Below are 46,419 nucleotides of genomic sequence, written 5' to 3'. Positions count from 1 at the left end.
GACCAGGCACATGGCGGCCGCCTGGGCGTTGTTCGTCCACACCTGGGCGGCGAAAGAGGCTGCGGGGTGGCTGGAGTAATAGGTCTCGTACTGGCCGCCCGGACGCGTGAGGTCGCGCAGTTCGGATGGGGCGGCGATCGACGCCTGAACTTCGGGGTGCGTTCCTATCCACCAGCCCAGGAGGGCGGCTATCGCGGTGGAGAGGAGGGCGGTGGGGACCCACCAGTGGCGGGAGCGGTAGACCGCCGCGGGGAAGCCTTGGGTCAGGAAGCGGGTCACGTCGCGCCAAGAGGCGCGGCGGGTGCCTGTCACGGCACTACGCGCGCGTGCCACCAGTTGTGTGAGGCGGCCGGATATCTGAGGGTCCGGGGCGCTGGACTGGATCAGGGAGAGGTGGGTCGCGGCCCGCTGGTAGAGGGTGACGAGTTCGTCGGCTTCGGCGCCGGTGAGGCGGCGTCGGCGGCGCAGCAGCGCGTCCAGGCGGTCCCACTCGGCTCGGTGGGCGGACACGAAGACGTCGAGGTCCATCGGGTCGGCTGCTCCTCGGCTGCTGTTGCTGCCGCTATGCGGCGCGATGTGCCCTCAGCTTGGCAGACTGGCGGTTCCGAGGGCAGGGCAGGGAAGGACGGCCGGCGTGAGTGAGCTTGTGACGGGCGAGGCGGTGGCTCTTGAGCTGCGCCCCGCGAAGCTGCCCAGTCGGGCGTTGGCGGTGGTCATCGATCTCGTCGTGGCGTTCACCGTGTACATCGTGGTGACGATGGGGATCGTGGCGTCCACCGCTTCCCTGGACGAGGCGGCGGCCGCGGCTGTGGCGGTGGCGACGTTCGTGCTGGTGCTCGTCGGGGTGCCGATCGCGGTGGAGACGCTGAGCCATGGGCGTTCGCTGGGCAAGCTGGCGTGCGGACTTCGTGTGGTGCGGGACGACGGGGGGCCGATCCGGTTCCGGCACGCGCTGGTGCGCGGGGCCGTCGGGGTCGTGGAGATCCTCATGACGTTCGGGGTGGTCGCGTGCATCGCGTCGCTGGTGTCCGAGCGGGGGCGGCGGCTCGGGGACGTGTTCGCGGGGACGCTCGTCGTGCGGGAGCGGGTGCCGGCGGGGCCGGCGCGGTTCGTGCCTCCGCCGCCTCCGTGGCTGGTGGGGCGGTTCGCCGGGCTCGATCTGTCGGGGGTGCCGGACGGGCTGTGGCTGGCGGTCCGGTCATATCTGACGCGGATGGGGCAGCTGGATCCGCAGGTGGGCTGGGCGATGGCGGAGCGGCTTGCCGGTGATCTGGCGGCGTGTACGGGGGCTCCGGCGCCGCGTGAGGTGCCGCCTGCGGCGTATTTGGCCGCGGTGGTGCATGAGCGGCAGTCGCGGGATGCGCAGCGGGCGTTCGGCGGCGGGGCGGCGGGGGTGGCTCCGGTCGGGGCGGGTCCGGTGGGTGGGCCGGGTCCGGTGTATCCGGGTGTCGGGGCGCCGGTTGGGCAGCCTGGGGGTCCGGCTGTCGCGGCCGCGCCTCCCACTTTCGATGTCGCGCCTGCGCGTCCTCGCGAGGACGCGGGGCCGGGCACGGGTTTCGTGCCGCCTGCCTGACGGGGGTCCGCCGTCTCTCAGGCGAAGGTCGAGGGCGGGGATTCGAGGTGTTCGAGCTCGATGCCGGGGGCGGCGAGCACCACGTCGCCGGCGAGGTGGACGGCCTGTTGTTCCCCCGTGTCCAGGTCTGTGACCTGGTATTCGTCGACGTTCAGGGGGCCGGTGTCAGTGGCGTGTGTTTCTGTTTTCAGCAGGGCCCAGGACTGGTCGAGGGTGAGGGGGGCCAGGACGGGGTCGGTGAAGCGGACCAGGCGGACGCGGGTCGCGGGGGAAGCGGGGGTGAGGCGCAGCAGGCGTGCGGTGGCGACGAGGAAGGCCGGCGAGGTGCCGGTGAAGGCGTGCGCGGGGGCGTTTCCCTCGGTGGCGTGGGTGCCGGTGGGGTCGGTGCGTACCCAGGTGACGCCGTCGATGGCTGCTCCTCGTACCTGCCAGCTCGCCGCGTTGAGTTCGAGGCGGATGGGGCGGCCGAGTTCGTCGATGGCCAGGTCGACGGAGCCGGAGTGGTCGCCGGAGGGGGTGATGGTCTGGGAGACGTAGCGCCAGCCGGAGGGGCCGGGGGCGCAGTGGAAGTGTTCTTCGCCGAGGGGGGTGTGGTCGTGGGTGTCGTGGAGCGAATAGCGGCCGCGGGGCATGGGGGCTCTCGAGGTCCTTCGGGGTCGTGCGGACGTCGGACGGTGCGGGTTGCCGGGCCGGTACGGGGCAGGCCCCCCGCACCGGAGTGCGAGGGGCCTGCGTAGCACCGGGGTCCGCTCGGGATCAGTAGCGGTAGTGGTCCGGCTTGTACGGGCCGTCGACCTCTACGCCGATGTACGAGGCCTGCTCGGGGCGCAGGGTCGTCAGCTTCACGCCGAGGGCGTCGAGGTGGAGGCGGGCGACCTTCTCGTCGAGGTGCTTGGGGAGCACGTAGACGTCGGTCGGGTACTCGTCGGGCTTCGTGAACAGCTCGATCTGGGCCAGGGTCTGGTCCGCGAACGAGTTGGACATGACGAAGGACGGGTGGCCCGTCGCGTTGCCCAGGTTCAGGAGGCGGCCTTCGGAAAGGACGATGAGGACCTTGCCGTCGGGGAACTTCCAGGTGTGGACCTGCGGCTTGACCTCGTCCTTGACGATGCCGGGGATCTGCGCGAGGCCGGCCATGTCGATCTCGTTGTCGAAGTGGCCGATGTTGCCCACGATCGCCTGGTGCTTCATCTTGGCCATGTCCGAGGCCATGATGATGTCCTTGTTGCCGGTCGTGGTGACGAAGATGTCGGCCTTGTCGACGAGGTCGTCGAGCGTCGCGACCTGGTAGCCGTCCATCGCCGCCTGCAGCGCGCAGATCGGGTCGATCTCGGTGATGATCACGCGGGCGCCCTGGCCGCGCAGGGACTCGGCGCAGCCCTTGCCCACGTCGCCGTAACCGCAGACGACGGCGGTCTTGCCGCCGATGAGGACGTCGGTGGCGCGGTTGATGCCGTCGATGAGGGAGTGGCGGCAGCCGTACTTGTTGTCGAACTTCGACTTCGTGACGGCGTCGTTCACGTTGATCGCCGGGAACAGCAGGGTGCCGTCGCGGTACATCTCGTAGAGACGGTGGACGCCGGTCGTGGTCTCCTCGGTCACGCCGCGGATCTCCGAGGCGAGCTGGGTCCACTTCTGCGAGCCGTCGGTGATGGTGCGGTTGAGGAGCTCCAGGACGACGCGGTGTTCGTCCGACTCGGCGGTGTCGGCCGAGGGGACCTTGCCGTCCTTCTCGTACTGGACGCCGTTGTGGACGAGGAGGGTGGCGTCACCGCCGTCGTCCAGGATCATGTTCGGGCCGCCGGTGGGAGTGTTCGGCCAGGTCAGGGCCTGCTCCGTGCACCACCAGTACTCGTCGAGGGTCTCGCCCTTCCAGGCGAAGACCGGGACGCCCTGGGGGTTGTCCGGGGTGCCGTTCGGACCGACGGCGATGGCCGCGGCGGCGTGGTCCTGGGTGGAGAAGATGTTGCAGGAGGCCCAGCGGACCTCGGCGCCGAGGGCGACGAGGGTCTCGATGAGGACGGCGGTCTGCACCGTCATGTGCAGGGAGCCGGTGATGCGGGCGCCGGCGAGCGGCTGCGTGGCGGCGTATTCCTTGCGGATGGACATCAGGCCGGGCATCTCGTGCTCGGCGAGGGTGATCTCCTTGCGGCCGAAGTCGGCCAGGGAGAGATCGGCGACCTTGAAGTCCTGGTCCTGTCGGTTGTCGACAGTCGTCATAGGGAGCTTGCTCCTCGTGGTGGTGGGTCGAGGTGGGCATGGCTGGTCTGCGGCGGTGGACATACGAGTGCCCGGCGCTCGCAGCGCAGTCCGTCGGAGGCCCTCTCTCCCTCGGCCGGCCCGTCGTGCGGGCCGCCCGACCGCCATCAGCAGCGACGTCTGGCTCAGTGACGAATCTACACCGATCGGCTCAGCCGGACCCAGCCCGCCTCTGGGTCCGGCGTGAGCGGGGAGGTCAGCCGGCGTCCGGGTCCGCGCTGTCGGGGGCCTAGTGGTCCGAGGTCGGGCTGTCCGGGGTCCTGGCCGGGTTGGCGCCGGCGGAGGCGGCCGCCTCGTTGTAGATGTCCGGTTCGAGGTAGATCACGCGGGCGATCGGGACGGCCTCGCGGATGCGGGCCTCCGCGGCGTTGATGGCGTTGGCGACCTCGGTGGCCGTGTCGTCGTGCTGGACGGCGATCTTGGCGGCGACGAGGAGTTCCTCGGGGCCGAGGTGGAGGGTGCGCATGTGGATGACGCGGGTGACGGTGTCTCCGTCGACGAGCGCGGTCTCGATCTTCTTGACGTCGTCGATGCCCGCGGCCTCGCCCAGGAGCAGCGACTTGGTCTCGGCGGCCAGCACGAGCGCGATGGCGATGAGCAGGATGCCGATGCACAGGGTGCCGATGCCGTCCCAGAGGCCGTCGTCGGTGGCGAGGGCGAGGCCGGTGCCGGCGAGCGCGAGGACGAGACCGATCAGCGCGCCGAAGTCCTCAAGGAGGACGACGGGCAGCTCGGGTGCCTTGGCGCGGCGGATGAACTGGGACCAGGTGAGCTTGCCGCGCAGCTCGTTGGACTCGTTGATGGCGGTACGGAACGAGAAGCCCTCGGCGATGATCGCGAAGACGAGGACGCCGATCGGCCAGTACCAGTTCTCGAGCGCGTGCGGGTGCTTGATCTTCTCGTAGCCCTCGTAGACGGCGAACATGCCGCCGACCGAGAAGAGGACGATGGAGACGAGGAAGGCGTAGATGTAGCGCTCGCGGCCGTAGCCGAAGGGGTGTTGCGGGGTCGCCTCGCGTTGGGCCTTCTTGCCGCCGAGCAGCAGGAGGCCCTGGTTGCCGGAGTCGGCGAGCGAGTGGACGCTCTCGGCGAGCATCGAGGACGAGCCGCTGAAGAGGAACGCCACGAATTTCGCTACCGCGATCGCGAGGTTGGCGGCGAGTGCCGCCACGATCGCTTTTGTGCCGCCTGAAGCGCTCATGTGTTCCCGATGTCCCTTCGTACGCCGTCCCGGTCCTGGCTCGTACGGATCTGTCCGCGTACGCCGTCCCGGGCTTTGCCCACCCTTTGCGGTGGGTCATTGTTGCAGCCCGGAACAGCTGGGGCGCGTCAGGCCACCACGGTTGCCCGGAAGAGCATGCCGACTCCGGACACTTCGGCCTTTTCGCCCGCGGGGACGAACACCGACTGCCCTGCGGTGAGGGCGAGTTCACCGGCGTGGACGGTGCCCGCGGTGCAGAGCAGGATCTGCGGGGTCCCGGCGGTGACGTCGTGCGGGGCCGCACCCTCGGGCAGGACGTGGCGGGAGAGGCGGAATTCGTCGATGGGGGTCGCGTAGACCTCTTCGCCGTCGGGGGAGGCCTCGGGGCGGAGGATGCCGGGGTCGGTGGCCTCGAAGCGGACGATGCGCAGGAGTTCGGGGACGTCGACGTGCTTGGGGGTGAGGCCGCAGCGCAGGACATTGTCCGAGTTGGCCATGATTTCCACGCCGAGGCCGTCGATGTAGGCGTGCGGGACGCCGGCGCCGAGGAAGAGAGCCTCCCCGGGGTTGAGGCGGACGTGGTTGAGCAGCATGGCGGCGATGACGCCGGGGTCGCCGGGGTAGTGGTGGGCGAGCCCGGCGTAGGGCGCGTAGTCGCCGCCGAGACGTTCTGCGGCGGCCTCGGCCTCGGTGACCGTGGTGGCCATCTCCGCGGGGTCCGCGCTCAGTACGGCCGTCAGGACCTCGCGGAGCGCGGCCTCTTCGGGGTGGGCGCGCAGCAGGTCGGCGTAGGGCTTGAGGGAGTCGACGCCGAGTCCTTCGATGAGGCGTGCGGCCTCTTCGGGGGTGCGGAATCCGCACAGGCCCTCGAACGGCGTGAGGGCGCAGATCAGTTCGGGCTTGTGGTTGGCGTCCTTGTAGTTGCGGTGCGGGGCGTCTATGGGGACGCCGGCGCGTTCCTCGGCCGCGTAACCCTCCTTGGCCTGGGCGAGGTCGGGGTGGACCTGGAGGGAGAGCGGGGCGCCCGCGGCGAGGAGTTTGAGGAGGAAGGGGAGGCGGGGGCCGAACTTCGCGACGGCCTGCGGGCCGAGTTCACGCTCGGGGGCCTGGTCGATCACCTCGTTGAGCGGGCCGCGCCCGGTCTGTGAGGGGGCTCCCGGGTGGGCGCCCATCCACATCTCGGCCTGCGGCTCGCCCGTCGGCTCGGCACCGATGAGGTGCGGGATGGCGGTGGTCGAGCCCCAGGCATAGGGGCGGACGGTGTTGGTGAGGCGGTCCATCAGGTGTTCTTCTCCGTACGCGGGTCAGGGGCCGGCCGGTGTTCGGACCGGCCGGTTCCACGTCATGCGCCCGAGGCGAGCGCGAGGTAAACGGCGGCGAAATCCGTGACGGCGATCAGTTCGGCGAGTGTTTCCAGTTCGCCGCCCTCTTCGGGTTCGAGCTCGCTGATCGGGGTGTCGTGGCCGAGGGCCAGCTCGCGGGCGGCGGGCGCGGCGGTGAGGCCGCCGGGCCGGTCGCGCAGGAGGACGACGCGGACGCGCATCGGCTGCGCCTCGTCGACCCGGTCGCGGAAGAAGTCGTCGGGGTCGGCGCCGCCCGCGAGGTCTCCGAGGAGGAGGCGGCCGTGCGCGGGGAGCGCCTCGGGCAGGTCGGAGGCGAGGGCCGGGCGGCCGGCGAGTTCGGCGAGCGCGGCGGCGAAGCGGCGGCCTGCCGGGCCCGCGGCGTGCCCTTCGGTCCAGATCAGGGGCAGTGCGTCGGCGAGCTCGGCGGCGAGGGTCTTGGCGGGGTTGCTGTAGGTCGCGATGGCCGGGCCGCAGCGCTCGGCGGTCTGGTCGAGGCGGTCGGCGACCCTCTCCAGGGTCTCGGCCGGCGCGGAGAGCAGGCCGGTGCGGTCCAGGAGGGAGAGCAGGGGGGTGAGCAGGGCCCACAGGGCGCCGGGCGCGGAGGCCGCGGCGGGTTCGTCCTGCTCGTACGGGGCGGTCGCCATCGGTACGAAGAGGCCGTGTGCCCCGGCGACGGCCTCAGTCAGGGGGGTGCCCGTGGGGCTGACGGCGACGATGGTGCAGCCGCGCCGGTAGGCCTGCTCGACGAGGAGGGCGAGTCCCGGCTCGGTGCCGTCGGTGGTCGCGATCAGGAGCAGGTCAACGGGGCCCGCCCAGCCGGGCAGCTCCCAGCGCAGGGCGCCCGCGGCGGGGGCGACTCCGGTGGGGCGCAGTCGGGCGACGGGGCAGGAGGCGCCGGCGAGCCTGTTGAGCAGGTCGGCGACGCAGCCGGCGGCGAGGCCGGGTCCGGCGAAGAGGACGGCGCGCGGGCGGCCGTCCGGTTTGAGCTGGGTGATCCCGGCCTCCGCGGCGTGCCGGACCGCGGTGCGGACGCGGGCGCCGGCCTCGGCGGCGCCGCGCAGGAGTCCGCGGCGGTCGACCCTGGCGAGGGCCTCGGGGGCGTCGAGCAGCGATTCGTCGAGCATGGTGTCAGCCTCCGGGACGGCCCGTGCGGGGCCTGGGGTGGGACCTATGCGGGGCGGCGGGCCTCGTCCACGAGGAGTACGGGGATGCCGTCGCGGATCGGGTAGGCGAGGCCGCAGTCCGATCCGGTGCAGAGCAGCTCGGCGTCCGCCTCCTTGAGGGGGGCGTGGCAGGCCGGGCAGGCGAGGATCTCCAGGAGGCCGGCTTCGAGCGGCATGAGGTGTCCCTTCGGCGGTGTGAATGTGTGTGCGTGCGGCCTGGTCAGCGTACCGCCGGGGGCGGGGGCTCGGCTGCTCGGACGGGGTTCCCGGCGGGTGTGGCCGTGGTCAGGCTCTGATGATCGCCAGGACCTCGTCGCGGATCTTGGTCATCGTGGCTTCGTCCCTGGCCTCCGCGTTCAGCCGGAGGAGGGGCTCGGTGTTGGACGGGCGGACGTTGAACCACCAGTCCGCTGAGGTGATCGTCAGGCCGTCGAGCTCGTCGTGCGTGATGCCGTCCCGGCCGGCGTACTCGGTCTTGATCGCGGCGAGGCGGGCGCGCTGGTCGTCGACCGTGGAGTTGATCTCGCCGGAGCCGGTGTAGCGGTCGTACTCGGCGACCAGGGCGGACAGGGCGCCGCTCTGGCCGCCGAGGGCGGCGAGGACGTGGAGCGCGGCGAGCATGCCCGTGTCCGCGTTCCAGAAGTCGCGGAAGTAGTAGTGCGCCGAGTGCTCGCCGCCGAAGATCGCTCCGGAGGTGGCCATCTCCTGCTTGATGAAGGAGTGGCCCACGCGCGTGCGTACCGGTGTGCCGCCGTGCTCCCTCACCACCTCGGGGACGGACCAGGAGGTGATCAGGTTGTGGATGATCGTGCCCGTGCCGCCGTTCCTCGCCAGTTCGCGGGCGGCGACGAGGGCGGTGACGGCGGACGGGGAGACGGGGTCACCGTGCTCGTCGACGACGAAGCAGCGGTCCGCGTCGCCGTCGAAGGCGAGGCCGAGGTCGGCGCCCTCCTCGCGGACGCGCTTTTGGAGGTCCACGAGGTTCGCCGGGTCGAGCGGGTTGGCCTCGTGGTTGGGGAACGTGCCGTCGAGCTCGAAGTACATCGGGACGAGGTCGAGAGGCAGGCCCGCGAAGACGGTCGGGACGGTGTGTCCGCCCATGCCGTTGCCCGCGTCGACGACGACCTTCAGGGGGCGGATCTCCGTGAGGTCGACGAGGGAGCGCAGGTAGGCCGCGTAGTCGTCGAGGGTGTCGCGCCGGGTGAGGGTGCCCGCCGTCGCGGCGGATTCGGGGGCACCCGTCTCCAGCCACTTCTCGGCCAGTTCGCGGATCTCTGCCAGGCCCGTGTCCTGTCCGACGGGGGCGGCGCCGGCGCGGCACATCTTGATGCCGTTGTACTGGGCCGGGTTGTGCGAGGCCGTGAACATCGCGCCGGGCAGGCCGAGCGCGCCCGACGCGTAGTACAGCTGGTCGGTGGAGCACAGGCCGATCTCGGTCACATCGGCGCCGAGGGCGGCGGCGCCGCGCGCGAAGGCCCGGGAGAGGCCGGGTGACGAGGGCCGCATGTCGTGTCCCACGGCGATGGCCGCGGCGTCCGTGACGCGCACGAAGGCGGCGCCGAACAGCTCGGCGAGGTGCTCGTCCCACTGGTCCGGGACCACTCCGCGTACGTCGTACGCCTTGACGATCTGCGACAGATCAGCAGCCACGGTCACCCAACTCTCCTGAAGTCCGCTTCGGACAGCACAAACTACCCGTACGGACCGACAGTCAGCTGTCAGGGCAGCATCCAGCCGAGGACCGCGGAGCTCTGCGCCATCACGATCAGACACATCACGAGCAGCAGTCCCGCGCTCCACGGCAGCACCTTGCGCAACAGGTCCCCCTCCTTGCCCGCGAGGCCGACGGCGGCGCACGCGATGGTGAGGTTCTGCGGCGAGATCATCTTGCCGAGGACGCCGCCGGAGCTGTTCGCGGCGGCGAGCAGCTCGGGTGACAGGCCCGACTGCTGGGCGGCGGTGACCTGGAGTGCGCCGAACAGGGCGTTGGCGGAGGTGTCGGATCCGGAGACGGCGACGCCGAACCAGCCGAGCACGGGTGACAGGAACGCGAGGCCGGCACCGGCCGCGGCGACGAAGTGCCCGATGGTGGCGGCCTGTCCGGAGAGGTTCATGACGTAGGCGAGGGCCAGGACGCTCGTCACGGTGAGGATCGCGAAGCGCAGCTCGTACACGGTCGCCAGCCACTCGCGTACGGCCACGCGCGCGTGGACGCCGATGACGGCGGCCGTGATCGCGCCGGCGAGGAGGACGAGGGTGCCGCCGGTGGAGACGAGCGGCAGGGTGAAGACGTTGCCGCCGACGGGCTTGCCCTCGGGGTTCGCGACGTTCAGGAAGGGCCAGTCGAAGACGCGTGTCGCCTTGGCGATCCAGTCCTTGACCGCGGGGATCTGCGCGATCGAGAAGATGACGACGATGAGCGCGTACGGGGCGTAGGCGCGCAGGACCTCGGGCCGCGGGTCGTCCTGGTCGAGCTCCTCGCTGCGTACGCCGGTCAGGACGGCGGCGCGTACGGGTTCGGCGGCGGGCCTGCGCGCGTGCGGCACGGCGACGAGGGCTCCCGCGCCGATGAGCGCGGCCCCGATGTCGGCGAGCTGCGGGGAGACGTAGTTCGAGGCGGCGAACTGGGCGGCGGCGAAGGCGACTCCGCAGGCGAGGGCGGGTATCCAGGTCTCGCGCAGGCCGCGCCGCCCGTCCACGAGCCAGACGAGGATGAGCGGCACCAGCAGGGCGAGCAGCGGTGTCTGACGGCCCACCACGGAGGCGACGGAGTCGAGCGGAAGCCCGGTGACCTGGGCGAGGGTGACGACGGGGGTGCCCATCGCGCCGAAGGCCACGGGCGCGGTGTTGGCGACGAGGGCGACGACGGCCGCCTTCACGGGGTCGAAGCCGAGCGCGACGAGCATCACGGAGCAGATCGCGACGGGCGCCCCGAATCCGGCGAGCGCCTCCAGCAGGGCGCCGAAGCAGAACGCGATGACGAGGGCCTGGATGCGCGGGTCGTCGGACAGTCGCCCGAAGGAGCGGCGCAGGATGTCGAAGTGCCGGGTGCGGACGGTCATCCGGTACACCCACAGGGCGTTGACGACGATCCACATGATGGGGAAGAGCCCGAACAGCACACCCTGGGCGGCGCTCGACACGGTCTGGCCGACGGGCATCCGGTAGGCGAGGCAGGCGACGAGGGCGGCCACGGCGAGCCCGATGAGGCCCGCGAGGTGGGCCTTCATGCGGACGGCGCCGAGCAGGACGAGCACGGTGACCAGGGGCAGGGTCGCGACGAGTGCGGACAGACCGAGCGATCCGGCCACCGGTTCAAGCTGCTGGACGAACACGGGCGCCTCCCGGGGCTCTGGGTGGCGAAATTGTTGTGTCCGCAACAAACTCAGGTCAATGAGTGGGACGAAGGAGATTCCGTAAAGGGGAAACCGAAGTCCGAATCCGGCCGCCGGCCCGGCTGCCGGGTGGGGTCCGGCTCAGTTGTCCGGTGAGCGCAGCACCCGCAGATGGCCGCGGCGTGCGACCTCCATCGGGTCCGCCGCGCGGGGGCCCGAGCCGCCCGCCTCGGCCGCGCGCTCCTGCGGGCGGGCCGCCTCACGCACGGCGTTCGCCAGGGCCTCCAGATCGTCGCCACTGGGGCGCGAGGGGCCGGAGGTGTCGGCGAGCCGGACGACCTCCCACCCGCGCGGGGCGGTGAGGCGCTCGGAGTGCTCGGCGCACAGGTCGTAGCAGTGGGGTTCGGCGTAGGTGGCGAGGGGGCCGAGGACCGCGGTCGAGTCGGCGTAGACGTACGTCAGCGTCGCGACGGCGGGACGGCCGCAAGCGGTGCGCGAACAGCGACGTACAGGGCTCACAGCGTTGGACGGTACCGCACTCTTGAGCGGGCCGCGACGACTCCCCGGGAGGTCACCCCACCGTGTCGTGGTGCACGGCGGCGCACACGGGGTGCCGGGAGCGCCCCGCTGACCTGCGCGGACCGGGGGTGGTACGCCCCGCTCCCCTGGTGCGCGCGGTCACCGGTCGGGGCAAATACCGACAGGAGCCGCGAGGCCACCGGTCCGGGAGGGATACCGAATCGCGCCCAAGTTTGGCTTGATCGGTCAGGAAGCGACATGCCGGTTCCGTGCGGGGCCGCCGCGGGCGGGTGCATGCGCGGGAGGACTACGCTGCGTCAGTGATGGAGAACCCCGTACCGCCCCCCGCCGCAGAGCCGAAGCCTCCCCGCCGCCGCGACCGGCACGGCAGGGGCATGCGAGGGCCCGTCGCCCCTCCTCAGGTCCCGCTCTCCGCGAGCAGGGCCGCGGGGTTCGCGGATCTGGTGCAGGACTCCGTGGAGCGGCTCGAGCGGCGCTTCCCGCAGCTCGCCGACATCGATTTCCTCATCCTCGACGTGCCCTCGGTCGGCACGGCCGGCGAGGGCTGGAGCGACGAGTCGGTGCCCCTGGGCTCCACGATCGCGGCGCGCGAGGGGCACCCCGCGCGCGTGGTCGTCTACCGCCGCCCGGTCGAGATCCGCACCAAGGGCCGCGACGAGCGCGCGGCCCTGGTGCACGAGGTCGTGGTCGAGCAGGTCGCCGAACTCCTCGGCCTGTCCCCGGAGACGGTCGATCCGCGCTACGGCGACGAGGAGTGACCCGGCGGACCGGGTCACGTCGAGATCACTTCTGCAGTACCGACAGATCCTGGTCCGCGTGCGGCACCGAGACCGTCCCCCGGTCGTCCGGGAGCGTCTGGACCGTGAACATGGGGACGCCGGGGACGTCCGCGTCGGGCACGTCCAGCATCCGCGAGCCGTAGACCTCCCCGCCCGACACCTGCTCCACCGTCAGCGCGTACGACCCCTTGAGCCCGGCCGGGACCGGCGGCCGCACGGACATCGTCGTGCCGCCCTTCACGGTGTACGTCTTCGTGACCGGGCTCCCGCCCTCGGTACCCGCCGACGCCGTCACCTTGACCGTGCCCGCCGCGCCCGGCGCCGTCAGCGACAGCGTCGAGCCCTTCGCGCGGTTGTCGGCGACGGTCGCCCGCGCGCCGACGGGCCGGGTCGCCGGGATGAACGCCGACTCCTGGTCGCCGCCCTTGCCGCGCACGACGCGCAGGGCGGCCACGACCGGGGCCGAGTCGCCCGTGGGCGTCAGGACGAGGGAGCCGGCCTCGCCGCGCGTCACGTCGCCGAGGTCGACGGCGGCCGTCATCCCCGACTTCACGTGCAGGCTCTCGTGCCCGGCCGGGGTGATGCGGCCGGTCGGGGAGGCCAGCTGGACCTTCAGGTCCGCGTCGTTGTCGCCGGGCGTGAAGGCGACCAGGCGCACGCTCGTGGCGTCCTTCGGGATGCCGGGCAGGACGACCGTGCCCGCGGGGTCCGCGGACGCCGGGAGCCAGTCGCCGCCGAGCTTGTCGTCCGCGGCGAGGACGGCGGCGGCGACCCGGCCGCTGCGGGCCGTCACGTGGAGCGTGACGTTCGTCTGCGGCTTGTCGGTGAGGGTGGACAGCAGGACCGGCACGCTGGAGTGCGGCTGGACCTGGATGCCCTCGCCCACATCGGACTTGATGGCACCGCTCGCCCCGTACAGCTGGACGTCGACGACTGCTGCCGAGTCGTCCGGGTTCGTGAGGTGGATGTAGTCGCTGCGCTCCTTGGCGGTGGAGGCGCCCGGGAACCAGAAGTCCGTGTCCGGCGCCGAGCAGTTCACCCCGAGGAGGCCGCGGCCGGTGCCGGCGGCCACCTCCGTCGTCTGCTGCACGGTCCAGCCGGGCGCGAGATTCCCGTCGGCGCTCCCCACGAGCGCGGGCGACTCGGCGCCCGACGACTCACCCGCGACGGGCTTGCCCGGCTTCAGGGGGGACAGCACCGGCTTGTCGGCCTTGCCGTTGCCCTTGCCGCTCCCGGTGCCGTCCGTCAGCTCGCGCGTGGCCGGCGACAGGGCGGCCTTGCCCGAACTGCCCGACCCCTTCGAGTCCGGTGTGTACGAGGTGTACGCGGTCTCGGCGAGGTCCGACGTGCTCGGCGCGGGGCACAGCAGGCTGGAGCGCTCCACCGGCAGCCTCGCTGCCGCCTTCGCGGAGTCGCCGTCGCCGCCGGGCGCGGTGGCCGCCGCGAAACCGGTGACGGCTGCGAGGGCCGCGGCCGCGGCGATCAGGGACAGGGTCGTGCGGTTCACTGCTGGCTCCCGTCGGGGCGCTCACTGTCGGTGCCGTGCGGCGGCTGCTCGGGCGGCTGCGGCTGCTCGTACGGGGCGTCGTAGGCCTGCTGCCCGTACTGCTGCTGCTGGGCGTTGTACGTGTCCCCGTAGGCGTACGGGTCGTACTGGCCGGCCTGGTAGGGGTCCGCCTGATAGGGATCCGCCTGCTGGGTCGGGTCGTACGTGCCCTGGTAGGCGCCGCCCTGGTACTGCTGCTGATCGCCCGCGGGGTACTGGCCGTAGTCGGCGGCCGCGTACGTGGGGGTGTCCCACTCGCCGTACGACTGCTGGTGCGGCACACCGGCCGCGGCGAGCTCCTCCTCCGAAGGCGGCGGCGGTACCGCGTCGTCCGTGCCCTCGGCCGCGGCCTGCTCGGCCTCCGCCTGGGCGCGCAGGCGGCGGGCCCTGCGGCCCTCGCCCTCGACGGCCTGCGCGGGCACGACGGGCTCCTCGGGGAGGTCGTCGTCCACGTCCCTGCGCCGGCCCGGCAGCGCGAGCACCACGAGGACGAGAGCGAGCACGCCCTGCGCCCACAGCCAGGCCGCGTGCGAGATCGGCGCGTCGAACGTGACGTCCAGGCGGCCGCCCGTGGCGGGCAGTTCGAAGCCCTGTGCCCAGCCGTCGACGGTCGTCTTGGTCAGGGGCGCGCCGTCCAGCGTCGCCGTCCAGCCCTCGTCGGCCGTGTCGGCGATGCGCAGGACGCGGCCGGCCTTGCCCTCGGGGATCTTCGTGTGCAGCTCGACGGGGCCCGCGGCGACGGGCTGCGGCTCGTCGGAGCCGGACACGATCGCGGCGCGGGAGACCTGCCGGTCCACGCGCCACAGGGCGGTGCCGTCCTGCTGGCTGAGCCGGGACAGGCCGGGCGTGGAGTCGAGGACGCGGCTCATCTGCCGGGGCGCGCCCGCCCGCACGAGGACGTAGCGCACGGCGAAGCCGCCGAGCTGGTCGGCCTGGTCGGCGCCGGAGCCGGCGACGAGGTTGGCGACGACCTTGTCGAGCTTCTTGTTGCTGCCGCCCGCCTCGGTCAGTTCGGCGTCACCGAGGCGGGCGCCGGCGCCGCGCACCAGGGTGTACGACACCCTGGCGGCCGAGTCGCTGTCCATGACGAGGGTGCGGGCCTGGTCCTGGGTGTCGCTCTCCTCGGCGACGAACGCGGGCACCTGGGTGGGGTCGCGGCGCTCCAGGGGGCCGTCGGCCCCGCGGATCATCCAGCCCGCCGCGGCGAGGAGCGGTCCGGCCACCGCGGCGAACGCGATGAGGGCCGCCACCGGCTGCCGCCAGCCGAAACTCTGCTCGGCCACTCGCGAGCGTGCCCCGTCGGCGCCGAGCACGGCGGCGGCGAGGAGGGCGATGCCGTAGACGAGGGTCGCGGGCCCGGCCCAGGCCGAACTGTTCGACAGGGCCGCGAAGACCAGGGCCACCAGGGCGATCGCCCAGGCGGTGAGGACGGCGGGGCGGCGCTCGGTGCGCAGGAGCGCGGCGAGCCCGGCGAGGACGATGCCGATGAGCAGCAGTCCGCCGAGGGTGCCGGAGCCGCCGGGCGAGGCGCCGAGCAGGCCGAGCGCGGACGCCGACCCCTTCCCGTACGGAAGGCCCGCCTCCTTGAAGAAGCCGAACGGAAGCAGCGTCAGCGACCAGGGCGCGAGGATCAGGAGCGGGGTGCCGAGCGCGGCCAGGAAGCGGAGCCCGTACGCGGTGATGTCGCCGCGGCGGACCGCGAGGAGCGCGATGCCGAGGACGAGCGCGATCGGCCACACGATGGGCGTGAAGGCCGTCGTGAGGGTCAGCAGGAGGGCGTACGCCCAGGTGGCGCGCCAGCTGCCGCGCGCCCCCGCGTGGTTCATCAAGCCGCTGCCGGACAACCCCGCGCGCGCGATGAGCGGCAGCAGGATCGCAAGGACCGCGGTGCCGATCCGCCCGCCGGCGAGCGCGCCGGTGGCGGCGGGCAGGAAGGCGTACGCGACCGAGGCCCACGCGCGCAGCAGGCGCGAGGTGACCAGGGGCCGCGAGGCGAAGTAGGCGGTGAAGCCGGCGAGCGGCACCGAGCAGACGAGGAGCACGGTGACGGCGAGTCCGGTCGAGCCGAACAGGAGCGTGGAGAACGCGGCGACGAGCGCCAGGTACGGCGGCGCGGGCTGGGTGCCGCCCGTGCCGGCCGCGTGCCAGCCGTCGAGATAGCGCGACCACAGGGCGGACGCGTCACCCGGAGCGGGCAGCAGCGCGCCGCCCGCGAGCGCCCCGCCGCCGAGCAGCGCGCGGCAGGCGATGAGCGACACGAACAGCAGCACCACGAAGAGCATCGGTCCCGGCTTGCGGGCGATGCGCTTGAGACGGGCGAACTGCTCTATCTCCAGGAAGTCCGCGTCGTCCCCGCCGGGGCCGGACTCGACGGCGCTGCCGTGCCGTCCCGCGGCGTTGATCTCGGGGTCGGACGCGCCGAAGACGCTGCCCGCGACCTGCTCGACGGTGAGCCGGACCGTGGCGCCCGGCGGCGGGAAGAGCGGCCGCAGCTCCTTGGCGTCGACCACTCCCTTGCCGCGCCTGCGGCGGGCCGCGAGGATCCGCTCGGGCCGCAGCAGGGTGCCGAGGAGTCCGGTGATCTCGTCGAGCGCCTGGCCGGGAACCTTGCCGACGAGGTACGCGAGCGTACGCGCGAGCGTGCCGATGACGAGGCGCAGGAGCACCCAGGGCAGCACGGCCGTAGGGGCGTTGACGAGCAGGGTGTAGACGGCGCCGGCCTTGTCGACCTTGTGCGGGGACGTCGCCGTGCGGCCGACGCAGTCGACGGTGCGGCGCTCACGCGAGGAGGCCTCCGCGTGCCGGACGACGGCGTCGGGGGCGATGACGACGCGGTGCCCGGCGGCCTGGGCGCGCCAGCACAGGTCGACGTCGTCGCGCATCAGGGGCAGCCTGCGGTCGAACCCGCCGAGCTGTTCGAAGACATCGCGCCGGATCAGCATGCCGGCGGTGGACACGGACAGGACGGGCCGCACGTGGTCGTGCTGCCCCTGGTCCTGCTCGCGGCGGTCGAGGCCGGTCCAGCGGCGCCCCGAGTTGGCGATGGAGACGCCGACCTCGAGGAGCTGCCTGCGGTCGTACCAGCCGAGCAGCTTGGGTCCGACGACGGCGACCTCGTTGCCGATCTCGCGCTCGTTCTCGACGACACGCAGGAGTTCGGCGAGCGCGTCGGGCTCGGGCGCGCAGTCGTCGTGCAGGAGCCACAGCCACTGCTCGGGCTCGCCGTGCGGCAGCTCCGGCAGGTCATAGGCGTCGTCGCGCCAGCTCCGGCTGACGGGGTCCCAGCCACTGGGGCGCTTGAGGTACGGCAGCTCCTCCGGGGTCAGCACTCCCGCGGTGCGCGCCGCTTCGTCGACGGCCTGGCCGAAGCCGGTACGGCGGGCCAGGTGGAGAACGCGCTCGTCGCCGATCGCGTCGGCGATCAGCGTGGCGGAGGCGTCCGCGCTGCCGGTGTCGGCCGCTACGGCGCTCTGTACGGGGCGCTCCTGGCCGAGCAGTCCTGACAGGACGTCGGGCAGCCAGCGTGCTCCGTCGTGGGAGACGAGCACGGCGGTGACGACATGTCTGGGGAACTCGGGTGGCCTGGCCGGGTCTGGCCCTGCGGCGTGCCCCGGGTTGAACGCGGCTGCGGCAGTGTCGAATTGGCCTGCCGAATGGCTGTGCACGGACATCGAGGTACGGGCCCCGGTTCGTTGGACTGCGGTGGACGCCTGTGCCCCGCGGGGGCGCTGGGTCGTCTCGGACGGGGCCCCACACTAACGGCTGACAACAACGGCGGCCCGCCCCCTGTGGACAACCCAGGGCGACGGGCCGATCGCTACGCGGAAAAGAGTCTTCGGACGGCGTCCTTGTTGCGGTCCTCGGTGCGGTCCTCGGTGCGGCCCCGGCTCTGGTCCCGGCAGCGGGCCTCGGTGCGGGGCTTCGTGCGGTCTTGCGGCGTTCTGCAGTCTTTGTCGCCTCAGACCGCGGCCTTCTTCAGGCGGCGCCGCTCCCGCTCGGAGAGGCCGCCCCAGATGCCGAACCGCTCGTCGTTGGCGAGCGCGTACTCGAGGCACTCGGACCTGACCTCGCAGGCGAGGCAGACCTTCTTGGCCTCCCGGGTGGAGCCGCCCTTCTCCGGGAAGAAGGACTCGGGGTCGGTCTGGGCGCACAGCGCGCGCTCCTGCCAGCCGAGTTCCTCTTCCGCGTCCTCGACCAGCAGTTGCTGAAACGACTCGGTCATAGTGCGCCCCTCGTCCGTCTGTGCGTCCCCGTGATGCTGCCGTTACCGATTTCGGCTGAACGACACGAGTGAAATTACAAGTGTGCCGATCCGGGCCAGTCAAGCCGAGATCTGCTATTGGGTCCCTTATTCACTCTGCGGAACCAAGGGTATGCGGAAAGTGTTCAAATCGGCCTAAACCTTGACACTTGCCAGAGGCCCATCCCGGCCGTCGCTCCCCCAAGAGCTCCGGCAGACCTCACGCGGGCCTCAGCAAGGAAGGACGCCTCGGGCGTTGATCCCGTTCCGGGAGCGGCGCCGGAGCGTTCCGGATCACATTCGGATCACGGGAACGCGACGGCGTTTGCACACCCGGTTGATGCGCCATGTGTCCCGGCCGGAAGCTGAACAAACCTTTCGCCTGACAGGGCAACCGGATGAGGTGAAACATATCCCACAATCCGGACACCTGGTTGACAGAGGTGGAATGAACCGGTGTCCTGGTGGGCATGCTCGCGAACTTGGCGCTTTCCGTGACCCGACCCGGGTCCCTCGGTGCTGCCCACGCGCGCTGTCGCTGTTGCTGTCCCAGCTGTTGAGCCCACCGCGCTCCGGCTGAATCCCCTCGCTCCACTCCCCCGGCAGTTCGTCTGTGCCGGGCGCCGTCAAGCGACACCCCCCAGCACACCGCACTCCGCCGAGGAACCCCCACACCCATGAACAGCAACAGCGACCTCCAGATCGCCGGCGACATCCTCGAAGTACCCCACCTGCTCCAGCCCGCGCGCGAGCACCCGGCCACCGTCGCCGAGTTCGCCGGCCTGGCCCGCGCCATCGCCGCCGACCGTGGCCGGTGGGAACACCTCGTCGAGTACGACGCCACCAGCCGCTGGTACCACCGCCTGCAGACAGGTCCCGGATACGAGGTCTGGCTCCTGTCCTGGGTGCCCGGACAGGGCAGCGGACTGCACGACCACGGCCGCTCCTCCGGGATACTGACCGTCCTCCAGGGCGAGTTGACGGAGCGTACGGAGCGCGGCTCCCGCACCCTGGCGCCCGGCGCACAGCGCGTCTTCGCCCCCGGCTACGTCCACGAGGTCGTCAACGACGTGCTGGAACCCGCCGTCAGCCTCCACGTGTACTACCCCGGCCTCACCGAGATGCCCATGCACGCCCCCCGCTGCGTCAGCGACGCCACGCGAGATGCCGTGACCGCCTGACGAACTGTCGTACCCGCCTGCGATGCTGGGCACATGCGCATTGTGGTTCTGGCAGGCGGCATCGGTGGTGCCCGGTTCCTTCGCGGTCTCAAGCAGGCGGCACCGGACGACGCGGTCATCACGGTCATCGGCAACACCGGGGACGACATCCATCTCTTCGGCCTGAAGGTCTGTCCCGACCTCGACACGGTGATGTACACGCTCGGCGGCGGCATCAACGAGGAACAGGGCTGGGGACGTACGGACGAGACGTATCTGGTCAAGGAGGAGCTCGCCGCGTACGGGGTGGGGCCCGAGTGGTTCGGTCTCGGCGACCGGGACTTCGCGACCCACATCGTCCGTACGCAGATGCTGGACGCCGGCTATCCGCTCAGCGCGGTCACCGAGGCGCTGTGCGAGCGCTGGAAGCCCGGTGTGCGACTCATCCCGATGTCCGACGACCGCATCGAGACCCATGTCGCGGTGACCCTCGACGGGGAGCGCCGGGCCGTGCACTTCCAGGAGTACTGGGTGAAGCTGCGGGCCTCCGTGGACGCGCACGCGGTAGTGCCCGTCGGCGCCGAGCAGGCCAAGCCCGCGCCGGGTGTCCTGGAGGCCATCGCCGAAGCGGACGTCATCCTCTTCCCGCCGTCCAACCCCGTCGTCAGCGTCGGGACCATCCTCGCCGTGCCCGGCATCCGCGAGGCCATCGCCGAAGCCGGTGTGCCCGTCGTCGGGCTTTCGCCCATCGTCGGGGACGCGCCCGTGCGCGGCATGGCCGACAAGGTCCTCGCCGCCGTGGGCGTCGACTCGACGGCCGCCGCGGTCGCCGAGCACTACGGGTCGGGGCTGCTCGACGGGTGGCTCGTCGACACGGTGGACGCGGGCACCGTGGAGCGCGTCGAGGCGGCGGGCATCCGCTGCCGCGCGGTGCCGCTGATGATGTCCGACCTGGACGCGACGACGCAGATGGCGCGTGAGGCGCTCACGCTCGCGGAGGAGGTCCGCGCGTGAGTGACGCTCCCTCCTTCCGCGCCTGGGCGCTCCCCGGCATCCCCGAGGTCCGGGAGGGCGACGACCTCGCCAAGCTGATCGCCAGCGCCGAGCCCGGCCTCGTCGACGGGGACGTACTGCTCGTCACCTCGAAGATCGTCAGCAAGGCCGAGGGCCGGATCGTCGAGGCCGCCGACCGCGAGGCGGCCATAGACGCCGAGACCGTGCGCGTCGTCGCGCGCCGCGGCCCCCTGCGCATCGTCGAGAACAAGCTGGGCCTGGTCATGGCCGCGGCCGGCGTCGACGCGTCGAACACGCCCGCGGGCACCGTGCTGCTGCTCCCGGAGGACCCCGACGCGTCCGCCGCGGCGATCCGTGACGGGCTGCGGGACGCGCTCGGCGTGGACGTCGGGGTCGTCGTCACGGACACCTTCGGCCGCCCCTGGCGCAACGGCCTGACCGATGTCGCCATCGGCGCCGCGGGCGTGCACGTCCTCGACGACCTGCGCGGCGGCACGGACGCGTACGGCAATCCGCTCAGCGCCACCGTCGTCGCCACGGCGGACGAGCTGGCCGCCGCCGGGGACCTGGTGAAGGGCAAGGCGGCCGGGCTGCCCGTCGCCGTCGTGCGCGGGCTCGCGCACGTGGTGGGCGAGGGCACCGGCGCGCGCGAGCTGGTGCGCGTCGCGCGTGACGACATGTTCCGGCTCGGCACGTCCGAGGCCGTACGGGAGGCCGTGACGCAGCGGCGTACGGTGCGGGCGTTCACGGACGAACCGGTCGACCCGGGAGCCGTACGGCGCGCGGTCGCCGCCGCCGTGACCGCGCCCGCCCCGCACCACACGACGCCCTGGCGGTTCGTGCTCCTGGAGTCGCAGGAATCGCGAGTCCGGCTGCTCGACGCGATGCGGGACGCGTGGGTCGAGGACCTGCGGCGCGACGGCAAGAGCGAGGAGTCCGTCGCCAAGCGCGTGCGCCGCGGTGACGTGCTGCGCCAGGCGCCGTATCTGGTCGTGCCGTGCATGGTGATGGACGGTTCGCACACGTACGGGCACGCGCGGCGGGACGCCGCCGAGCGGGAGATGTTCGTGGTCGCGGCCGGTGCGGGCGTGCAGAACTTCCTGGTCGCGCTCGCCGGTGAGCGGCTCGGCTCCGCGTGGGTGTCGTCGACGATGTTCTGCCGCGATGTCGTACGCGAGGTGCTCGGGCTTCCACCGGAGTGGGACCCGATGGGCGCCGTGGCCGTGGGGCACGCGGCCGCCGCCCCGGCCGAGCGCCCGGCGCGTGACGCCGGTGACTTCGTGGTCGTGCGTTAGGAGAGCGGCTACCAGTCGGCGATGTTCGTACGGCGCATCTTCGGCTGTCTGCGCGGGGGTGTGCGGCCGCTGAGGAGGATGAGGCGGGCCGCGCGGTGGCGCTGGCCCTGCTCCTCGTACGGGGCGAGGAGCCGCAGCATCTCCGCGTCGTCGGCGTCGCGGTTGCCGGCGAGGGCGTAGCCGACGATGCCGGGCAGGTGGACGTCGCCGGTCGTCACGGCGTCGGCGGCGCCGTTGCTGCGCTGGACCGTCTCGGCGGAGGTCCAGGGGCCGATGCCGGGGATCAGTTCGAGGCGGGCGCGGGCGTCGGCCGGGGTCATCGCCGCGGCCTCCTCCATGCGCCGGGCCACCTTGACGGCCCGCAGGATGGTCGAGGCGCGCTTGTTGTCGACGCCCGCGCGGTGCCACTCCCAGGACGGGATGAGCGACCAGGCGCGCGGCTCCGGCATGACGTGGAGGCCGAGCCCGGCGGTGGGGCCTGGCGCCGGGGTGCCGTACGTACGGAGGAGGATGCGCCAGGCGCGGTACGCCTCATCCGTCGTGATCTTCTGTTCCAGGATCGACGGAATCAGCGATTCCATGACCAGACCCGTACGCAGCAGGCGCAGTCCCGGCCGGTAGTGGTGGGCGTGGGCGAGGAGCCTGTGGCGCGGCTCGAACGCCTCGGGCTCGTCCGAATCGCCGAGAAGTTCCGGGAGTTGGGCAAGGAGCCAGGTCGCGCCCGGGCCCCATGCCTCCGCCTCGGCGACTCCGCCCCGCAGGGCCACGCGCAGGGTGCCGGGGCCTTCGGGGGTGCGGGTGGCCCGCCAGACCGAGCCGTCCGGTGTGACGCGGAAGGCGGGGTCGGCGGGCCCCCGGCGCAGCGGGCCCAGGGTCAGGCCCAGGTCGAACGGGCCCCTCGGTAGCCAGCGACGGGTGTGCGCCTCGGTCGCCGGGCGCGGCACGACGGCTCGGGGCACGACGGCCCTGGGCACGACGGTCTCGCCGCCGCGCACCGTGGTGCGCGTGGGGCGGGGGGCGTATCGGCCGGCCAAGGGGTCCTCGTCGGGTGGTGGGGTGCTCCTTGCAGCGTAGGGGGTCGGGCTCGCCGGCCCCTACTGGTCCGAGGAGAAGCGCACCGCCGCCGCCGGGATACGGGCGTCGCACCACACCCGTACGCCCGACTGGAGTTCGTTGTCCGCGCCGACCGTCGCGCCGTCGCCGATCACCGCGCCCGTCAGGACCGTGCGGGCGCCCACGTGGGCGCCGCGGCCGATCAGGGAGTCGGTGACGACCGCGCCCGCCTCGACCGTCGCGCCCGCGAGGATCGCGCTGCCCGAGATGCGGGCGCCCTCGCCGACCGTCGCGTTCTCGCAGACGACCGTGCCGCCCGTGAGCTTCGCGCCGGGGGCGACGGAGGCGGTGGCCAGCGTGAGGCTGTCGCCGCGCCGGCCGGGGACCGCCGGGGACGGCGCGCGGCCGAGCACGAGGTCGGCGGAGCCGCGCACGAAGGCCTGGGGGGTCCCCAGGTCCAGCCAGTACGTGGAGTCGACCATGCCCTGGAGGTGGGCGCCGGACGCGAGCAGGTCGGGGAACGTCTCGCGTTCCACGGAGACGGGGCGGCCCGTCGGGATCGTGTCGATGACCGAGCGGCGGAACACGTAGGCGCCCGCGTTGATCTGGTCGGTGACGATCTCCTCGGGCGTCTGCGGCTTCTCCAGGAAGGCCTGGACCCGGCCCGTCGCGTCCGTGGGGACCAGGCCGAACGCCCGCGGGTCCTCGACCCGGGACAGGTGCAGGGAGACGTCCGCGCCGGTGGTCTCGTGCTCGTGCACCAGGGCGCGGATGTCGAGGCCGGTGAGGATGTCGCCGTTGAAGATGAGGACCGGGTCGTCGGGTCCCGAGTGGAGCAGGGACGCGACGTTGCGGATCGCGCCGCCCGTGCCGAGGGGCTCCTCCTCGGTGACGTACTCCAGATGCAGTCCGAGGCCTGAGCCGTCACCGAAGTACGGCTCGAAGACCTCGGCGAGATACGAGGTGGCGAGCACGATGTGCTCGACGCCCGCGGCTCTCGCCCGGGCCAGCTGGTGGGTGAGGAACGGGACGCCCGCCGCCGGGACCATCGGCTTGGGTGTGTTCACGGTGAGCGGTCGCAGTCGGGTGCCCTTGCCGCCGACCAGGAGGATCGCTTCTGTCACCTGTCGTCTCTGCTTCCTGCTGGGGCCGGTCGAACTGCCTTTCGGCCGGCCAGTGTATGCAGACTGTGCGGTGCGGCCGGGCGTCAGCGGCCCTGGAGACTGGCCGATGTGGACCGGGCGGTGCCGAGCTTGTTGTAGAGGAGGCGCCCCGGGCACTCGGTCGCGAAGCCGTCCCGGTGCCCCGAGATCACGTTCAGTCGTACGCTCTTTCCCTTGCGGTACAGATTGCCACCGGCCGACGTGAGATATGTCTTACCGCTCGGATTCACCCCGTACAGGCCAAGCTTCCAGGCCGTCAGGCGGGCGAGGCCCTTCACCGCGGCGGCCGGCGGCTTCGAGGCGGCGAAGGTGCCGAGCACCACGACTCCCATGCTGTTCGTGTTGAACCCGAGGGTGTGGGCGCCCTTGACCGGCTTGGCCACGCCACCGGCACGGCCCTCGTAGATGTTGCCGCACTTGTCGACGAGGAAGTTGTAGCCGATGTCGCGCCACCCCATGCTCTTCACGTGGTAGCGGTAGATACCGCGGATGACCGAAGGGGCTTGCGAGCAGCTGTAGTTGTTGCCAGTGGCGCTGTGGTGCACGAAGGCCGCCTTGACCTTCGAGGTGTAGACGAAGTTGGGCTCGCGCAGCGTCTCGTCGGCGCCCCAGCCCTTGCGCGTGACGATGCGCGGGCGCGGGCCGATGTAGGGGCGGGCCTTCGCGTCGGCCTCACCGCCGCGGGCCTCGAGCAGTTCGCTCTCGGTCTCCTTCTTGCTGAGAGCTGGGATGACGTCCGCGCCGAGCGGGGCCAGGTCCGCGTTGACGGCGGAGGCAGCCGCCGACTCTGCGGTCAGCGCTCCGGTGCGGGGGCCCTCGGCGGGGGCGCCGGCGGGCGGGGGCTCGTCGCCGGGGTCGACCAGTTCGAGGCGCAGGCCCTTGGGCAGAGGGGCCTGAGCTGCGGATCCGGCGGGCGCGGCGGCCCGGTCCGCCGGGGCGGCCTGGGGGCGCACGCGCACCTCGACGCCGTCGGAGGCGCCGACCCACAGCGGGGCCGTGGAGCCGCGCAGCCGGCCCGAGTCGCGCTCGGCCGTCCCGAGGTCGGGGGCGTGCTCGCCGTTGTGGGTCTCGAGCTCCTGCCAGCCGGACCAGCGGGCGGTGCCCGTGGCGCGCGTACGCACCTGGACGCGGCCTTCCAGCGCGGCGTCCGGGTCGTTCCAGACGACGCCGACGAGGGAGAAGGGGTGCACATCGCGCTGCGTCAGGCCCTGTTCGCCCGGGGCGCGCAGGCCGCGGTCGCGGGGCAGGGCGGACAGGGGCAGCGACTGGGTGCTGCCGGAGATGGCTCCGGCGGTCAGGGCCCTGGCGGCCGAAGGGGTCGTGGCTGCCCCGGCTCCGGAAGTCAGGGCGAGCGGAAGGGACAGGGCGGCCGCACACGCGACGCCGATCGAGGAAGCTATGAATCCACGCATGCCAACGATCGTGGACATAGCCGTATATATCTGTCCATCGGGAAGTGTCATTGGTGGGCAGGGGAATTGACAGTTCATCGGGCCGACACGGCGTCAAGGTTCCCCCGGTCGGCCGCACGCCGCCGCCTGCCCCGCGTACCCTTGCGCCCGTGAACGCCACCGACCGCACCCCCGCCGACCTGCTGCGATCCGCGCTCGCCGCCGATCCAGGACGCCCACTGGTGACCTTCTACGACGACGCCACGGGCGAACGCGTCGAACTGTCCGTGGCCACCTTCGCCAACTGGGTGGCCAAGACCGCCAACCTCCTCCAGGGCGACCTCGCCGCACAGCCCGGCGACCGGCTCGCGCTGCTGCTGCCCGCACACTGGCAGAGCGCCGTGTGGCTGCTCGCGTGCGCGTCGGTCGGAGTCGTCGCCGACGTCGACGGTGACCCGGCCGCCGCCGACCTCGTCGTCAGCGGCCCCGACTCGCTGGAGCGGGCGCGCGCCTGTTCCGGCGAGCGGGTGGCGCTCGCCCTGCGTCCGCTCGGCGGCCGCTTCCCGCAGCCTCCGGAGGGCTTCGCCGACTACGCGGTCGAGGTGCCGGGGCAGGGCGACCGGTTCGCTCCGTTCTCGCCCGTGGACCCGGAGGAGCCCGCGCTCGTCGTCGCGGGGGCCGAGCTCACCGGCGCCGAGGTCGTCGAGAAGGCGCGGGCCGACGCCACGGACCTCGGCCTGACGGGCCCCGGCTCGCGCCTGCTGTCCGGACTCCCGTACGACACCTGGCGCGGCCTGAGCGCGGGCCTGTACGCGCCGCTCGCCACCGGCGGTTCCGTCGTCCTGTGCCGCCACCTCGACGGCCTTGACCAGGAGTCCCTGGCCAAGCGGGTGGAGAACGAGCGGGTCTCGACGACCGCACGCTGAGACACCCGCCGGCGTCACCCGTTCGGCCCTGTCCACCCCCGGACCACCGGGCCCCGGGCGCCGTGCCGGGCGATGGTCGAAGGGGCGCACCTGCGCACCGTCGTCGTCATGAGGGGTGGACTCACGTGGCCGAATCCGCAGGCACGCCCCCGGAACCGCCCCACCCCGGCGACGACGACGCGGCGGGGCCGGGCACGCGCGGGCCGGGCGCGGGCTCGTCCCCCACGGGGGTGGGCACGGCCCGGCGGCGCCGGCGCTGGCTGCGGTACACGGCGATCGGCGTCGGCGTCGTGGTGCTCGCCGCGGGCGGCACCGGCTGGGCGGTCTACGAGAAGCTCCAGGGGAACATCACCGAGGACACCGACGCGGCCGCCGAGCTCGCCCGCTACGAGAAGGAGCGACCCACCTCGCTCGTGCACGGCGCGCAGAACATCCTGCTGATCGGCTCCGACTCGCGGGCCGGCGCCGGCAACCGCAAGTACGGCCGCGACTCGGGCACCCAGCGCTCGGACACGACGATCCTGCTGCACATATCCGCCGACCACAAAAGAGCTCTCGCGGTCTCGCTGCCCCGTGACCTGATGGTGGACATACCGAGCTGCCGCACACACAAGGGCACCCGCTCCGGCCCCATGTTCGCGATGTTCAACTACGCCTTCGAACAGGGCGGTTCGGCCTGCACGATCCGTACGGTCGAGAAGCTCACCGGCATCCGTATCGGCCACCACATGGTCGTCGACTTCAGCGGGTTCAAGGACATGGTCGACGCCGTGGACGGCGTCGAGGTCTGCCTGAGGGAGCCCATGAACGACCCCGCGGCGCACCTGAAGCTGCCCGCGGGCAAGCAGTCCCTCAACGGCGAACAGTCGCTCGGCTTCGTGCGGGCCCGCAAGAGCCTCGGCAATGGCAGCGACACCGACCGGATGGACCGCCAGCAGCAGTTCCTCGGCGCCCTGGTGAACAAGGTGCAGAGCAACCAGGTGCTGCTCAACCCGACGAAGCTGTACCCCGTGCTCGACGCGGCCACCTCGTCCCTGACCACGGACCCCGGGCTCGCCAGTCTGCGCGGCCTCTACAACCTCGTACGCGGAATGCGGGACATTCCGACCGAACACGTCCAATTCCTGACGGTGCCGCGGCGCAGCTACATCTACAACGCCAACCGCGACCAGCTCGTCCAGCCCGCGGCCGAGCGGCTCTTCACGCAACTGCGCACCGACGCCCCCGTGGTGGTCGCCAAAAAGACGCCGAAGGAGAGTTCCACCCAGAGCTCCTCCGACAGCTCCGGCGAGGACAGCTCGGACACGGACAACATGGCGTACGAGCACGACGGATACGACGACGGAAAGCCCGGCGACCCCTCCGTGTCGTCCGGTTCCTCCCCCGGTCCGGCACCCACATTCCGCGGCAACACGGCCGCCCAGGACGCCTGCGGGTAAAGCGATACCCAAGGGGTTCGCGTCACGTCCAAAGAAATAGGACGGATTGCCCAGTTGTAGGGGAGTGGAATTTGTCACCGCCGTGGCTTGACGCTGAACTGGGCGGATAGTGTGAGCGATCCGGTGCACCCGGCCAATGACGGTCGCGCACTGATTACCGACTGACCGAGCGCCTTCTTGAGGGGGACAAGGCGCCGCGTGGCCCCGACGGAGGATGCAGACAACCGTGGACGCGCAAGGCCGTGGGCGGGCGGACAACATCGACCCCGCAGACCAGTGGGTACTCAACCCGAACACCGGCGATTACGAACTGCGACTGAACCCTTCCTCTGGGCAGTCGGCCGTACCCGGACCTCGCAGGCCTTCCCAACGCCCCACCGGGCAACGGGGACAGACCGGGCAGAACCGACAGAACGGCAGGACCCGCGAGGAACAGGACAGCCGCGAGGTACCCGGCCAGCGCAGGCGGCGGGCCCCGCAGCCGGAGCCGGCCGGCAGGCGCCGGTCGAGGCCGAAGAAGAAGTCGCGGGCCAAGAAGGCGCTTCTGTGGACGGGCGGCACGATGGCCTTCGTCCTGGTCGCCGCCGTGGGCGGGGCGTACCTGTACCTCCGCCACCTCGACGGCAACATCAACACCACCGACGTCGTGGGCGCCAAGAACGGCTTCAGCAAGGACGAGGCCTTCAACCTCCTCATCATCGGCACGGACAAGCGCACCGGGAAGGGCAACGAGGGCTACGGCGACAAGGGCAGCGTCGGCCACGCCGACACCAACATCCTGCTCCATGTCTCCAAGGACCGGACGAACGCGACCGCGTTGAGCATTCCCCGCGACCTCGTCGTGGACATCCCGGCATGCCAGGTGCGGGACAAGGACGGCTCGCTCAGGACGATCGACGGCACGCCGGACCAGCGCTTCAACACCAGCCTCGGCCAGGACGACCGGGACCCGGGCTGCACCATGGAGACCGTCAAGAAGGTCACGGGCATCACCCCCGACCACTTCATGATGGCCGACTTCAACGCGGTGAAGACCCTGTCGAGCGCGGTGGGCGGTGTCGACGTCTGCGTCGCCAAGCCCGTCGACGACGCGGAGTCGCACCTCAAGCTGCCGAAGGGCCACAGCGTCGTCGAGGGCGAACAGGCCCTCGCCTTCCTGCGCACCCGGCACAGCTTCGGCAACCAGGGCGACCTCGACCGCATCAAGGTGCAGCAGCAGTTCCTCGGATCGCTGGCGCGCAAGATGAGTTCGGGCGACACCCTGACCAGCCCCACCAAGCTGACGAGCCTCGCCGAGGCGGCCACCAAGGCCCTCACCGTCGACAAGGGCATAGGCAGCCTCAGCCACCTCAAGGACATCGCGCTCGAGCTGAAGAAGGTGCCGCCGAAGAACATCTCCTTCATCACGACGCCGGTCATCGACAACCCTGCCGACGGAGTCGTCCACAAGACGGTCATCGTCAACCCGACGCTCGCGCCGCAGGTCTTCTCGATGATCAAGAACGACGTCTCGCTGACGGAGACGAAGAAGAAGGAGAAGGCCGCCGAGGCCGCCAAGCTCAAGGGCCCGAAGTCCGCCGCCTCCGACGTGCGCGTCGACATCTACAACGGCAGCGAGACCGTGGGTGCCGCGCAGCAGACCCTCACCTGGCTCCAGAACAACGAGGGCGTCACGAAGTCCACCCAGCTGGGCAACGCGCCGAAGAAGCTGTCGAAGACGACCCTCGAGTACTCTCCCGACCAGGCCGACCAGGCACGGCGGCTGGCCGACATCATGGGGCTGCCGGCCTCCGCGCTGAAGCCCGGCAAGAGCGAGAAGAACGATCAGGGCCTGCCGGCCATGATCCTCACGCTCGGCGGTGACTTCCAGAGCGCCGGCACACCCATCGCCGCTCCGTCGAAGGCTCCGGACAACGTCGAGAAATCGACGGCTGACAAGACTGTGTGCGCCAAGTGACCAACCTCGGCCGCCCCTTGACTGTCTAACAGACAGGATCGGGGCGGCCGACGTGTAGGCCGGGGCGGGGAGGGGTGGGGCATGAGGCAGAGCAGTGTGCGCGGCGACGGGTCGCGAGCACGGGTCCGTCAGCAGGGCAACGCGGTCGGCCCGGGCAGGGTCGGCCCGCCGCGCGAGGCCGGGGGGCCGGAGCGCGGACAGGACAAGGGCCAGGACGAGGGCCAGGACAAGGACCAGGGGCAGGGTGACGGCGGCAGGCCGCGCGGGCACCGGCGCGCCGGTGCGCGCCCGCGGCGCCGCAAACACCGGATACTGCGCTGGTTCTCGATCACCCTCGCCGTACTGATGGTCGGCACCGCGGGAGCGGGCTACCTCTGGTACCAGCATCTCAACAGCAACATCAAGACGGACAAGCTCAACATCGGTGAGCACCAGGCGGCGAAGCCGACGCCGAACGCGGCGGGCCAGACCCCGCTGAACATCCTGCTGATCGGCTCGGACGCGCGGGACTCCAAGGCCAACCAGAAGCTCGGCGGCGCCAAGGACACCTTCGGCGGCGTGCCGCTTGCGGACGTGCAGATGCTGGTCCACCTCTCCGCGGACCGCAGCAACATGTCGGTGGTGAGCATGCCGCGCGACACCCTGCTCAAGCTGCCGAAGTGCACCGACCCGAAGACGGGCAAGGAGTACCCGGCCACGGTGGGGCGGCAGATGACGAACGAGTCGCTCGGCCGCGGCGGCCCCGGCTGCACGGTGGCCACCTGGGAACTGCTGACCGGCATCCACATCGACCACTTCATGATGGTCGACTTCGCGGGCGTGGTCTCCATGGCGGACGCCATCGGCGGCGTACCGGTGTGCGTCGACGCCAACATCTACTCCAAGGACCGCCTCGGCCACGGCTCGGGCCTGAAGCTGGCCAAGGGCACACACCCGGTCAAGGGCAAGCAGGCCCTGCAGTGGCTGCGCACGCGCTACGGCTTCGAGGACGGCAGCGACATCGCGCGCACCAAGGCGCAGCACATGTACATGAACTCGATGGTGCGCCAGATGCGGGAGAACGCGACCATCACCAACCCCGGCAAGCTGCGCAGCCTCGCCGAGGAGGCCACGAAGGCGCTCCGCGTCGACGAGGGCCTCGACACGGTCAAGAAGCTCTACGACCTCAGCAACGAGCTGAAGAAGCCGGCGCCGAAACGCATCACGATGACGACGATGCCGTTCGTGTACGTGGGCGCGCGCGTGGCCCCGAAGCCGGGCGACGCGGACAAGCTGTTCCGGCTCGTGCGCGAGGACGTGGCCCTGGACGGCAAGGACAAGAAGAAGGCGCCGCCCAAGGAGTCGGACGATCCGGCGGCGGCCGACGACGAGATCGCGGTGCAGGTGCAGAACGGCACGCGGACGGCGGAGCTGCCCGCGGCGTCGGGCCGGGCCGGCACGGTGGCGCAGATCCTGACCGCGAAGGGCTTCACGAAGGCGTCCGCCGACCAGTCGCAGTCACTGAGCGAGGAGAAGACGGTCATCCGCTTCCCCAGCGTCGATCTGGAGGGCGATGCCCAGCGGGTCGCCAAGTCCCTTGGTGTTCCGCTGAGTTCGGTGAAGAAGTCGACCGATGTCTCCGGGGTGACGCTCGTCGTTGGCGACGACTGGCGGGAGGGGAACACCTACCCGAAGTCCTCGAAGGACGACGACACCACCCCGGACACAGCGCTGGCGCTGAACGGTTCGGACACGAAGGCCTGTATGAAGGTGAACAAGAACTTCACCTGGTGACGCGTGCTCCGGGGCCGACGGAATCGGCCCCGGAGAGACCGGCCTCTCCCCGGCCTCTCAGAGACCGGGGATGAAGCTCACGCCTCGCTCAGTACGGCCGGGCGCCGCGACGCGATGACCCTCTTCGCGAGGGAGCGCGGGCTGGTCAGGAAGCCCCAGCCCCACGACATGTGCATCGTGGCGAGCGCGACCGGGATCTGCAGGCGCGCCTTCAGCGGCAGCCCCTTGCCGGCCGGCACCGAACCGGCCGCGATGGCCGCCAGGTAGCCGCCGGGGATCACGAAGCCCCACGGCGTCACGAGCGCGCCCACCACGACACCCGCGGCGATCGCGCACACGGCGACCGGCGGCGCGAGGTAGCGCAGGTTGATCGAGCCCGAGTGGTAGCGGGCGACGACGTGGCGCCAGCGACCGTAGTCCTTGTACTGCTTGGCGAGCGCCTTCACGCTGGGCCGCGGCCGATACGAGACCTTCAGCTCGGGCGAGAACCAGATCAGGCCGCCGGCCTCGCGGATGCGGAAGTTCAGCTCCCAGTCCTGGGCGCGGATGAACTCGACGTTGTAGCCGCCCTGCTGCTCAAGGGCCTCGCGCCGGAAGACACCAAGGAACACGGTCTCGGCCTGCTGTGCCTCGCCGCCCGTGTGGAAGGCCGCGTTGCCGACGCCGATCTTCGACGTCATGGCGGCCGCGACCGCGTCCTCCCAGTCGTTCTCGCCCTCGGCGTGCATGATGCCGCCGACGTTCTGGGCGCCGGTCTCCTCCAGGAGGCGGACGGCCGTCGCGATGTAGTTCGGCGAGAGCATGCCGTGTCCGTCGACGCGCACCACGATGGGGTGGCGGGACGCCTCGATCGCGGCGTTCAGCGCCGCGGGCGTACGGCCGGTGGGGTTCGGCACGGTGTGGACCCGGGGGTCCTCGCGCACGAGCTCCGCGGCGATCTCGTCCGTGCGGTCCGAGGACGGGCCGAGCGCGACCACGACCTCCATCTCGCCGCCGTACTCCTGCGCCAGGATCGCCTCGACGGCTCCGCGCAGGTGCCGCTCCTCGTTGAGGACGGGCATGATCACCGATACGGGCGGAAGCTGCTTGTCGGAATTCGCGTTCATCAGGCGTCACGTTACCGCTAATGGGGGACACGGGCGCGCGCCACCGTGGTCACTACCGCGGGCAGGAGATCGTGTCGGCCTACGGTGCTCGCGATCCCACGCCCACCTTCTCGGAGGTGTCCCCCACGTGCCCAGTCCGCCGACCCGCTCCCCCGCACGCCCACCGCGTCCCCCACGGCAGGAGCGCGGCCGTCCCCCCGTGCCCGCCCCCGTACGGAGGAAGAAGCCCCGGTGGGCCATGCGGGTGGCGACGACGGTATCGGTCACGGTCCTCGCGGCCGCCGGGATCGGGCACGCGGTCGTCACCGGGCTCGACACCGAGATCAACCGCATCGACCCCTTCAAGGACATGAAGAACCGGCCCTCCGGCGGTCACGGGATGAACGTGCTGCTCGTGGGCACGGACGGCCGCGACAAGATCACCCCGGCGGAGAAGAAGAAGTACCGGCTGGGCGGCGCGCCCTGTCACTGCACGGACACGATCATGATCGTGCACCTCTCCGCCGACCGGGACCGCGCGAGCATCGTCAGCCTGCCCCGGGACTCGTACGCCGAGATCCCCGCGCACACCGACCAGACGACGGGCAAGCAGCACCAGCAGCACCCGGTGAAGCTCAACGCGGCGTATGCGGAGGGCGGGCCCCATCTGACCGTGCGCACCGTCGAGCACATGACCGGGGTGAAGATCGACCACTATCTCGAGGTCGACTTCACCAGCTTCATGAAGACGGTGGACGTGCTCGGCGGCGTCGAGATCTGCACGGCCAAGCCGCTCAAGGACGCGTACACCGGGCTCGACATGGCCGTCGGCACGCACACGCTCGACGGCGGCCAGGCCCTCCAGTACGTGCGCGCCCGGCACACCGACGGGGCGGGCGACCTGGGCCGGATGCAGCGCCAACAGCGCTTCCTCGCCGCGCTCATCGCGAAGACCACGTCGTCCGGGGTGCTCCTGAACCCGGTCAAGTTCCGTGATGTGGCTCGCACCCTGCTCAGCTCCGTGCGCGCGGACCGGGGGTTGGGCACGGACCAGATGGTCGAGCTCGGGCAGGCGATGCGCGGGTTCTCACCGTCGTCGTCGGAGTTCACGACCGTGCCGGTCGGCAACGTCAGCTTCCCGGTCCAGGGCATCGGCTCGACGGTGAAGTGGGATCCGGTGAAGTCCCGGAAGCTGTTCGAGGCGCTGCGCGAGGACAAGCCGCTCGCCGTGCACCACAAGAACAAGAAGGAGACGGTCGTCGGCGTCGCCCCGCAGCAGATCCGCGTCCAGGTCGAGAACGGCACGATGACACCGGGTCTCGGCAGGAAGGTGGACGCGGGGCTGCGCGCGACGGGGTTCCGCACGAGCGGTACGCCGATGAACGCGGCGCAGCGCACCGCCCAGCACACCGTGGTTCTCTACGACCCGCGCTGGGACCGGTCGGCGAAGGCGCTGGCGACGGCGCTGCCCGGCGCGCAGCTCCAGGCCGTGAACGGACAGGGCGCGGTACTGAAGGTGGTGGCCGGCCCCGACTTCAAGGCGGTCAGCGCGGTGCGGGCCGAGGACGACCGCCAGGGCCAGTTCGGGGCGGTCACCGGGGACCAGGTCGTGTGCGGCTGACGCCCCGCCGCCTCCGCGCGAAAGGGCCTGGTCCTGGGCCTAGTCCTCGATGCCGTCGGCCGCGCGCTGCTCCCGCAGTTCCTTGATCGCGCGGCGGCGCGCGAGCCGGTGCTGGCGGCGGATCTGGGCCTCCTGGTAGCGCCGCTTGTCGCGCTCGCTCTCCGGGAGCACGGGCGGCACCGAGCGGGGCTTGCCGTCGGCGTCGACCGCGGCGAACACGAGGTAGGCGGAACCGACCTGCTGGGCCGGCGTCGACTCGTTCCAGCGTTCGGCGAGGACCCGGACCCCGACCTCCATGGAGGTGCGGCCCGTCCAGTTGACCTGCGCCTTCACATGGACCAGGTCGCCCACACGCACCGGCTCCAGGAAGACCATCTCGTCCATGGAGGCGGTGACGGCGGGTCCGCCCGAGTGCCGTCCGGCCACGGCGCCCGCCGAGTCGTCGACCAGTTTCATGATCACGCCACCATGTACCGTTCCGAGCAGGTTGGTGTCGTTGTGGGTCATGATGTGCGACAACGTCGTACGGGAAGCTGAGGTCGGCTTACCCGGAATTTCGGATTCCGTGCCGCGGGCCTGGTCTGTCATGGCCTCCACCTTATGCCGGGCAGGACACGGGCTGCTTTGTGTCAGCTCTGCAACAGCCCGGGCCCGATTCGCCACCCACCCTTGTGGGGCACACAGCCCAGGACTGCACACTGGGGCCATGAACGATTGGCCAGAGGGTTGGGGCGACAGTCAGGGCGGCGGCGACCGCGGTTACGGTCGCGGCAGTGCCAGCGCGCGCCCCGAGGGCGCCCGCGCGATGCCGCATGTGCAGCGCGGACAGGGCGGCGGCCCCCGCCGCTCCGCGCCGCCCCGGCCCACGGTCCCGGCGCAGCCCTCGTACGGCGAGGGCTACGGGGACCAGTACGACAGCGGCTACAACACCGGCCAGGTCTACGGCGGTGGCGGCGGGCGCGGTGGCGGCGGCTACGTACCGAACGACAACGACCCGGCCGACGGGTACGCGCCCCCGCGGCCGCGGCCGAACTGGCGCCGGCGCATCAAGTGGGCCGTCCTCACCCTCGTCGTCGTGTTCGTCGGTGTGAGCATCGGCACGTACTTCTGGGCCGACTCCAAGCTCCACCGTGACGTCGACCTCTCCAAGGTCATAGAAAGGCCCGAGACGGGCCAGGGCACGAACTACCTCATCGTCGGCACCGACAGCCGGGCCGGAATGTCCGACGCGGAGAAGAAGAAGCTGCACACCGGGTCCGCCGAGGGCAAGCGCACGGACACGATGATGATCCTGCACACCGGCGACAACGGCAGCACGATGATCTCCCTGCCGCGTGACTCGAACGTCACCATCCCGTCCTACAAGGGCTCCGACTCCGGCAAGCTCTACCCGAACCAGGGCCGCCAGGTGAAGCTCAACGCCGCCTACGCGGAGGACGGCCCCGAACTGCTCGTGCGGACCGTCGAGTTCAACACCGGGCTGCACATCGACCACTACGCGGAGATCGGCTTCGGCGGCTTCGCGAAGATCGTGGACGCGGTCGGCGGCGTCGAGATGAACCTGAAGGAGGGCTTCAAGGACAAGTGGTCCGGAGCCGACTTCCAGAAGGGCAAGCAGACGCTGAACGGCCAGCAGGCCCTGGCCTTCGTCCGTACGCGCCACGCGTTCGCGGCGAGCGACCTCCAGCGCACCAAGAACCAGCAGGCGTTCCTGTCGGCGCTGGCCCACCAGGTGGCCACCCCGTCGACGGTCATGAACCCGTTCAAGCTCTACCCGACGATGGGCGCGGGCCTCGACTCGCTCGTCGTCGACAAGGACATGAGCCTGTGGGACCTGGGCTCGATGTTCTTCGCCATGAAGGGCGTCACGGGCGGCGACGGCAAGTCGATGAACATGCCGGTCTCCGGCTCCGTCAACGGCAACCTCGTCTGGGACAAGACCAAGGTCAAGCAGCTGGTGGGCGAGCTCAAGAACGACGAGACCGTGACGGTCTCGGGCAACTGACGCAAGAGACGGGGCAGTCGGCCGGTCGGATCTCCGGCTCAGCCCGGCTGCCCCGGTCCTCCCCGGCCGTTCAGCTGTATCGTGCCGCGCTGCCGGGCGGTGTCGAACATCGAACGGTCGACCGCGGGACGGGGCGCCGGAGCGGCCGCGATCAGCTTGATCGTCTCGCGCCCGGCGAGCGCGGTCTGCCACTGCCCGAGATCGGGCCGGCTTCCGTAGGGACCGGCCGCGCGCGCCCAGAGGCTTCGCACCGCCGCCTCGCGCCGGTCGTCGAGGACGCCGGAGAGGGGCGCCATCGGCTGGCCCGGATGCGCGTACGGGTCCCGCATCAGCACCCGCCCGATCATCAGTGACGCCTTGTACCGGTCGCTGTCGACGGTGGCCGTCCCGGCCGGGGCGAGCGGGTCGTGCCAGTCAGGGGTGTCCGCCTGGTCGAGCACGGCGGGCCGGCCGACGAGCCGGATGCCGTCGCAGTCGAGCAGGAAGACGGCGGGCTCGGGCGTGAGGGTCCACAGCACATTGGCCTGCGACAGGTCACCGACCACGAGCCCCGCCGCGTGCAGCCGACCGAACAGCCCGGCCAGTGCGACGGCGATCCCGAGCCGGTCATCCGGCTCCGGCTGCGGCACGGCCTGCCAGGCCGCCTTGGGTTCCCGCAGCAGATAGGACAGCTCGATGAGCTTCGTATCGCCTTTGGGAGTGCGCCAGTTGGTGGTCGCCGGAGCCCTGCGCATCAGGAACCCTGTGACCGTCCCCGCGTCGAGGACCCGGCACAGCGGCCATGCGGTCTCCGCGTCGAGGCGGTCCCTGTCGGCAGCGGCGAGAGCCTGACGGTACGCCACCAGGGCCGCCAGGGACGATCCGTCGACCTTGTGCGGCTCGCGGTAGTTCTTGTAGAGCAGGTCACCGGGGCCGCCGACCGCGTGCACCTCACCCTGGCCGCCGTCTCCTATCTTGCCGAGCAACTTGAGTCCGCTGTACGGGAGATCGGCACCGTTGTGGAACGTCACTGCGCCTCCCCGTGCTCCCACAGGACGACGGCGGTGCGATCGTCGTCGTAGGACTTGACCCGGTACTGGAACTGCCAGAGGAAGTCGGCCGGCGCCGGGACCTCGTCGCCGTTCCACGCGTCGGCGAGGAAGTCCCGCATACCGGCGTCGCCCGCCAGCGGGGACGACAGGCCGTCCGTGCTGAGGACGAGGACATCGCCGGCGTGCGCGTGGAGCAGGCGCGTCACGACGCCGCGGGCGCGCGGCAGCGCCGCGGTGCGCGTGTCGATGACGTCGCTGTCCTTGTCGCCGTCGGCGTCTCCCACGACGTCCAGGTGCCAGTAGCCGCGGCGCAGCAGGGCCGTGCCGCCGTCCCCGACCGCCAGGAAGCCGCGGGTGCGTATGCGCGGGTCGAGCGGGACCAACAGGATCCGCAGCGTGGTGGCGAAGGCGTCCGGGCGCTCGCTGTGCTGCAACGCGAGGTCGCCCAGCAGGTTGCCGATCTGGCGCACCACGTCGTCGGCCGTGCGCTGGAACCGCTCGGCGTCGCCGGTGCGGATCGACTCGTGCAGGGACGTGGAGTGGTCAAGGTAGCGCGCGGCCAGGCGGCAGGCCTCGTTGGACCCGACGTGTGAGCGCGGGGCCGAGCCCACTCCGTCGGCGACCGCGAGCATCAGCAGCTCACCGCCCTGCTCGTCGCCGCCGACGCGGGTCACGCACAGCGCGTCCTGCCGCGGCTCCCCGGCATAGCGGTGGGAGTCCCCGCGTACGGAGGCGGCGCGGACGCTCAGTCCCGGGTACGCGGCGCCGTCGAGGACGATGTCCGGAAGCACGGCCGCCGCCAAGTCCCCTGCCACGGCGGGCAGTCCCTGCGGGACGGGCGGATAGCTCGGCGCCTTCGGACCGCTGTGGGCGGGCGCGCCGAGAGCGGGGACGGGAGAAGAGGTGAGGGCCGGGCCGCCGGCGCCCTGCACCGGCAGCTCATAGTCGTCCCGCGCCGTCGGGGCGCCGTCCCGCACCGTCGGGGAGCCGTCCCGCACCGTCGGGGAGCCGTCCGACGCCACGAAGCCGTGCGGGTCGGTCGGCGTCCAGTGCAGCCGGGCCGCTTCCTCGCTCTCGTTCATCCGCGTACGCCCTTCGCTCACAGCTTGTCGAGGGAGACGGTGGAGAAGCCCGGGACGGTCTCGTCCACGGCCAGGGTGAATCCGCTCCCGCCGTCGGCCGGGATGCTGCTCGCCGACCGGACGATGGAACGGGTCAGGCTGGACGCGAACTCCCGCAGGGCCTTCGCCGGTGACACGGTCGAGTCCTGCTGCATGAACGCGCGGAAGTTCGCCACCTGCCCGATCGTCGCGGCCTCCGCGTCACCGATCCCGAAAGCGATGATCTTCGGGGCGTACTTCGAGCCGAGCAGGTCCTTGTGGTCCTGCTCCCAGCCGTCGTCGGTCGGAATGCCGTCGGACAGGAAGAACGCGACCGGCCGGTACACCTCGTGCCCCTGCGCCTTCAGCGACGCGACGTCCGCCTCGACACAGCGCAGGAGCTCGCGGAAGGCCGCGCCGTACGACGTCAGTCCGCCCGCGGCGAGCGCCGGGACCTCCTCGATGTCGCTCAGGTCGACCAGGGGCTGCAGCACCTTCGCGTCGTCGGAGAAACCGATCAGGCAGAACCGGGTCTTGTCGGCGACCGTCGGATTGGTACTGATCTCGTGGTGAAGCTCGGGCAATGCGCTGTTGATCGCCTCGATCGGGTCCCCCGTCATCGAACCCGACTCGTCGCACAGCAGGTAGAACGGCAGAATCTGCATGGCCTCGTGCCTCCGGAAAGCCTGTCGTCAGTTCGCGTAGGTGTAGAAGTAGATCTCGATGTCGGCATGGCCCCCGGTGGCCGCGCCCTTCCAGAAGTCGCGGGTGGTCGCGTTCCTGAACATGTCAGGACGGGCCTTCGTCAGCAGCGAGTTGACCTGGTGGGCGTACGCGCCGCCGGCGCCCGGGTCGCTGTTGCGGCCGAAGGTGAGGACGAACGCCGCCTGCCGTCCCCGGTACTTCTCCGTCACCGCGCGCAGCCGCTTCTCGATACGGTCCCGGTCCCCCTGAGCGGCGTCGATGGACACCTTGACGGGCGTACGGGTCACCGCGCGCTGGCCCTTGTGCTCGGGGCTCTTCGACGGTGTGGGCCTCCCGCTCGCGGACGCCGAGGGCTTCGCTCCGGCCTCCGCGGCCTGGGGGTCGCCCTGGTCGCCCATCGCGACGAGCGCGAGGACCAGCAGCATGTCGGCGAAGAGCCAGCCCGCCAGGTGCAGCGGGTTGAACCTGCGCGCCCTCATCCCGCGGAGCCCGGCCGGCCCGGCACCGCGTCCTCGACGGAGTGCCCCCTGGCCTCACCCGCGTCGCCCGGCTTGCCGAGATCCACACCCCGCGCGGGCCACGACGGTACGGGCGGCGCCGGCGGCGCGCCCTCCGGCGGCCGGGGGACGGGCACAGCGACTCCCCCGGAGTTCTGCACCACCGCCACCAGCTGCGCGAACTTCTCGGCGGTCTCGCGCAGGGCGCCGGCCTGCTGGGCCATCGCCCGCACCACGGTCCGGGTCTCCTGCGCGGCGCTCTGCGAGTCCCGCACGGCGTCCTGCGTCTCCTCCGCCACCTTCCGGGACTCCCGTACCGCCTCCTCCGCGGCGGCGAACAGCCGCGCGGACTCCTCCGCGGCTGCGTCGAGGCGCCCCAGAACCTGCGCCGACACATCGGCGGCGACCTCGACGCCGGTCGTGAACGACCGCTGCGAGGCGGCGAGTACGGTCACGGAGTCCTCGACGCGCTCCCCGGCCCTGCCGAGGCTGTCGCGGACCTCGCCGTTCACGGCCCGGACCTCCTCCAGCGCCTCGCGCACCATCGCGCCACTGCCGCTGACGGCCGTCTCGATCCGTCCGGCAGCCTCCTCCAGCGGCCGTACGGAGGTGCCGACCGCGCCCAGCTGGCGCTCCGCCTCCTTGAGCGCCGCGCCGACCGTCTCGGCGGCGGCGGCGAGTTCGGCGTTGGTCTTCGCGGCCCGGTTGCCGAGCCGGGTCAGCGTCTTGGCGGCGCCCGTCAGCTCGGCGGCGAACCTGACCGGGGACGACATCCGGTGTTCGTTGAGGACGAGCTGGGCACGGCTGAGGGCCGGCACCAGACGCGCCATCAGCTGCTCGGCGGCACGGCGCGCGGCTTCCTCTCGACGGTCGACCGCCGCCTTGCGGAAGCTGTGTACGAGCGCCAGCGCGAACAGCACGGCGATCGCGACCGTCGCGCTCATCGCGACCGTGCCGAAGGTGTAGAGCCCGGCGAGGTGTCCCTCGAACCCGGACTGCCACAGCTGGAGGAAGGGCCGCGCCGCGGCCTTCGGGTTGTCGCCCGTCAGGGCCCCGTACGCGCTGGACGCCTGGGTCAGACCGTGCCAGGTGAACAGCAGCGGCAGGAAGACCAGCGCGCCGAGCCCGGCTTCCAGCCAGCCCCACGCCTTGTGTTCGACGGCCGGGTCGACCGCCACGCTCTCGGGCCGCCCGTACGCGGCGAGCAGGTCGAGGTCGGCCCAGGTGCCGAGGCCGTCGGTGTCCGCGGCGCGCAACGCCTGGGCCAGCGCCTGGAGTTCCTCGGCTCTCGGTGCGAGCCCGCCCTCGTCGGCCAGGTCACCGATCCGCTGGCCGACCACGTGCCGGTCCGTCAGGCCCCCCATGACCATCCCCCCACTCCCTCGTAAGCACCGGGAGTGCGCGTCACGAGCCGGCCCGCAGGTACGGCGGCCCCCCGGCCCCACGCGGCCCGCGCCCCTCAGGCCGCGGCCACAGGCGCACAGCGTACGACACACGTCACAGACCGCGTACGGTCCTTGGCGCATTGGGAGTTGGCGAGATCGGCCGGACGCAGAACAGCCCCCGGCACGGCGCCGGGGGCTGTTTCGAAGGTCTGGACTACGGCAGGTTGCGCGCCATGACGATGCGCTGGACCTGGTTCGTGCCCTCATAGATCTGCGTGATCTTCGCGTCGCGCATCATGCGCTCGACCGGGTAGTCGCGGGTGTAGCCGTAGCCGCCGAGGAGCTGGACGGCGTCCGTGGTGACCTCCATCGCGACGTCCGAGGCGAAGCACTTCGCCGCGGCGCCCTGGAAGGTGAGGTCTCCTCCTGCACCTCCGGCGGCGACTCGCTCCGACTTGGCCGCGGCCTGGTACGTCAGGGCGCGGGCGGCCTCGATCTTCATGGCCATGTCGGCAAGCATGAACTGGATGCCCTGGAAGTCGGCGATGGGCTTGCCGAACTGCTTGCGCTCCTTGACGTAGCCCTTGGCGTAGTCGAGGGCGCCCTGGGCGATGCCGAGGGCCTGGGCCGCGATGGTGACGCGGGTGTGGTCCAGGGTCTTCATCGCCGTGGCGAAGCCGGTGCCCTCTTCCCCGATCATGCGGTCCGCGGGGATGCGGACGTTGTCGAGGTAGACCTCGCGCGTCGGGGAGCCCTTGATGCCGAGCTTCCTCTCCGGGGCGCCGAAGGAGACGCCCTCGTCGGACTTCTCGACGACGAAGGCGGAGATGCCCTTCGAGCGCTTGGTCGGGTCGGTGACGGCCATGACCGTGTAGTACTCGGAGACGCCGGCGTTGGTGATCCAGCGCTTCACGCCGTTGAGAACCCAGAAGTCGCCGTCGCGGACCGCGCGCGTCTTCATGCCCGCCGCGTCCGAACCCGCGTCCGGCTCGGAGAGGCAGTACGAGAACATGCCCTCGCCCTTGGCGAGCGGCGTCATGTACTTCTTCTTCAGCTCCTCGGAGCCGGAGAGGATGACGGGCAGCGAGCCCAGCTTGTTCACGGCCGGGATGAGGGAGGAGCTGGCACAGACGCGGGCCACCTCCTCGATCACGATGACGGTCGCGAGGGCGTCCGCCCCGGCGCCGCCGTAGGACTCCGGTACGTGCACCGCCTGGAGGTCATTGGCGACCAGTGCGTCGAGGGCCTCCTGCGGGAAACGCGCCTCCTCGTCCACCGCCGCGGCGAACGGCGCGATCTTCGCCTCGCACAGAGCCCGCACGGACTCGCGGAGCATGTCGTGCTCTTCGGCCGGACGGTACAGGTCGAATTCGGGCGAACCTGCCAAGGTGACTCACGCTCCAAGGACGCTAATTACCGTTAAGTAACCCAAATTTTATGCCTCTGCCCACCTGAGGGATACGTGAGCTACGCGACAGGGGAAACGTGCCCTGTGAGGGGCCGTGCCACGCCCGACTATGCTCGGGGCCGCACTGCAGCCGTACACCTCTGGAGCTCCCATGGCCTTGAAGATCACCGTGATCGGCACCGGCTACCTCGGCGCCACGCACGCCGCCGCCATGGCCGAACTCGGCTTCGAGGTGCTCGGGCTCGATGTCGTACCCGAGAAGATCGAGATGCTCACGCGGGGCGAGGTCCCCATGTACGAGCCCGGTCTCGAGGACCTGCTGCGCAAGCACGTCGCCGGCATCGAGGGGTCGACCGGGCGGCTGCGCTTCACCATGGACTGGTCCGAGGTCGCCGAGTTCGGTGACGTCCACTTCGTGTGCGTGAACACCCCGCAGAAGCACGGCGAGTACGCCTGCGACATGAGTTACGTCGACGCCGCGGTGGAGTCGCTGGCCAAGCACCTGGGCAAGCCGGCGCTCGTCGTCGGCAAGTCGACCGTGCCCGTCGGCAGCGCGGAGCGGCTCGCGGCCCGCATCCTGGAGCTGGCGCCCGCGGGCGGTGAGGTCGAGCTGGCCTGGAACCCGGAGTTCCTGCGCGAGGGCTTCGCCGTGCAGGACACGCTGCACCCGGACCGGATCGTGGTCGGCGTGCGCAGCGACCGCGCCGAGAAGACCCTGCGCGAGATCTACGCGACGCCGGTCGGGCAGGGCTCGCCGTTCGTGGTGACGGACTTCCCGACGGCCGAGCTGGTCAAGACGGCCGCCAACTCGTTCCTCGCGACGAAGATCTCCTTCATCAACGCGATGGCCGAGGTGTGCGAGGCCGCGGGCGGCGACGTCGCGAAGCTCGCCGAGGCGATCGGCTACGACGAGCGGATCGGGTCCAAGTTCCTGCGGGCCGGGATCGGCTTCGGCGGCGGCTGTCTGCCCAAGGACATTCGCGCGTTCATGGCGCGCGCCGGTGAGCTGGGCGCCGACCAGGCGCTGACGTTCCTGCGCGAGATCGACTCCATCAACATGCGGCGCCGCGGCCAGATGGTCGAGATGACCCGCGAGGCGCTCGGCGGCGGCTCGTTCCTGGGCAAGCGGGTCGCGGTGCTCGGTGCCACGTTCAAGCCGGACTCCGACGACGTACGGGACTCCCCCGCGCTGAACGTCGCCGGGCAGATCCACCTCCAGGGCGGCCAGGTCACGGTCTACGACCCGAAGGGCATGGACAACGCGCGGCGCCTGTTCCCCACGCTCGGCTACGCGGAGTCCGCCGAGGCGGCCGTGCGGGGCGCGGACGTGGTGCTGCACCTGACGGAGTGGCGCGAGTTCCGCGAGCTGGACCCGGCGGCGCTCGGTGAGCTGGCCGGCACGCGGCTGATCCTCGACGGGCGCAACGCGCTGGACCCGGTGCTGTGGCGCAAGGCGGGCTGGACGTACCGGGCGATGGGCCGCCCGGCTGCCTGAGCCGCTATTTCGCGCGGTAGCGGCGCATCTTCGCGCGCGCTCCGCACACCGCCATCGAGCACCAGCGACCGCGGCCCGCCGGGCTGCGGTCGTAGTACACCCAGTGGCAGTCGGGGGCCTCGCAGGCCTTCAGGCGGGGCCAGGTGCCGTCCGCGTGCGCCTGGGCGATCGCCGCCGCGACGCGCGAGACGAGAGCGTGCGGGTCCGCCGGCGCGAGAGAGGCCGAGCCGTCCGTCGCGTCGACGGTGACCAGGAGCGGGGCCTCGGCGAGCAGCCGGTGCAGGGGTGTCCCCGAGCGGTGGGGGGCGTGTCCGCCGTGCGCGAGGCAGGCGACGCGCAGTGATTCGCGCAGTTCGCGCGCCGGTTCCGCCTCCTCCTGAGTGAGGCCGAGGGCCTCGCGCCCCTTTTCCGTGTCGAGTGCGTCGGCGCCCGTCTCGATGTCGAGGGTGTTCACCAGGTCCTGGATCAGGGCCAGTCCCCCGGGTGCGGGCACGCGGTCATTCATGGTTGCGACGTTACCTCTATTGCAGGAGCATGCAGTAACGCGGTTACCTCATGAAGGTCCCTGCAGGTAACCCCCACACCGAGGAGATGTCATGGCTCTCGCCACGCTGGGTGTCGTCGTCCTGGACTGTCCCGAACCGCGCGCGCTCGCCGATTTCTACGCGGAGGTGCTCGGCGGCGAAGTGACGAGCGACGACGGCACATGGGTCGACCTGGAGGTGCCGGGCGGCCGGCCGCTCGCGTTCCAGGCGGCACCCGACTTCGAGCAGCCGGCCTGGCCCGCGCCCGACCGGCCGCAGCAGTTCCACCTGGACCTCACGGTCGAGGACCTCGACACGGCGGAGAAGGGCGTCCTGGCCCTGGGCGCGAGGATCCTCGACGCGGAGGACCGCTCGCGCACCTGGCGGGTCTACGCGGACCCGGCAGGGCACCCGTTCTGCCTGTGCGCCTGCTGAGTCCGCTTCCCTGCCCGCCCGTCAGGTGTCGAGGCGTTCGATCCTCGCCGTCGACGGCTCGCGGCGCGGCGCGGCCGCCCGCGCCGCGAACTCCGTCTCGCGCAGCACGCGCTGGACGTTGCCCCACGTGAGCTGTGCCAGATCGGACTCCGGCCAGCCACGCTCGACCAGTTCCGCGATGAGGTACGGATAGCGCGAGACGTCGGCGAGGCCGTCCGGGTGCACGGCTCCTGTGTCGTACGCGCCGCAGAGGCCGACGGACCCCGGGCCCGCCACCCGTCTCACATGGCCGAGATGGTCGGCCACGTCGCCGAGTTCGGGGCCGGTGCGCTCCGCGGAGCACGGCACGAGGCACACGCCCCCGGCGGCGCCGAGGGCGGCGAGCAGGTCGTCGGGGACGTTGTCGGGGTGGCTGTTGAGGGCGTGGGCCCCTGAGTGGGCGAGGATCACCGGGGCCTTGGTGACGGCGAGGACCCGGCGGGCCGTGGGCACGGAGGCGCCGGTGAGGTCGGCGAGGACGCCGAGCCGGTTTATCTCGCGCACGACCTCCTCGCCGAACCGGGTCAGCCCCGCCTCGGTGGCCCAACAGGTGCCGCTGAGGGTGAGTACGCGCAGGCCGAGCGTGTGCAGGGCGCGCAGCGTGGCGAGGGACTCGCCGATGGCGGCCGCGGGTGCGGGGCCCATGAGGACGGCGATACGGCCGTATGCGCGGGCGTCGCACGCCTCGGAGGCGGAGAGGGCCGGGCGCAGCCCCTCGGGGTACTGGGCCACGACGTGCTGGGCGAAGTCGAGCTGTTCGAGGACAGCGGTGACGGGGTGTTCGGCGTGCGCCGTGCCGGGCAGCAGGCGCAGCGTCCACAGAAGGGCGCCGACGCCTCCGTCACGCAGCCGTGGGAGGTCGGTGTCGACCGAGCTGTCGCCCAGTTCGAGGTCGTACCAGGGCAGTGTGCGCAGCGTTGCGGGCAGACCGCAGTAGCCGTCGGCGACGGGGTGGGTCGTGAGGAAGGCGCGGGCGCGGGTGAGCGCGTCGTCCGCGGAGGGCTCGGGAGTCTCCTCGGTCGGTGAGGAGAGCTCGGCGAGCTCGCCCATCTCGGCGGTGGCGGTCAGTTCGTCCTGCAGGTCTGCCATGGCAAAGCTCCGGGCGTCGACGGTGTCGGCAGTGACGTTCACCGTCACACGCATGGCCCGCACCCACCTGGTGGGCGGCGCGTTCGGGCGACACCGGGCCGCCCAAACCTCCGGAGCGGCATCACCCCGGAGGTTTCTGCAGGTCGCCGAGCCGTCGGGCCCGGTCGCTCAGCGGTCGAGCCCGGCCGCCCAACCGTCGAGTCCAGTCGCCCAGCCGTCGAGCCCGGCCGCCCAACCGTCGAGTCCAGTCGCCCAGCCGTCGAGCCCGGTCGCTCAGCCGTCGAGCTGGTCGAGCGTCGCGTTCGACGGGCCGCGCCGCGCCTGCTCGTCGCGGGCCACGTCCTCCGCCGCGCCGAGGACCCGTACCGCGTTCTGCCAGGTCAGCTTGGCGAGGTCGGTGTCCGACCAGCCGCGGTCGACGAGCTCCGCGATCAGGTTCGGGTAGCCCGAGACGTCACCGAGGCCGTCCGGCAGGAACGCCGTGCCGTCGTAGTCGCCGCCGATGCCGATGTGGTCGACGCCGGCGACCTCGCGCATGTGGTCGAGGTGGTCGGCGACCGTGGAGACGGTGGCGACCGGGCGCGGGTGCGCCTCCTCGAAGGCGCCGTGGAGCTTCATGGCCTCCGCCGACGTGTCCAGGTGGTGGAAGCCGTGCGCGCGCAGGTTGTCGTCCGCGGCGGCCGTCCAGTCGACGGCGGCCTGGAGGACGAACTTCGGCACGAACGTGGCCATCGCGACGCCGCCGTTCGCGGGCAGCCGCTCCAGGACGTCGTCCGGGATGTTGCGCGGGTGGTCGCACACGGCGCGCGAGGACGAGTGGGAGAAGATCACCGGCGCGACCGACGTGTCG

General features: G+C 71.7%; 40 protein-coding genes (2 of these 40 only partly in view). 13 read left to right on the top strand and 27 right to left on the bottom strand.

Features of this window, described 5'->3' with window-relative positions; all coding sequences use genetic code 11:
* Positions 1-528, bottom strand: the 5' portion of a protein-coding gene (locus OG456_RS21830) for a stage II sporulation protein M (RefSeq protein WP_266563518.1). 480 nt of this gene lie to the left of the window's left edge; 528 of the gene's 1,008 nt are visible here — the first part of the coding sequence; its start codon is at positions 526-528; its stop codon lies beyond the left edge, outside the window.
* Between the two features lie 106 nt (positions 529-634).
* Here OG456_RS21830 and OG456_RS21825 point away from each other — a divergent pair, with 106 nt between their 5' ends.
* Positions 635-1,573, top strand: coding sequence for an RDD family protein (locus OG456_RS21825; RefSeq protein ID WP_266563516.1), 939 nt, complete (start codon positions 635-637; stop codon positions 1,571-1,573).
* Between the two features lie 17 nt (positions 1,574-1,590).
* Here OG456_RS21825 and OG456_RS21820 read toward each other — a convergent pair whose 3' ends face one another.
* The 9 genes from OG456_RS21820 to OG456_RS21780 form a co-directional block, all read right to left on the bottom strand.
* Complete coding sequence (locus tag OG456_RS21820) at positions 1,591-2,205, bottom strand: hypothetical protein (protein ID WP_266563514.1); 615 nt, start codon at positions 2,203-2,205, stop codon at positions 1,591-1,593.
* A gap of 124 nt (positions 2,206-2,329) precedes the next feature.
* Positions 2,330-3,793 carry an adenosylhomocysteinase gene (ahcY, locus tag OG456_RS21815; RefSeq protein WP_266563512.1) on the bottom strand — a complete coding sequence of 488 codons (1,464 nt, stop codon included), beginning with the start codon at positions 3,791-3,793 and terminating at the stop codon, positions 2,330-2,332.
* Positions 3,794-4,061: 268 nt separating this feature from the next.
* The gene (locus OG456_RS21810; protein ID WP_266563510.1) at positions 4,062-5,033 is read right to left on the bottom strand and encodes a cation diffusion facilitator family transporter; all 972 of its coding nucleotides are present in this window, start codon (positions 5,031-5,033) and stop codon (positions 4,062-4,064) included.
* Positions 5,034-5,161: 128 nt separating this feature from the next.
* Positions 5,162-6,313 (bottom strand): mannose-6-phosphate isomerase, class I, encoded by a 1,152-nt coding sequence (gene manA / locus OG456_RS21805; protein WP_266563508.1) that lies wholly within the window; start codon positions 6,311-6,313, stop codon positions 5,162-5,164.
* A 62-nt stretch (positions 6,314-6,375) separates the two neighbouring features.
* Complete coding sequence (locus OG456_RS21800) at positions 6,376-7,500, bottom strand: SIS domain-containing protein (protein WP_266563506.1); 1,125 nt, start codon at positions 7,498-7,500, stop codon at positions 6,376-6,378.
* Between the two features lie 44 nt (positions 7,501-7,544).
* Entirely contained in the window at positions 7,545-7,715 is a 171-nt protein-coding gene (locus OG456_RS21795; protein WP_100597970.1) for a Trm112 family protein, read from the bottom strand.
* Positions 7,716-7,824: 109 nt separating this feature from the next.
* Entirely contained in the window at positions 7,825-9,189 is a 1,365-nt protein-coding gene (locus OG456_RS21790) for a phosphomannomutase/phosphoglucomutase (protein WP_266569375.1), read from the bottom strand.
* A 68-nt stretch (positions 9,190-9,257) separates the two neighbouring features.
* A complete protein-coding gene (locus tag OG456_RS21785; RefSeq protein WP_266563504.1) occupies positions 9,258-10,874 on the bottom strand; it encodes an L-lactate permease in 1,617 nt (538 codons plus the stop codon).
* Positions 10,875-11,015: 141 nt separating this feature from the next.
* Positions 11,016-11,393 carry a DUF3499 domain-containing protein gene (locus OG456_RS21780; protein ID WP_266563502.1) on the bottom strand — a complete coding sequence of 126 codons (378 nt, stop codon included), beginning with the start codon at positions 11,391-11,393 and terminating at the stop codon, positions 11,016-11,018.
* Positions 11,394-11,716: 323 nt separating this feature from the next.
* Between OG456_RS21780 and OG456_RS21775 the strand changes: the two genes are divergently transcribed.
* Positions 11,717-12,172, top strand: a complete 456-nt coding sequence (locus OG456_RS21775) for a metallopeptidase family protein (RefSeq protein WP_116512639.1) — start codon at positions 11,717-11,719, stop codon at positions 12,170-12,172.
* Between the two features lie 25 nt (positions 12,173-12,197).
* Here OG456_RS21775 and OG456_RS21770 read toward each other — a convergent pair whose 3' ends face one another.
* The 3 genes from OG456_RS21770 to OG456_RS21760 all read right to left on the bottom strand — a co-directional run bounded on the left by OG456_RS21770 (position 12,198) and on the right by OG456_RS21760 (position 17,961).
* Positions 12,198-13,700 carry a DUF5719 family protein gene (locus OG456_RS21770; protein ID WP_266563500.1) on the bottom strand — a complete coding sequence of 501 codons (1,503 nt, stop codon included), beginning with the start codon at positions 13,698-13,700 and terminating at the stop codon, positions 12,198-12,200.
* Positions 13,697-17,410 (bottom strand): glycosyltransferase family 2 protein, encoded by a 3,714-nt coding sequence (locus tag OG456_RS21765; protein WP_266563498.1) that lies wholly within the window; start codon positions 17,408-17,410, stop codon positions 13,697-13,699. The genes OG456_RS21770 and OG456_RS21765 overlap by 4 nt, the downstream gene beginning before the upstream one ends.
* A 287-nt stretch (positions 17,411-17,697) precedes the next feature.
* Positions 17,698-17,961: a WhiB family transcriptional regulator gene (locus OG456_RS21760; RefSeq protein WP_093617031.1), complete on the bottom strand. Its 264-nt coding sequence runs from the start codon at positions 17,959-17,961 to the stop codon at positions 17,698-17,700.
* A 695-nt stretch (positions 17,962-18,656) separates the two neighbouring features.
* Between OG456_RS21760 and OG456_RS21755 the strand changes: the two genes are divergently transcribed.
* Genes OG456_RS21755 through OG456_RS21745 form a run of 3 tightly spaced genes read left to right on the top strand, consistent with a single transcriptional unit; the run spans position 18,657 to position 21,448 of the window.
* Complete coding sequence (locus OG456_RS21755; protein WP_266563493.1) at positions 18,657-19,160, top strand: cysteine dioxygenase family protein; 504 nt, start codon at positions 18,657-18,659, stop codon at positions 19,158-19,160.
* A 33-nt stretch (positions 19,161-19,193) separates the two neighbouring features.
* Entirely contained in the window at positions 19,194-20,153 is a 960-nt protein-coding gene (cofD, locus tag OG456_RS21750; protein ID WP_266563491.1) for a 2-phospho-L-lactate transferase, read from the top strand.
* Positions 20,150-21,448: a coenzyme F420-0:L-glutamate ligase gene (locus OG456_RS21745; protein WP_266563489.1), complete on the top strand. Its 1,299-nt coding sequence runs from the start codon at positions 20,150-20,152 to the stop codon at positions 21,446-21,448. Before cofD ends, OG456_RS21745 begins: the two co-directional genes overlap by 4 nt.
* A gap of 8 nt (positions 21,449-21,456) precedes the next feature.
* Here OG456_RS21745 and OG456_RS21740 read toward each other — a convergent pair whose 3' ends face one another.
* From OG456_RS21740 to OG456_RS21730, 3 genes are all read right to left on the bottom strand, one after another.
* A complete protein-coding gene (locus tag OG456_RS21740; protein ID WP_266563487.1) occupies positions 21,457-22,482 on the bottom strand; it encodes a DNA-3-methyladenine glycosylase in 1,026 nt (341 codons plus the stop codon).
* 60 nt (positions 22,483-22,542) lie between these two features.
* Positions 22,543-23,625 carry an NDP-sugar synthase gene (locus tag OG456_RS21735; RefSeq protein WP_266563485.1) on the bottom strand — a complete coding sequence of 361 codons (1,083 nt, stop codon included), beginning with the start codon at positions 23,623-23,625 and terminating at the stop codon, positions 22,543-22,545.
* Positions 23,626-23,708: 83 nt separating this feature from the next.
* Positions 23,709-25,076: a peptidoglycan recognition protein gene (locus OG456_RS21730; protein WP_266563483.1), complete on the bottom strand. Its 1,368-nt coding sequence runs from the start codon at positions 25,074-25,076 to the stop codon at positions 23,709-23,711.
* Positions 25,077-25,225: 149 nt separating this feature from the next.
* Between OG456_RS21730 and OG456_RS21725 the strand changes: the two genes are divergently transcribed.
* From OG456_RS21725 to OG456_RS21710, 4 genes are all read left to right on the top strand, one after another.
* Positions 25,226-25,981, top strand: a complete 756-nt coding sequence (locus tag OG456_RS21725) for a TIGR03089 family protein (RefSeq protein WP_266563481.1) — start codon at positions 25,226-25,228, stop codon at positions 25,979-25,981.
* 230 nt (positions 25,982-26,211) lie between these two features.
* A complete protein-coding gene (locus tag OG456_RS21720) occupies positions 26,212-27,420 on the top strand; it encodes an LCP family protein (RefSeq protein ID WP_266569374.1) in 1,209 nt (402 codons plus the stop codon).
* 226 nt (positions 27,421-27,646) lie between these two features.
* On the top strand, positions 27,647-29,377 hold the full coding sequence (locus OG456_RS21715) for an LCP family protein (RefSeq protein ID WP_266563479.1): 1,731 nt from the start codon (positions 27,647-27,649) through the stop codon (positions 29,375-29,377).
* A gap of 81 nt (positions 29,378-29,458) precedes the next feature.
* Entirely contained in the window at positions 29,459-31,150 is a 1,692-nt protein-coding gene (locus OG456_RS21710; protein ID WP_266563477.1) for an LCP family protein, read from the top strand.
* Between the two features lie 77 nt (positions 31,151-31,227).
* Here the strand turns inward: OG456_RS21710 and OG456_RS21705 are convergent, their stop codons facing one another.
* The gene (locus OG456_RS21705) at positions 31,228-32,256 is read right to left on the bottom strand and encodes a glycosyltransferase family 2 protein (RefSeq protein ID WP_266563475.1); all 1,029 of its coding nucleotides are present in this window, start codon (positions 32,254-32,256) and stop codon (positions 31,228-31,230) included.
* 238 nt (positions 32,257-32,494) lie between these two features.
* On the opposite strand from OG456_RS21705, the gene OG456_RS21700 reads away from it, so the two are divergent.
* On the top strand, positions 32,495-33,856 hold the full coding sequence (locus tag OG456_RS21700; protein WP_323136344.1) for an LCP family protein: 1,362 nt from the start codon (positions 32,495-32,497) through the stop codon (positions 33,854-33,856).
* Positions 33,857-33,895: 39 nt separating this feature from the next.
* Here the strand turns inward: OG456_RS21700 and OG456_RS21695 are convergent, their stop codons facing one another.
* A complete protein-coding gene (locus OG456_RS21695; protein ID WP_266563471.1) occupies positions 33,896-34,444 on the bottom strand; it encodes an acyl-CoA thioesterase in 549 nt (182 codons plus the stop codon).
* Between the two features lie 118 nt (positions 34,445-34,562).
* On the opposite strand from OG456_RS21695, the gene OG456_RS21690 reads away from it, so the two are divergent.
* Complete coding sequence (locus OG456_RS21690; RefSeq protein WP_266563469.1) at positions 34,563-35,861, top strand: LCP family protein; 1,299 nt, start codon at positions 34,563-34,565, stop codon at positions 35,859-35,861.
* 38 nt (positions 35,862-35,899) lie between these two features.
* Here OG456_RS21690 and OG456_RS21685 read toward each other — a convergent pair whose 3' ends face one another.
* The 6 genes from OG456_RS21685 to OG456_RS21660 form a co-directional block, all read right to left on the bottom strand.
* The gene (locus OG456_RS21685; protein ID WP_266563467.1) at positions 35,900-36,871 is read right to left on the bottom strand and encodes a hypothetical protein; all 972 of its coding nucleotides are present in this window, start codon (positions 36,869-36,871) and stop codon (positions 35,900-35,902) included.
* Complete coding sequence (locus tag OG456_RS21680; protein WP_266563465.1) at positions 36,868-37,974, bottom strand: protein phosphatase 2C domain-containing protein; 1,107 nt, start codon at positions 37,972-37,974, stop codon at positions 36,868-36,870. The genes OG456_RS21685 and OG456_RS21680 overlap by 4 nt, the downstream gene beginning before the upstream one ends.
* Positions 37,975-37,991: 17 nt before the next feature.
* Positions 37,992-38,657, bottom strand: coding sequence for a VWA domain-containing protein (locus OG456_RS21675; RefSeq protein ID WP_266563463.1), 666 nt, complete (start codon positions 38,655-38,657; stop codon positions 37,992-37,994).
* A 27-nt stretch (positions 38,658-38,684) separates the two neighbouring features.
* Positions 38,685-39,176, bottom strand: coding sequence for a hypothetical protein (locus OG456_RS21670; protein ID WP_266563461.1), 492 nt, complete (start codon positions 39,174-39,176; stop codon positions 38,685-38,687).
* Complete coding sequence (locus tag OG456_RS21665) at positions 39,173-40,558, bottom strand: hypothetical protein (protein ID WP_266563460.1); 1,386 nt, start codon at positions 40,556-40,558, stop codon at positions 39,173-39,175. Before OG456_RS21665 ends, OG456_RS21670 begins: the two co-directional genes overlap by 4 nt.
* Before the next feature lie 235 nt (positions 40,559-40,793).
* Positions 40,794-41,966: an acyl-CoA dehydrogenase gene (locus tag OG456_RS21660; RefSeq protein ID WP_266563458.1), complete on the bottom strand. Its 1,173-nt coding sequence runs from the start codon at positions 41,964-41,966 to the stop codon at positions 40,794-40,796.
* A 172-nt stretch (positions 41,967-42,138) separates the two neighbouring features.
* Here OG456_RS21660 and OG456_RS21655 point away from each other — a divergent pair, with 172 nt between their 5' ends.
* Positions 42,139-43,482, top strand: coding sequence for a UDP-glucose/GDP-mannose dehydrogenase family protein (locus OG456_RS21655; RefSeq protein ID WP_266563456.1), 1,344 nt, complete (start codon positions 42,139-42,141; stop codon positions 43,480-43,482).
* 4 nt (positions 43,483-43,486) lie between these two features.
* Here OG456_RS21655 and OG456_RS21650 read toward each other — a convergent pair whose 3' ends face one another.
* Positions 43,487-43,987, bottom strand: coding sequence for a CGNR zinc finger domain-containing protein (locus OG456_RS21650; RefSeq protein WP_266563454.1), 501 nt, complete (start codon positions 43,985-43,987; stop codon positions 43,487-43,489).
* A gap of 91 nt (positions 43,988-44,078) precedes the next feature.
* Between OG456_RS21650 and OG456_RS21645 the strand changes: the two genes are divergently transcribed.
* Complete coding sequence (locus OG456_RS21645; RefSeq protein ID WP_266563452.1) at positions 44,079-44,441, top strand: VOC family protein; 363 nt, start codon at positions 44,079-44,081, stop codon at positions 44,439-44,441.
* Positions 44,442-44,462: 21 nt separating this feature from the next.
* Here OG456_RS21645 and OG456_RS21640 read toward each other — a convergent pair whose 3' ends face one another.
* Positions 44,463-45,569: a dipeptidase gene (locus OG456_RS21640; RefSeq protein WP_266563450.1), complete on the bottom strand. Its 1,107-nt coding sequence runs from the start codon at positions 45,567-45,569 to the stop codon at positions 44,463-44,465.
* A gap of 273 nt (positions 45,570-45,842) precedes the next feature.
* Positions 45,843-46,419 carry the final stretch of a dipeptidase gene (locus OG456_RS21635; protein WP_266563448.1) on the bottom strand. Its footprint extends 611 nt past the window's final position, so the window shows 577 of its 1,188 coding nt (coding positions 612-1,188); its start codon lies beyond the right edge, outside the window — the gene reads right to left on this strand; it ends in the stop codon at positions 45,843-45,845.

This window comes from Streptomyces sp. NBC_01446, assembly GCF_026340095.1.
GTDB lineage: Bacteria > Actinomycetota > Actinomycetes > Streptomycetales > Streptomycetaceae > Streptomyces > Streptomyces aureus.
Note: the sequence above shows the minus strand (reverse complement) of the source record. Positions and strands in the feature narration are given on the sequence as shown.

What these genes read in the sequence shown, in the direction of transcription:
- OG456_RS21700 (WP_323136344.1), top strand. Translation starts at nt 32,495, where the DNA reads ATGCGGGTGGCGACGACGGTATCGGTCACGGTCCTCGCGGCCGCCGGG.
- ahcY (WP_266563512.1), bottom strand. Translation starts at nt 3,793, where the DNA reads ATGACGACTGTCGACAACCGACAGGACCAGGACTTCAAGGTCGCCGAT.
- OG456_RS21690 (WP_266563469.1), top strand. Translation starts at nt 34,563, where the DNA reads ATGAACGATTGGCCAGAGGGTTGGGGCGACAGTCAGGGCGGCGGCGAC.
- OG456_RS21760 (WP_093617031.1), bottom strand. Translation starts at nt 17,961, where the DNA reads ATGACCGAGTCGTTTCAGCAACTGCTGGTCGAGGACGCGGAAGAGGAA.
- OG456_RS21730 (WP_266563483.1), bottom strand. Translation starts at nt 25,076, where the DNA reads ATGCGTGGATTCATAGCTTCCTCGATCGGCGTCGCGTGTGCGGCCGCC.
- OG456_RS21670 (WP_266563461.1), bottom strand. Translation starts at nt 39,176, where the DNA reads ATGAGGGCGCGCAGGTTCAACCCGCTGCACCTGGCGGGCTGGCTCTTC.
- OG456_RS21795 (WP_100597970.1), bottom strand. Translation starts at nt 7,715, where the DNA reads ATGCCGCTCGAAGCCGGCCTCCTGGAGATCCTCGCCTGCCCGGCCTGC.
- OG456_RS21680 (WP_266563465.1), bottom strand. Translation starts at nt 37,974, where the DNA reads ATGAACGAGAGCGAGGAAGCGGCCCGGCTGCACTGGACGCCGACCGAC.
- OG456_RS21710 (WP_266563477.1), top strand. Translation starts at nt 29,459, where the DNA reads ATGAGGCAGAGCAGTGTGCGCGGCGACGGGTCGCGAGCACGGGTCCGT.
- cofD (WP_266563491.1), top strand. Translation starts at nt 19,194, where the DNA reads ATGCGCATTGTGGTTCTGGCAGGCGGCATCGGTGGTGCCCGGTTCCTT.
- OG456_RS21645 (WP_266563452.1), top strand. Translation starts at nt 44,079, where the DNA reads ATGGCTCTCGCCACGCTGGGTGTCGTCGTCCTGGACTGTCCCGAACCG.
- OG456_RS21665 (WP_266563460.1), bottom strand. Translation starts at nt 40,558, where the DNA reads ATGGGGGGCCTGACGGACCGGCACGTGGTCGGCCAGCGGATCGGTGAC.
- OG456_RS21655 (WP_266563456.1), top strand. Translation starts at nt 42,139, where the DNA reads ATGGCCTTGAAGATCACCGTGATCGGCACCGGCTACCTCGGCGCCACG.
- OG456_RS21810 (WP_266563510.1), bottom strand. Translation starts at nt 5,033, where the DNA reads ATGAGCGCTTCAGGCGGCACAAAAGCGATCGTGGCGGCACTCGCCGCC.
- OG456_RS21800 (WP_266563506.1), bottom strand. Translation starts at nt 7,500, where the DNA reads ATGCTCGACGAATCGCTGCTCGACGCCCCCGAGGCCCTCGCCAGGGTC.
- OG456_RS21765 (WP_266563498.1), bottom strand. Translation starts at nt 17,410, where the DNA reads ATGTCCGTGCACAGCCATTCGGCAGGCCAATTCGACACTGCCGCAGCC.
- OG456_RS21675 (WP_266563463.1), bottom strand. Translation starts at nt 38,657, where the DNA reads ATGCAGATTCTGCCGTTCTACCTGCTGTGCGACGAGTCGGGTTCGATG.
- OG456_RS21820 (WP_266563514.1), bottom strand. Translation starts at nt 2,205, where the DNA reads ATGCCCCGCGGCCGCTATTCGCTCCACGACACCCACGACCACACCCCC.
- OG456_RS21640 (WP_266563450.1), bottom strand. Translation starts at nt 45,569, where the DNA reads ATGGCAGACCTGCAGGACGAACTGACCGCCACCGCCGAGATGGGCGAG.
- OG456_RS21705 (WP_266563475.1), bottom strand. Translation starts at nt 32,256, where the DNA reads ATGAACGCGAATTCCGACAAGCAGCTTCCGCCCGTATCGGTGATCATG.
- OG456_RS21775 (WP_116512639.1), top strand. Translation starts at nt 11,717, where the DNA reads ATGGAGAACCCCGTACCGCCCCCCGCCGCAGAGCCGAAGCCTCCCCGC.
- manA (WP_266563508.1), bottom strand. Translation starts at nt 6,313, where the DNA reads ATGGACCGCCTCACCAACACCGTCCGCCCCTATGCCTGGGGCTCGACC.
- OG456_RS21650 (WP_266563454.1), bottom strand. Translation starts at nt 43,987, where the DNA reads ATGAATGACCGCGTGCCCGCACCCGGGGGACTGGCCCTGATCCAGGAC.
- OG456_RS21695 (WP_266563471.1), bottom strand. Translation starts at nt 34,444, where the DNA reads ATGACAGACCAGGCCCGCGGCACGGAATCCGAAATTCCGGGTAAGCCG.
- OG456_RS21755 (WP_266563493.1), top strand. Translation starts at nt 18,657, where the DNA reads ATGAACAGCAACAGCGACCTCCAGATCGCCGGCGACATCCTCGAAGTA.